The 43,665-nt window shown below is 73.6% G+C and carries 29 protein-coding genes; 21 read left to right on the forward strand and 8 right to left on the reverse strand.

What is annotated here, in order from left to right:
* Positions 1-121: 121 nt before the first annotated feature.
* Together ACZ56B_RS27985 and ACZ56B_RS27990 are read right to left on the reverse strand one after the other, a co-directional pair.
* Entirely contained in the window at positions 122-847 is a 726-nt protein-coding gene (locus tag ACZ56B_RS27985; RefSeq protein ID WP_468796340.1) for a glycerophosphodiester phosphodiesterase, read from the reverse strand.
* 20 nt (positions 848-867) lie between these two features.
* Positions 868-1,935 (reverse strand): adenosine deaminase, encoded by a 1,068-nt coding sequence (locus tag ACZ56B_RS27990; RefSeq protein WP_468796342.1) that lies wholly within the window; start codon positions 1,933-1,935, stop codon positions 868-870.
* 165 nt (positions 1,936-2,100) lie between these two features.
* Here ACZ56B_RS27990 and ACZ56B_RS27995 point away from each other — a divergent pair, with 165 nt between their 5' ends.
* A complete protein-coding gene (locus ACZ56B_RS27995) occupies positions 2,101-2,799 on the forward strand; it encodes a DUF4190 domain-containing protein (protein WP_468796344.1) in 699 nt (232 codons plus the stop codon).
* 268 nt (positions 2,800-3,067) lie between these two features.
* Complete coding sequence (locus ACZ56B_RS28000) at positions 3,068-3,586, forward strand: DUF4190 domain-containing protein (protein WP_468796346.1); 519 nt, start codon at positions 3,068-3,070, stop codon at positions 3,584-3,586.
* Positions 3,587-3,683: 97 nt separating this feature from the next.
* Here the strand turns inward: ACZ56B_RS28000 and ACZ56B_RS28005 are convergent, their stop codons facing one another.
* Positions 3,684-4,277: an NADAR family protein gene (locus tag ACZ56B_RS28005; RefSeq protein WP_468796348.1), complete on the reverse strand. Its 594-nt coding sequence runs from the start codon at positions 4,275-4,277 to the stop codon at positions 3,684-3,686.
* Positions 4,278-4,496: 219 nt separating this feature from the next.
* On the opposite strand from ACZ56B_RS28005, the gene ACZ56B_RS28010 reads away from it, so the two are divergent.
* From ACZ56B_RS28010 to ACZ56B_RS28035, 6 genes are read left to right on the forward strand one after another with little or no spacing between them, the layout of a single operon-like run.
* On the forward strand, positions 4,497-6,032 hold the full coding sequence (locus tag ACZ56B_RS28010; RefSeq protein ID WP_468796350.1) for a gamma-aminobutyraldehyde dehydrogenase: 1,536 nt from the start codon (positions 4,497-4,499) through the stop codon (positions 6,030-6,032).
* Positions 6,033-6,082: 50 nt separating this feature from the next.
* Positions 6,083-7,330: a polyamine ABC transporter substrate-binding protein gene (locus ACZ56B_RS28015; RefSeq protein WP_468796352.1), complete on the forward strand. Its 1,248-nt coding sequence runs from the start codon at positions 6,083-6,085 to the stop codon at positions 7,328-7,330.
* A 4-nt stretch (positions 7,331-7,334) separates the two neighbouring features.
* The gene (locus ACZ56B_RS28020) at positions 7,335-8,510 is read left to right on the forward strand and encodes an ABC transporter ATP-binding protein (RefSeq protein ID WP_468796354.1); all 1,176 of its coding nucleotides are present in this window, start codon (positions 7,335-7,337) and stop codon (positions 8,508-8,510) included.
* Entirely contained in the window at positions 8,510-9,433 is a 924-nt protein-coding gene (locus ACZ56B_RS28025) for an ABC transporter permease (protein ID WP_468796356.1), read from the forward strand. The genes ACZ56B_RS28020 and ACZ56B_RS28025 overlap by 1 nt, the downstream gene beginning before the upstream one ends.
* Positions 9,434-10,234 (forward strand): ABC transporter permease, encoded by an 801-nt coding sequence (locus tag ACZ56B_RS28030; RefSeq protein ID WP_468796358.1) that lies wholly within the window; start codon positions 9,434-9,436, stop codon positions 10,232-10,234.
* Positions 10,235-10,281: 47 nt separating this feature from the next.
* Positions 10,282-11,700 (forward strand): NAD(P)/FAD-dependent oxidoreductase, encoded by a 1,419-nt coding sequence (locus ACZ56B_RS28035; protein ID WP_468796360.1) that lies wholly within the window; start codon positions 10,282-10,284, stop codon positions 11,698-11,700.
* 26 nt (positions 11,701-11,726) lie between these two features.
* Here ACZ56B_RS28035 and ACZ56B_RS28040 read toward each other — a convergent pair whose 3' ends face one another.
* The gene (locus tag ACZ56B_RS28040; protein WP_468796362.1) at positions 11,727-12,377 is read right to left on the reverse strand and encodes a phosphatase PAP2 family protein; all 651 of its coding nucleotides are present in this window, start codon (positions 12,375-12,377) and stop codon (positions 11,727-11,729) included.
* Between the two features lie 429 nt (positions 12,378-12,806).
* The gene (gene gabT, locus ACZ56B_RS28045; protein WP_468796364.1) at positions 12,807-14,141 is read right to left on the reverse strand and encodes a 4-aminobutyrate--2-oxoglutarate transaminase; all 1,335 of its coding nucleotides are present in this window, start codon (positions 14,139-14,141) and stop codon (positions 12,807-12,809) included.
* A 263-nt stretch (positions 14,142-14,404) separates the two neighbouring features.
* Between gabT and ACZ56B_RS28050 the strand changes: the two genes are divergently transcribed.
* The 3 genes from ACZ56B_RS28050 to ACZ56B_RS28060 all read left to right on the forward strand — a co-directional run bounded on the left by ACZ56B_RS28050 (position 14,405) and on the right by ACZ56B_RS28060 (position 20,822).
* Positions 14,405-16,822, forward strand: coding sequence for an ATP/GTP-binding protein (locus tag ACZ56B_RS28050; protein ID WP_468796366.1), 2,418 nt, complete (start codon positions 14,405-14,407; stop codon positions 16,820-16,822).
* A gap of 678 nt (positions 16,823-17,500) precedes the next feature.
* Positions 17,501-19,114 carry a PucR family transcriptional regulator gene (locus ACZ56B_RS28055; protein WP_468796368.1) on the forward strand — a complete coding sequence of 538 codons (1,614 nt, stop codon included), beginning with the start codon at positions 17,501-17,503 and terminating at the stop codon, positions 19,112-19,114.
* 262 nt (positions 19,115-19,376) lie between these two features.
* Positions 19,377-20,822 carry an aldehyde dehydrogenase family protein gene (locus tag ACZ56B_RS28060; RefSeq protein ID WP_468796370.1) on the forward strand — a complete coding sequence of 482 codons (1,446 nt, stop codon included), beginning with the start codon at positions 19,377-19,379 and terminating at the stop codon, positions 20,820-20,822.
* 109 nt (positions 20,823-20,931) lie between these two features.
* On the opposite strand, the gene ACZ56B_RS28065 is transcribed toward ACZ56B_RS28060, so the two are convergent.
* Positions 20,932-23,775 (reverse strand): glycoside hydrolase family 3 C-terminal domain-containing protein, encoded by a 2,844-nt coding sequence (locus ACZ56B_RS28065; protein WP_468796372.1) that lies wholly within the window; start codon positions 23,773-23,775, stop codon positions 20,932-20,934.
* 357 nt (positions 23,776-24,132) lie between these two features.
* On the opposite strand from ACZ56B_RS28065, the gene ACZ56B_RS28070 reads away from it, so the two are divergent.
* From ACZ56B_RS28070 to ACZ56B_RS28100, 7 genes are all read left to right on the forward strand, one after another.
* Entirely contained in the window at positions 24,133-25,821 is a 1,689-nt protein-coding gene (locus ACZ56B_RS28070; protein WP_468796374.1) for an extracellular solute-binding protein, read from the forward strand.
* 26 nt (positions 25,822-25,847) lie between these two features.
* A complete protein-coding gene (locus ACZ56B_RS28075) occupies positions 25,848-26,930 on the forward strand; it encodes an ABC transporter permease (RefSeq protein WP_468796376.1) in 1,083 nt (360 codons plus the stop codon).
* Complete coding sequence (locus ACZ56B_RS28080) at positions 26,927-27,886, forward strand: carbohydrate ABC transporter permease (RefSeq protein WP_468796378.1); 960 nt, start codon at positions 26,927-26,929, stop codon at positions 27,884-27,886. The genes ACZ56B_RS28075 and ACZ56B_RS28080 overlap by 4 nt, the downstream gene beginning before the upstream one ends.
* 133 nt (positions 27,887-28,019) lie before the next feature.
* Positions 28,020-30,227 (forward strand): 1,4-beta-glucanase, encoded by a 2,208-nt coding sequence (locus ACZ56B_RS28085; protein WP_468796380.1) that lies wholly within the window; start codon positions 28,020-28,022, stop codon positions 30,225-30,227.
* Positions 30,227-32,209 (forward strand): beta-galactosidase, encoded by a 1,983-nt coding sequence (locus ACZ56B_RS28090; RefSeq protein WP_468796382.1) that lies wholly within the window; start codon positions 30,227-30,229, stop codon positions 32,207-32,209. Before ACZ56B_RS28085 ends, ACZ56B_RS28090 begins: the two co-directional genes overlap by 1 nt.
* On the forward strand, positions 32,206-34,422 hold the full coding sequence (locus ACZ56B_RS28095; RefSeq protein ID WP_468796384.1) for a glycosyl hydrolase family 95 catalytic domain-containing protein: 2,217 nt from the start codon (positions 32,206-32,208) through the stop codon (positions 34,420-34,422). Before ACZ56B_RS28090 ends, ACZ56B_RS28095 begins: the two co-directional genes overlap by 4 nt.
* A 35-nt stretch (positions 34,423-34,457) precedes the next feature.
* Positions 34,458-35,171: a glycoside hydrolase family 12 protein gene (locus ACZ56B_RS28100; protein ID WP_468796386.1), complete on the forward strand. Its 714-nt coding sequence runs from the start codon at positions 34,458-34,460 to the stop codon at positions 35,169-35,171.
* 72 nt (positions 35,172-35,243) lie between these two features.
* On the opposite strand, the gene ACZ56B_RS28105 is transcribed toward ACZ56B_RS28100, so the two are convergent.
* Together ACZ56B_RS28105 and ACZ56B_RS28110 are read right to left on the reverse strand one after the other, a co-directional pair.
* Positions 35,244-37,289 (reverse strand): glycoside hydrolase family 31 protein, encoded by a 2,046-nt coding sequence (locus ACZ56B_RS28105; protein WP_468796388.1) that lies wholly within the window; start codon positions 37,287-37,289, stop codon positions 35,244-35,246.
* 131 nt (positions 37,290-37,420) lie between these two features.
* Positions 37,421-38,434 (reverse strand): LacI family DNA-binding transcriptional regulator, encoded by a 1,014-nt coding sequence (locus tag ACZ56B_RS28110; protein ID WP_468796390.1) that lies wholly within the window; start codon positions 38,432-38,434, stop codon positions 37,421-37,423.
* Positions 38,435-38,799: 365 nt separating this feature from the next.
* Between ACZ56B_RS28110 and ACZ56B_RS28115 the strand changes: the two genes are divergently transcribed.
* From ACZ56B_RS28115 to ACZ56B_RS28125, 3 genes are all read left to right on the forward strand, one after another.
* Entirely contained in the window at positions 38,800-40,749 is a 1,950-nt protein-coding gene (locus ACZ56B_RS28115) for an acyl-CoA dehydrogenase family protein (protein WP_468796392.1), read from the forward strand.
* 185 nt (positions 40,750-40,934) lie between these two features.
* Positions 40,935-42,197 (forward strand): 1-deoxy-D-xylulose-5-phosphate reductoisomerase, encoded by a 1,263-nt coding sequence (dxr, locus tag ACZ56B_RS28120; RefSeq protein ID WP_468796394.1) that lies wholly within the window; start codon positions 40,935-40,937, stop codon positions 42,195-42,197.
* Positions 42,198-42,205: 8 nt separating this feature from the next.
* A complete protein-coding gene (locus tag ACZ56B_RS28125) occupies positions 42,206-43,498 on the forward strand; it encodes a M50 family metallopeptidase (RefSeq protein ID WP_468796398.1) in 1,293 nt (430 codons plus the stop codon).
* Positions 43,499-43,665 lie beyond the last annotated feature (167 nt).

Consider the following 43,665-nt stretch of genomic DNA (forward strand, 5'->3'; position numbering starts at 1 on the left):
AGAACCTTTCCGACCGGTTCTGGTGCTGACAGACGCAGAAAAATTGCCTGTCGGTGGTGGGACTGTCTTCGTGGGGACGCGGACTGGGGGGGGGGGGGCGCCCCCCCCCCCCCCGCCCCGCCTACGGCCGTCGCGGTGAAGGGGCCCCGGCCGCCGTGGCCGGCGCGTTCGCGCGCACCGCGCACAGGACGTCGACGCGGTTGGTGGTGATCGAGTCGACGCCCGCGGCCAGCAGCCGGCGCATGGCGCGGCGGGTGTCCGGGGTCCAGACGGACAGCAGGTGGCCGCCGCGGTGGACGCGCTCGGCGAGGGCCCGGTCCACCAGGCTGAAGCGGTAGTTCAGCCAGCGGGGGCGGACCGCCTCCAGCAGGCCGGCGCGCGGCGGGGCCAGCGTGGTCCGGGTGAGGGCGATCTCGGCGGACGGGTCCGCCGCGCGGAGCGCGAGCATGGCGGGGGCGCCCGCGCAGTAGTAGACGCGGTCCCGGGCGCCGCTCTCGCGCACGGCGTCCACGACCCGGCGCGCGGCACGGACGTCCGGCGTGCCGGGCAGGTCGATCATCACCCGGCCGCCGTCCGCGGCCGCCAGCGCGTCGGAGAGGGCGGGCACCCCGCCGCCCGTGAGGTCGCGGACCTCGTCCCACGCCAGGGACCGCAGCGGGCGGTCGTGCCCCCACAGGCGCAGGAGCGTCTCGTCGTGCAGCAGCACCGGTACGCCGTCGCGGGTGAGGCGTACGTCCACCTCGACCGCGTCCGCGCCCCGCCGGAGCGCGGACCGCAGCGAGGCGAGCGTGTTCTCGCGGACGCGGTACGGGTCGCCGCGGTGGGCCACGACGGTCACGTTCTGCACGGCGGTCCTCCGCGGGGCGGTCAGGAGGAGAGCCAGGACGCGGTGTGGGCGTCGATCTCGGCGGCCAGCCGGGCCTTGCCCGCCCGGTCCATGAAGGACGCCTCGACCGCGTTCTTCGCCAGGTCGGCCAGACCCCGCTCGTCCAGGCCGAGCAGCCGTGCGGCGACCTCGTACTCGGTGTTGAGGTCGGTGCCGAACATCGGCGGGTCGTCGGAGTTGATCGTGACCAGGACGCCGGCCCGCACGAACTCCTTGACCGGGTGCTCGTCGAGGGTGGCGACCGCGCGGGTGGCGATGTTGGAGGTGGGGCACACCTCCAGGGCGATGCGCCGCTCGGCCAGGTGCCGGAGCAGCTCCGGGTCCCGGGCGGAGCTGGTGCCGTGCCCGATCCGCTCGGCCCGCAGCTCGTTCAGCGCGTCCCACACCGTCTCCGGGCCGGTGGTCTCGCCGGCGTGCGGGACCGAGTGCAGCCCGGCGGCGATCGCCCGGTCGAAGTACGGCTTGAACTGCGGGCGGGGGACGCCGGCCTCGGGGCCGCCGAGTCCGAAGGAGACCAGGCCCTCCGGGCGCAGCCGGTCGTCGGTGGCGAGCCGCACGGTCTCCTCGGCGGACTCCAGGCCGGCCTCGCCGGGTATGTCGAAGCACCAGCGCAGCACGGTCCCGAACTCGGTCTCGGCCGCCTTGCGGGCGTCCTCGATCGCGTCCATGAAGGCGCGCTCGTCGATGCCGCGGCGGGTGGAGGAGAACGGCGTGACGGTCAGCTCCGCGTACCGCACCTGCTGCCGCGCCAGCTCGCGGGCCACCTCGTAGGTCAGCAGGCGGACGTCGTCGGGGGTGCGGACCAGCTCGACGACGGACAGGTACACCTCGATGAAGTGGGCGAAGTCCGTGAAGGTGAAGTAGTCGGCCAGGGCCTCGGGGTCGGCGGGGACCCTGGAGTCGGGGTGGCGGGCGGCCAGCTCCGAGACGATGCGGGGGGAGGCGGAGCCGACGTGGTGCACGTGCAGTTCGGCCTTGGGCAGTCCGGCGATGAAGGCGCGCAGGTCGCGGCCCTGCCCGGTGGGGGTCGCGTCGGGACGGTCGGTCAAGGTTCCTCCCCGGAACGGTGCCCCGGGCCGCGCGGGCGGCGGGGGCACGGGTGATCGGCTGATCGGTGACTCCGGGTCATCGTAGGCGGTGGGGGAGGGGCCGGTGAGCGGGCCGGGGAGGGGGCCGTAGCATGGCGGGACGATCGACCCAGGGGGGACTTGCAGATGACGGACGCGACGCAGCCGGGTGGGGGCACCCCGGAGGCCGACGACCCCTGGGCCCCGCCGGAGCGGAGGACGTCCCCGCACAAGGACCGGGCGTCCGGCCCCGGGCAGCCCGCGCAGCAGCCGGGCACGTGGCCCGGCGCGGGCGGGCCGTCCGTGCACGACCAGCCCACCATCGCCTCGATGCCGTCCGCCGGCTTCGTCCCGCCCGCCGGGGCCACGCCCCCGGGCGGCACCGCGCCGTTCGACGGCCCGGGCCCCGCGGTGCCCCCGCCGCCCGTCGCCCCCACCGGCCCCGGGGCACCCGGCGGGTACGGCTACCCCGGCTACCCCCCGGGCTACGGCTGGCCCGGCCCGCCGCCGCAGCGGCAGAACGGCATGGGCGTCGCGGCGATGGTGCTCGGCATCCTGGCCTGCTGCCTGTTCTGCTTCTACGGCGTGGTCTCCGTCGTCCTCGGCGTCCTCGCGGTGGTCTTCGGCGTCAAGGGCCGCAAGAACGCCGAGCGGGGGCTGGCCGACAACCACGGGCAGGCCCAGGCCGGCCTGATCATGGGCGTCATCGGCCTCGTCCTCGGCATCGCCGTGATCGTCCTGATCGCGATCGGCATCACGGCCGCGCTCAACTTCGAGGAGGACCTCCAGGAGGAGGACTACTACGGCGCCCACCGCCCGGTCGCCGCCGCCCCCGCCTTCCGCTGAGACGCCCCGAACGCCTCCCGCGGCGGCGGGATCACCAGGGGGTGCCGTCCGGAGCAGGCCGGCTCCGGGAAACGGCGCCCTGCGGCCGGGCCGAGCGGGGTCCGGTGCGCGCGGCCGCACGGCGGAGGGGGCGCCGACGCGACGGGGGTCCCCCGCTCGCGCGAAGCCGGGAGCTCGGGGGAGCGCGTGCCGGACCCCGCGACCCGCGGCAGGACCCGGACGCCACCCCCTAGGATGCGTGGTTCGGTCAACGGAGGGAGATCGTTCCATGTCCGGCAGTCATCCCGCACCCGGTGGATTCGGGCCACCGCCCCAGCCCCCGCAGCAGCCGGCCCCGGGCTACGGTCACCCGCAGCAGCCGGCCCCGGGCTACGGTCACCCGCAGCAGGCGGCCCCGGGCTACGGCCACCCGCAGCCCGGCCCGTCCTACGGCTATCCCCAGGGTCCGGTCCCGCAGGGCATGCCCCCCGCGCCCTACCCGCAGGCGCCCGGCTACGCGATGCCCGTGCAGCCCAGCAACGGCACGGGAACCACCGGACTGGTGCTGGGCATCATCGGCGTGGTCTGCAGCCTGACCTTCTTCCTGTGGTTCTTCGGCGTGATCCTGGGCGTCCTGGGGATCGTCTTCGGAGCCGTCGGCCGGGGGAAGGCGAACCGCGGCGAGGCCACCAACAAGGGGGCGGCGACCGCCGGGCTCGTCTGCGGCATCGTCGCCACCGTGATCCTGCCGCTGCTCGGTCTCCTGCTCTTCGCGAGCATCATGGGCGGCCTCGGCGCCGCGTCCTGAACGGGGCCGCCGGGTCCCGGAGGGCCGGTCCGCGTGGACACCGCGTGCAGGGGCGTCCGCACGCACCGGCCCTCCGCCGCGGCCGGGAGGACGCGCCTCAGCCGCCGCGCAGCCGTCTGCGGGCCTCCATCAGCGCGAACCCCAGCAGGTTCGCCCCCCGCCACCGCTGCGGGTCCGCCGCACGCTCGTCGTCCGCGGCCAGGCCGATGCCCCACACCCGGTCCACCGGGCTCGCCTCGACGAGGACGCGCTCGCCCGTGTTGAGCAGGAAGGTCCGCAGATCCCCGTGGGCCGTGAACTTGTGGACGCCGCCCTCGACGACGACGCGGAACCGCTCCCGCCGCCAGGTCTCCTCGTCGAAGCCCCGCACCAGCCGCCCGGCCTCCTTCGCCCGCGCGGGATGACCCGCGGCGAGCACCCGCCGCTCCGCCTCCGCGTCCGCGAACAGCCGGGCCTTGGCGGCCATCATCCAGTGCTCGGCGGTCGCGTACCGCACGCCCCCCACCGTGAACGGCGACGGCCACCACTGACTCAGGCAGCTCGCCCCGATCCGGCCGCCGGCCGGCGGCCGGTGGCCCCAGAAGTACAGGTACTTGACCCTCTCCCCGGCCCGCACCGCCTCGACCAGCGCTTCCCTGGAGCCGGCCGTCCCCGCCGTCCCGCCCACCGCCACCCCCGTCGATCCCCGCACCGCACGCTCACCGCACGTCCGCCGCACGCGAGTCTGGCACGCACCCTGACACCCCGTCCCGTCCTTTCCGCAGTGACTCGCCACCTGGTCGACAGATTCCGTCGCGTAACCAAAAGGCAACAACGGAATCACTTGTTGGAGTCCGGTCCCTCTGTCAGGATCGGCACTCACATCGAGCTGGAGCCACGCCGCCCCCTCGGGGACACGGAGGAGAGCGACATGCACAACCCGGACAACGCCGCCCCGGAGCGATTCCCCGCCCGGGACCGTTTCGCCGACGGGGTGCAGTTCATCGCGGGACGCATGACGAAGGGGACCTCGGGCCGCACCCACACGGTCGTCGACCCGGCCACCGGTGAGGGCGTCCTCACGTACGAACCGGCCGGCACCGACGACGTGGACGCGGCCGTCGCCGCGGCCCGTGCGGCCTTCCCGGCCTGGGCGGGCGCCACCCCGGGCGAGCGCTCCGACGCCCTGCACCGGTTCGCCGCCGTCGTCGCCGAGCGCGCCGAGGACTTCGCGCGGGCCGAGTCCCTGCAGTGCGGCAAGCCGCTGAAACTGAGCCGCGAGTTCGACGTGCCGGGCACGATCGACAACATCGCCTTCTTCGCGGGCGCCGCCCGCCACCTGGCGGGGCAGTCGGCCGGCGAGTACTCCGGGGACCACACCTCCTACGTCCGCCGCGAGCCCGTCGGCGTCGTGGGCTCCGTCGCGCCCTGGAACTACCCCCTGCAGATGGCCGCCTGGAAGATCCTCCCGGCGATCGCCGCGGGCAACACGATCGTCCTCAAACCCTCCGAGCTCACCCCGCTGACCTCGCTGCTCTTCGCACGGGCCGCCACCGACGCCGGCATCCCGGACGGCGTGGTCAACGTCGTCACCGGGACCGGCGGGGAGGCGGGGGAGCACCTGGTCGGCCACCCCGGCGTGGCCATGGTCTCCTTCACCGGCTCCACCGCCGTCGGCAGGCGCGTCGCCGGGATCGCCACCGCCACCGTCAAGCGCATCCACCTGGAACTCGGCGGCAAGGCGCCCTTCGTCGTCTTCGACGACGCCGACCTCGACGCCGCCGTCAACGGCGCGGTCGCGGGCGCGCTGATCAACACCGGGCAGGACTGCACGGCCGCCACCCGCGCCTACGTGCAGCGCCCGCTCTACGAGGCGTTCGTCGAGCGGACGGCCGCCCTGATGGAGACGGTGCGGCTCGGCGACCCCTTCGCCCCCGGCACCGACCTCGGCCCGCTGGTCTCGCACGCCCAGCGCGACCGCGTGGCCGGCTTCGTCGACCGGGCGCGCGCCCGTGCGCGCGTCGTGACCGGCGGCGAGGCACCCCTGGGCGACCTGGAGAACGGCGCGTACTACCGCCCCACCCTCATCGCCGGCGCCCCGCAGGACAGCGAGGTCGTGCAGTCCGAGATCTTCGGGCCGGTGCTGGTCGTCCTCCCCTTCGACACCGACGACGAGGGCATCGCGCTGGCCAACGACACCCCGTACGGGCTCGCCGCCTCCGCCTGGAGCCGGGACGTGTACCGCGCGGGCCGCGCCACGCGCGAGATCAGGGCGGGATGCGTGTGGATCAACGACCACGTCCCGATCGTCAGCGAGATGCCGCACGGCGGCCACAAGGCGTCCGGCTTCGGCAAGGACATGTCCGCGTACTCCTTCGAGGAGTACACCCAGATCAAGCACGTCATGTTCGACAACACCGCGGTGGCCCGCAAGGACTGGCACCGCACCGTCTTCGGGGACCGATAGCAGCCGGGCCGCCCGACCCGCGGCCCCCCTCCCGAAAGGGCACCACGAGCATGGAGCAGTACGAGCCCGACCGCCTCTCCCCGGCCCGGGCGGCCGCCGTGCGGCGCAGCCTGCGCAACGGCCGGGCGGCCCTGACCCGCCGTTCGCTGCTGCGCGCCTCCGCGGGCGGCGCGCTCGCGGCCGGCGGACTCGGGGCGCTGAGCGGCTGCGGCATCCCCGCGGCCGGCACCACCCGGGGCGGCGTCCCGGCGGAGGACCACTCGCGGAAGGAGAAGACCGTCGCCTTCTCCAACTGGACCGAGTACATGGACGTCGACGACAGCGGGCGCAGGCACCCCACGCTGGAGGCGTTCACCCGGCGCACCGGCATCGAGGTCACGTACACCGAGGACATCAACGACAACACCGAGTTCTTCGGCAAGATCAAGCCGCAGCTCGCCGCGGGCCAGGACACCGGCCGCGACATCATCGTCCTCACCGACTGGCTGGCCGCCCGCCTGATCCGCCTCGGCTGGGTGCAGAAGCTGGATCCCGCCCACCTCCCGCACGCCTTCACCAACCTGTCCGCCCAGTTCCGCAATCCCGACTGGGACCCCGGCCGCGCCTACTCCTACCCCTGGCAGGGCATCTCCACGGTCATCGCCTACAACCGGAAGGCGCTCGACGGCGTCGAGGTGAGCACCCTCTCCGACCTGCTGGACGACCCGGAGCTCAAGGGGCGCGTCGGCCTGCTCACGGAGATGCGCGACACCGTCGGCATGACCCTGCTGGACATGGACAAGGACCCGGCGAAGTTCTCCGCCGACGACTACGACGCGGCGATCGCCCGGCTGCAGAAGGCCGTCGACAAGGGACAGATCCGCCGCTTCACCGGCAACGACTACACCGCCGACCTCACCAAGGGCGACCTCGCCGCCTGCCTGGCCTGGGCCGGTGACGTCGTCCAGCTCAAGGCGGACAACCCGGACATCGAGTTCCTGATCCCCGACAGCGGCTACCTGACGTCCAGCGACAACCTGCTGGTCCCCAACAAGGCCCGGCACAAGGAGAACGCCGAGCGGCTGATCGACTACTACTTCGAGCCGCAGCCGGCCGCCGAGCTCGCCGCCTACATCAACTTCGTCTGTCCCGTCGACGGAGTGAAGGACGAGCTCGCGAAGATCGACGAGGACGCGGCGAACAACCCGCTGATCCTCCCCGACAAGGCCATGCAGGCCAAGTCCCGTGCCTTCCGCTCCCTGAGTTCCGAGGAAGAGACGGCATTCGAAGAGAAGTTCGCGAAGCTCACCGGGGCGTGACGAGATGAAGACGACCGAAGACACCACCACGGCCGGCCGCGGCGGCGGGGACGTCCGCCTCAGCGCCATCAGCAAGGCCTACGGCTCCTTCAGCGCCGTGCACCCCCTCGACCTCACCGTGCCGGAAGGTTCCTTCTTCGCCCTGCTCGGCGCGTCCGGCTGCGGCAAGACCACCACCCTGCGGATGATCGCCGGCCTGGAGCAGCCGACCTCCGGCACCGTCCACCTCGGCGACCAGGACGTCACCGGGCTGCCGCCGTACAAACGGCCGGTGAACACGGTCTTCCAGTCCTACGCCCTCTTCCCGCACCTCGACATCTTCGAGAACGTCGCCTTCGGTCTGCGCCGGCGCGGCATCAGAAGCGTGAAGAAGCAGGTCGAGGAGATGCTGGAGCTGGTCCAGCTCGGCGAGCAGGCGAGGAGGAAGCCGCACCAGCTCTCCGGCGGCCAGCAGCAGCGCGTCGCGGTGGCCCGCGCGCTGATCAACCACCCCAGGGTGCTGCTGCTGGACGAACCGCTGGGCGCCCTGGACCTGAAGCTGCGCCGCCAGATGCAGCTGGAGCTCAAGCGCATCCAGACCGAGGTCGGCATCACCTTCGTGCACGTCACGCACGACCAGGAGGAGGCCATGACCATGGCCGACACGGTCGCCGTGATGAACGCCGGCCGGGTCGAACAGCTCGGCACGCCCGCCGACCTCTACGAGAACCCGCGCACCACCTTCGTCGCCAACTTCCTCGGCACCTCCAACCTCATCGAGGCCGAGGTCGACTCGAGGTCCGGCGGCGAGATCGTGCTGCGGGCGGGCGGCGGCAAGCTGCTGCTGCCCGAGGCGCGCAGCAGCGCGTCCGCGACGACCGGCGGCAAGGTGCTGGTCGGGGTGCGTCCGGAGAAGATCTCCCTCACCCACGCCGACGACGCCGGCGAGATACCCGAGGGCCGCAACCGGATCACCGGCAGGATCGCCGACTCCAGCTTCATCGGCGTCTCCACGCAGTTCGTCGTCGACAGCCCGGTCTGCGCCGACTTCGAGGTCTACGTCCAGAACATCGACCGCGACGCCCGGCTGGCGCCCGGAGCCGAGGTCGTCCTGCACTGGAACCCGGCGCACACCTTCGGCCTGGACGCGGCGCAGGACATCGACGCCGGTGTGGAGACCGTCGAGGAAGAGGTCGCCTGATGGCCGCGGTCACCCAGGCGCCGCCCCTGGCGCCCGCCCCGGAGACGGGACCCCCGCGCAGGCGGGGCCGCTGGACGCCGTACCTGCTCCTGCTGCCCGGTCTGCTGTGGCTGGTGGTGTTCTTCGCGCTGCCGGTGATCTACCAGGCCTCCACCTCCGTGCAGACGGGTTCCCTGGAGGAGGGCTACCGGGTCACCTGGCACGTCGCCACCTACTGGGAGGCGCTGTCCGAGTACTGGCCGCAGTTCGTCCGCTCGGTGCTCTACGCGGCCTCCGCGACCGTGCTGTGCCTGCTGCTCGGCTACCCGCTGGCGTACCTGATCGCCTTCCGCGCGGGACGCTGGCGGAACCTGCTCATGGTCCTGGTGATCGCGCCGTTCTTCACCAGCTTCCTGATCCGCACCCTCGCCTGGAAGACGATCCTCGCCGACGGCGGCCCGGTGGTCGGCGCCCTGGACGCCCTGCACGTCCTGGACGTCACCAACCTGCTCGGCTGGACCGCCGGCGACCGGGTGCTCGCCACCCCGCTCGCGGTCGTCTGCGGCCTGACGTACAACTTCCTGCCGTTCATGATCCTGCCGCTCTACACCTCCCTGGAGCGCATCGACCCGCGCCTGCACGAGGCGGCGAACGACCTGTACGCCAGGCCCTCGACCACCTTCCGCAGGGTCACCCTCCCGCTGTCGATGCCGGGCGTGGTCTCCGGCACGCTGCTGACCTTCATCCCGGCGTCCGGCGACTACATCAACGCGGACCTGCTCGGCTCCACCGACACCCGCATGGTCGGCAACGTGATCCAGACGCAGTTCCTGCGGATCCTCGACTACCCGACGGCCGCGGCGCTCTCGTTCATCCTGATGGCCGCGATCCTCTTCATGGTCACGTTCTACATCCGCAAGTCCGGCACGGAGGATCTGGTTTAAATGGCCTTCGCCAACTGGCTCAGGCGCCACCTCGTCGTCATCGCGGGACTGCTGACGCTCGCGTACCTCCTCCTGCCGAACGTCGTCGTCACCGTGTTCTCCTTCAACAACCCGAAGGGGCGCTTCAACTACGAGTGGCAGGAGTTCTCCACGGAGGCGTGGAGGGACCCCTGCGGTGTCTCCGGGCTGTGCGGCTCGCTGTCGCTCAGCCTCCAGATCGCGCTGTGGGCGATGCTCGGCGCCACCCTGCTCGGCACGATGATCGCCTTCGCGCTGGCCCGCTACCGCTTCCGCGCCCGCTCCGCCGTGAACTCGCTGATCTTCCTGCCGATGGCGATGCCCGAGGTGGTCATGGCGGCCTCGCTGCTCACCCTGTTCCTCAACATGGGCGTGCACCTCGGCTTCTGGACGATCCTGATCGCCCACGTCATGTTCTGCCTCAGCTTCGTCGTGGTCGCCGTCAAGGCGCGCGTGATGTCCATGGACCCGCGGCTGGAGCAGGCCGCCCAGGACCTGTACGCCGGCCCGTTCCAGACGTTCCTCCGGGTCACGCTGCCGATCGCGGCGCCCGGCATCGCGGCGGGCGCGCTGCTCGCCTTCGCGCTCTCCTTCGACGACTTCATCATCACCAACTTCAACGCCGGCTCGACCGTCACCTTCCCGATGTTCGTCTGGGGCTCCGCCCAGCGAGGAACGCCCGTGCAGATCAACGTCATCGGCACGGCCATGTTCGTCGTCGCCGTCCTGCTGGTGCTGGTCTCGACGACGATCGGGAACCGGCGCGGGCGGCAGAGGTCCTAGGAACCCCGGGAAAAGGAAACCGCAGTCCCCCGTAGGGAGTTGAAATCATGGCCCCGAGCGCCATGAGCCGTTGGACGAGATCCCTCGCCGAGGTCCGGCCGGTGTCCTACTGGCTGGACGACCCCGGCAGGCCCGACCCCGAACCCGCCCTCACCGGCGCCGAGACCTGCGACCTGCTGGTCGTCGGCGGCGGCTACAGCGGTCTGTGGACCGCGCTGATCGCGAAGGAACGCGACCCCGGGCGGGACGTGGTGCTGGTGGAGGGCCGCGAGGTGGGCTGGGCCGCCTCGGGCCGCAACGGCGGGTTCTGCGCCGCCTCCCTCACCCACGGCCTGCCCAACGGACTCACCCGCTGGCCGGGCGAGATCCACCGGCTCCAGGAGCTGGGCGCCCGCAACCTCGACGCCATCGAGGAGACGGTCGCCCGCCACTCCATCGACTGCGACTTCGAACGCACCGGCGAGATCGACGTCGCCACCGAGGCCCACCAGGTCCGGGAGCTGCGCGACTGGCACCGCAGGATCGAACGCGCGGGCCTCGCCGGGGACATCGAGTTCCTGGACGCCGACGCGGTGCGGGAACAGGTGGACTCCCCGACCTTCCGGGCGGGCCTGTGGGACCGGCGGGGCGTGGCGATGCTCCACCCGGCCAAGCTCGCCTGGGGCCTGAAGCGGGCCTGCCTCGACCTCGGCGTGCGCGTCCACGAGCACACCCCCGCCCTCACCCTGAAGCGGTACGGCGCCGGCATGGCCGTCCGCACCCCCTACGGGCACGTCCGCGCCCGCCGGGTGGCCCTCGGCACCAACGTCTTCCCCAGCCTGGTCAGACGGGTCCGCCCCTACACCGTCCCGGTCTACGACTACGCCCTGATGACCGAGCCGCTCACCCCCGGCCGGCTGGCGTCGATCGGCTGGAGGAACCGCCAGGGCCTCGGCGACAGCGCCAACCGGTTCCACTACTTCCGGCTCTCCGCCGACCACCGCATCCTGTGGGGCGGCTACGACGCGGTCTACCCGTACGGCGGCCGGGTGCGCGCCGAGCACGACGACCGGCCGGAGACCTACGCCAGGCTCGCCGGGCACTTCTTCACCTGCTTCCCGCAGCTGGAGGGCGTCCGCTTCACCCACGCCTGGGGCGGCGCGATCGACACCTGCTCCCGCTTCTCGGCGTTCTTCGGCACGGCGCACGCGGGGCGGGTGGCGTACGCGGCGGGCTACACGGGGCTCGGGGTGGGCGCCACCCGCTTCGGGGCCGAGGTCATGCTGGACCTGCTGGCGGGGGAGCGGACCGAGCGCACGGAACTGGAGATGGTGCGCACCAAGCCGCTGCCGTTCCCGCCGGAGCCGCTGGCGTGGACCGGCATCGCGCTCACCAAGTGGTCACTGGCCCGGGCCGACGCGCACGGCGGGCGCCGCAACCTGTGGCTGCGGACGATGGACCGGCTGGGGCTGGGCTTCGACAGCTGAACCGGCGGCCGGGGCCGCCCGGGCGGTCAGCCGGGACGGCCGGCCGGGACCGGCCCGGCCGCCGGGGCGCCGGCGGACCCGCCCGGGCCGCTCCGGACGGCCAGCCGCCACAGGCAGACCAGCAGCACCGCCCCCAGGCACCAGCCGGCCACCACGTCCAGCGGCCAGTGGTAGCCCCGGCGCACCAGCCCGTAGGAGGCGCCGGCGACGAGGACGCAGCAGAGCAGGACGAGCACGCGCCGGGCCGCCGCCGAGCGCAGCAGCGGGAGGAGCAGCAGCGTCGCCGCCCCGTACGCCACGACGGCGGTCACGGTGTGGCCGGAGGGGTAGTAGCCGACCGCCGGGGGCACGGCCGGGGTGCCGGGGCGGTCGGTCCACTCCTTCAGGGGCACGACCAGCACCGGTACCAGGGCCATCGCCGCGGCCCCGGCGGCGGGCGGCAGCCACCAGCGGTCCGCGCCCTCGGCCCGCCCCCGCCACGCGGCACGCGCCAGCGCGACCGCCAGGACCGGCACGGCCACCTGGACGTTGCCGAGGTCGGCGAGCAGCTCGGAGGCCCGGTCCGGACGGATCAGGACCTCGCTCAGCCGCTCGTCGAGGCCCACCAGCGGGCCGTCGGCGACCACCTGCCAGGTGATCAGCGCGAAGAGGAGGGCGGGCGGTCCGAGCAGCAGCATGGCGCACAGCTTCGCAGGCGGGGGCGGTGCGGCGCACCGAAGGGCCGGCGCAAGGGGGGGTGTGCGCCGGCCCTTCGGGAACGGCGTGCCGACGGTGATGCCCGGGCGGCCGTCCGGACCGGAACGTCGCGCGCCCCGGGGGGTCTGGGGCGGGCGACCGTCCGATCGTGAGGAGACCCGGAGCCCTCGGGGCTCCGGTTGTGTGCGCGAGGGCACGACCAGGTCGAAGCTGGGGAGGCCTCGGCCCGTGCCGCCCACAGTCCCCTGTGGGCGGGTGTATCTCTCATCCCGGTAGAACCTACGGCAGGGGGCGGGCCCGCGACAGGGGCGACGGGCCTCTGCCATCCACCCCGCACACGTTCTTCACACGCTCTGCGGTTCCGCCCCGGCCCGTCGGGACCGGGGCGGCCCACCTGCTCCGATGCCGGTTCAGATGCGGGCGAACGCCTGCTCGATGATGTCCAGGCCCTCGGTCAGCAGGTCCTCGCCGATGACCAGCGGGGGCAGGAAGCGCAGCACGTTGCCGTAGGTGCCACAGGTCAGGACCAGCAGGCCCTCCTGGTGGCAGGCCTTGGCCAGGGCCGCGGTCGCCTCCGGGTTCGGCTCCTTGGTGGCGCGGTCCTTGACCAGCTCGACGGCGATCATCGCGCCCCGGCCGCGGACGTCCCCGATGACGTCGAACTTCTCCTGCATCGCGGTGAGGCGGCCCTTCATGACCTCCTCGATCCGCTTCGCCCGGGCGTTGAGGTCGAGCTCCTTCATCGTCTCGATCGCGCCGAGCGCGCCCGCGCAGGCCACCGGGTTGCCGCCGTAGGTGCCGCCCAGGCCGCCCGCGTGCGCGGCGTCCATGATCTCCGCGCGGCCGGTCACCGCGGCCAGCGGCAGACCGCCCGCGATGCCCTTGGCGGTGGTGATCAGGTCCGGGACGATGCCCTCGTCCTCGCAGGCGAACCACTGGCCGGTGCGGCAGAAGCCGGACTGGATCTCGTCGGCGACGAAGACGATGCCGTTGGCCGCGGCGAACTCGCTGATCGCGGGCAGGAAGCCCTTGGCCGGCTCGATGAAGCCGCCCTCGCCGAGCACCGGCTCGATGACGATCGCGGCCACGTTCTCGGCCCCGACCTGCTTGGAGATCTGGTCGATGGCCTGCGCGGCGGCCTCCGGACCGGCGTTCTCCGGGCCGGTCGGCCAGCGGTAGGCGTAGGCCACCGGCACGCGGTACACCTCGGGCGCGAACGGGCCGAAGCCGTGCTTGTACGGCATGTTCTTCGCGGTCAGCGCCATGGTGAGGTTGGTGCGGCCGTGGTAGCCGTGGTCGAAGACGACGACCGCCTGCCGCTTGGTGTACGCGCGCGCGATCTTGACGGCGTTCTCGACGGCCTCGGCGCCGCTGTTGAACAGCGCCGACTTCTTGGCGTGGTCGCCCGGCGTCAGCTCGGCGAGCGCCTCGGCGACGGCCACGTACCCCTCGTACGGCGTGACCATGAAACAGGTGTGCGTGAAGTCGGCGAGCTGGGCGGAGGCGCGGCGGACGACGGCCTCGGCGGAGGCGCCGACGGAGGTCACGGCGATGCCCGAGCCGAAGTCGATGATGCGGTTGCCGTCGACGTCCTCGAGGATCCCGCCGCCGGCGCGGGTGACGAAGACCGGCAGCGTGGAGCCCACGCCCTGGGCGACCGCGGCGGTGCGGCGGGCCTGCAGCTCCTGCGACTTCGGGCCGGGGATGGCGGTGACGACGCGGCGCTCCTGCGGAAGTGCGGTCATGCGGGACTCCTGGGGGGTGTAACGGACGCTTTTCCGGTCTTTTCCCGCAGGTTAGGACGGCCGGAGGGGGCTGGGCATGCTCCATGTGGGCGTTGTCCGGGGGGCCGGGTTGTCCGCGGTGGACATGGCGTCGGTGCGGCTTCGGCACGGGGGCGGGATCCCGCCGTGGCCGGACCCGGCCGCGCGATCGGTGAACTCGCCCTGCCGGGGCGTTAGATTGGCTCGCTGACGGTGGACGGATCGGCTGGTCAGGGGGCAGGGCGATGGACGGCGACGGGACCCGGGAGACGCGGGACGAGCACGCGGATCCCGTACCACGCCCGGCGGGGCCCCCGCGGGTGCCCGCGGTGCCGCCGCGGCCGGACCGGGCGCCGAAGGCACCACCCGTGCCCGGGCAGGCCCCCCGGTCCCCGTCCGCCGTCGCCGCCTGGCTCGACGAGGAGAGGCCGGCCGCCCGGCCCGGGATCTGGCGGTACGGCTACCGCCCGCCCAGGGCGGTCGCGGAGAGGATCGCCCCGGTGACGGCCGCCGGCATGCTGGTCCCGCTCCTGCTGGCGCTCGCGGTGTGGTCGTTCTGGCGGCGCGGCGCCCTCCCCTACCAGTTCGTCCTCCTGCGGATGTTCACGCCGGACGACTGGTGGTGGGCCGGCACGGTGGCCTCGCCCAGGCTGCTCGAGGGACGGGCGGTGGCGCTCCCGGGGGCGGACGCCCTGGTGGTCTACGACGGCCTCTTCTTCGTCGCCCTGGGCCTCTCGGTGGCCGCGCTCGGCAGCTGGCGCGCCATCGTCCGCCACTACGTGGGCAGCAGGCCCCAGCCGGCCCGCGCCCTGCTCGCCGCCCTGCTCGCCCTGCTCGCCCTCGCCCTGGTCTTCCCCGGCGCCTTCCCGGGCGCCGGATGGTCCGCGGTGCCGGTCGTCGATCCGCTGCTCTCCCTGACCGTGCTGGTCACCGGCAGCTACGACCTGATGAGCTCCCCCCTCTACACCAACACGCTGTACACGGTCGTCGCGCTGCTCGTGGTGTGGCCGTTCGCCCGCCTCGGCGCCTGGTGGCCGTACGCGAAGGAGCGGCTCGCCGCCCGCCGGGCGGGCGCCGAGCCCGGCACCCCCGCGCCCGTGCGCCCCCGCTCCCAGTGGCCCGCCCTCCACGACGCCGGCCAGCACGAGGCCGCCGGGCTGCTCACCGCCGAGGTCGCCGGCGGCCGCATGAACGACGTCGACTGCGCCCGCGTCGAGCACGCCTTCGCCGCCGCCCGGCGCGGCGCGGCGCTGGACGCCTTCCGCGACACCGTCCTGCGCCAGGGCGGCGCGGCCTGGACGCACCCCTCCGGCGCCCGGGACCTGCCGCGCCGGGCCGCCCGCCACGACCTGCTCGCCGGGCAGGTGCGCATCGGCCGCTGGGTGGCGGCCGAGCGCGCCCCGCAGCCGTACCACGACGCCGGGGCGGCCCTCGGCCCGGACGTGCTCGGCACCTCGCTGCTCGCCGTCGGCCCCTCCGGGTCCGGCAAGACCCGCACCCTCGTCGAGCCGGTGACCGAGGCGCTCGCGCTGCAGGCGCTCACCGGGCGCTGCGCCGTCGTCGCCGTCTCCGCCCCCGGGAACCCGCTCGGCGCGGACGGCGCCTTCGACGTGATCGTGCGGATCGGCGACCCCTCCTCGGTGCACGACCTCGACCCGTACGCCGAGTCCGACGATCCGGACGAGGCGGCGGCGATCCTCGCCGAGGCGCTGGTGGGCGACCTCGACACGGTCGGGACGCAGGGCGCCGTCACCGCGCTGGCGCAACTGCTCGGCCCCTTCCGGGCGGTGCGCGGCCGCTTCCCCACCCTGCCGGAGCTGCGCGAGCTGCTGGAGGGCGAGGAGCGGGTCCTGACCCCGCTGCGGGAGGCGCTCGCCGCGGGCGGGGACGACGTCATGCGCCGCGAACTCGACGCGCGGATCCGGCAGACGGGCGCGCCGGGCGACGCGGGCCGGGCCCTGGCCGACCGGCTGGCCCTGCTGGACCGGCCGGTGTTCGCGGGCTTCTTCGGCGGAGGCGGCCCGAGCCGGCCGTTCTCCCTGCGCGCGGTCGCCCACCACCCCCTGCGGGTGCGGATCGACCTGCCCGAGCGCGGCCACGAGGAGGCCGGCCGGCTGATCACCCGGCTGGTCCTCGCACAGTTCCACGCCGTCGTCCGGGAGGGCCGGCGGGCGCACTTCGCCTGCCTGGTCCTGGACGACGCGACGGGCGCGGTCACCGCGGAGTCGGTGCGCCGCATCCAGCGGCTGCGGTCGCAGAACGCGGGCGTGCTGCTCGCCCTGCGCACCCTCGGCGACGTCCCCGAGGCGCTGCACGGCCCGCTCCACGGGGCGGTGGGCTGCCACATGGCCTTCTGCGGCGTCACCACCTGGGACGGCAGCCGGTTCGCGCAGACCTGGGGCACCGCGTGGGTGGAGACGACGGAGGTCGCCAAGCACACGGTCTTCGCCGACCAGCCGATGACCCGGGCCTTCCACGCGCTGCGCAAGCTGGTGACGGGCAAGGCGGTGACGACGGACGCGGTGACGGTGCGGCAGGTCGAACGGGAGCGGTGGTCGGCGTCGGAGCTGGCGCACGCGGTGCCGCCGGGGCACGCGGTGCTGTCCCTGACGACGGTCGGGGGCGAGCACGCGCCGCCGCTGCTGGTGGACCTGCGGGGGTAGGGACCGCGCACCGCCGCGCACCCCGACGGCGCCCCGCCGGTCGTCCGGTGGGCCGCCGCCGGGCCGGGGCGGAACCCCGGCGGGCGCGGTCAGTGACGCCCCGGACGCCCGGGCCGTCGGCCGCGTCCACGGTGAAGGCGAACGAGCCCGCGCGGTCGCCGGACGGCGCGGTGTGGCGGACCGAGCCGTTCTCCAGGGACGGCCCGGCCGGCTCCGCCCCGGTCGCGGCCATGGCGATGCCGCCGGCGGTCACGCCGCCGGTGACGGCCGTGGCGATGAGCGGGGCGAGGGCGGCGCGCTGGGACATGGGAGATCCCCCCGGACGCGTGCGGGAGCGGACGCGATGCGCCCGCGGACGTGGTCGGTGCACCGGGAGGCGCGGAAGAACCGCCGGTGAGGCCCCTGTCCGGCCTCGCTCCCGATGTGATCGAGACCAGGGGCGGGACACGTCGCGGACCTCGCGCCGCCGGACGATCCCCGCGTCTGACCCGAGGGGGAGAACCCCCCTCGGGCCGTCCTCCCCACCCGCGTCCGCGCCCTCGGAGCCAGGCGCGCACGGCGATGCGCCGACCGTACGATGAGGCAGAATCGACACGGGTCGTTCATACGCGACGGCCAAAAGATCACCTCGGTCACCGAACCTCCGCACGTCCCGACGTCCACCGACCTGAAGGCGCCATGCCCCTGACGCTCGCCTCGCTCGTCCACCACTCCGCGCTCAAGCTGGCCGTGCGCGCGGGCGAGGACCGCCTCGACGTGCCGGTCCGCTGGGCGCACGCCAGCGAGCTCGCCGACCCCGTGCCCTACATGGAGGGCGGGGAACTGCTGCTGATCACCGCCCTCAAGCTGGACGCGGAGGACCCGGCGGCGATGCGCCGCTATGTGAAGCGGCTGGTGGCGGCGGGGGTCGTCGGGCTCGGGTTCGCCGTCGGCGTCCACTACGACGACATCCCCGGCGCCCTCGTCGACGCGGCCCGCGAGGAGGGGCTGCCGCTGCTGGAGGTGCCGCGCCGCACCCCCTTCCTCGCGATCAGCAAGGCCGTGTCCGCCGCCATCGCCGCCGACCAGTACCGCGCGGTGACCGCGGGCTTCGCCGCCCAGCGGGAGCTGACCAGGCAGGCGCTGACCGACGGACCGGAGGGGCTGCTGGCCGCGCTCGCCTCCCAGGTCGACGGCTGGGCCGCGCTCTACGACGCCTCCGGCGCGGTCGTCGCGACCGCGCCGGAGTGGGCGGGCCGGCGCGCCGCGCGGCTCACCGCGGACGTGCGGCGGCTGCGGGAGCGGCCCGCGCCCGCCTCCTCCGTCGTGGCCGGGCCGGAGAACGAGGACCGGGTGGAACTGCACTCCCTGGGCACCGGCCGGCGGCCCCGGTCCGCGCTCGCCGTGGGCACGGCCGCGGCCCTCGGCACCGCCGAGCGGTACGCCGTGCACTCCGCCGTCGCCCTGCTCACCCTGACCACGGAACGCTCCCGCTCCCTGCACGCGGCCGAGCAGCGCATCGGCGCCGCCGTGCTGCGCATGCTGCTCGCCGGGGAGCCGGACCACGCCCGCGCGGTGGCCGGGGACCTGTACGGGGACCTCCTGGACGCGCCGTTCCGGCTCATCGTCGCCGAGACCGGGACGGCACCCGCCGCCCGGGAGCGGGGGGAGGTGAACGGCGACGCACTCGGCGCCCTGGCCGAGGCCGCGGAGTTGGCCGCCGCCCGCTCCGGCGAGGCGGTCCTGGTGGTGCCGGAGGGGGAGCGGCTGGTGGTGCTGGCCGCCGACGGGGGCGCCGCCGTGGCGGCCTGCTGCGACCACGCCGCCGCCCGGGAGGCGGTCCGCGCCGGCGAGGGCGCCCGGGCCTCCCGCGCGGGCGCCGACGAGGCGGAACTGGTCATGGGGCTGTCCGCCCCGGCCGGCCCGATCGCCGCGTCCGCCGCCTACAAACAGGCCCAGCAGGCCCTGTCGGTGGCGCGGCGGCGCGGGCGGGTGCTGGTGGAGCACGAGCAGATGGCCGCCGGGTCCGTGCTGCCGCTGCTCGCCGACGACGCGGTCCGGGCGTTCGCGGACGGGCTGCTGCGGGCGCTGCACGAGCACGACGCGACCGGACGCGGCGACCTGGTCGCCTCCCTGCGCGCCTGGCTCTCCCGGCACGGGCAGTGGGACGCGGCGGCGGCCGACCTCGGTGTGCACCGGCACACCCTGCGCTACCGCATGCGCCGGGTCGAGGAGATCCTCGGCCGCTCCCTGGACGACCCGGACGTCCGCATGGAGCTGTGGCTGGCGCTGAAGGCGACAGCCACGGAGTGACCCGGAGCGGCCCGGAGCGCCCGGAGCGATCCGGAGCGATGCGAAGCGACGCGGGGTGGCGCGGGGCGACGGGGAGCAACGGGGCGACGGGGAGTGACGGGGAGCAATCCCGCCGACTCGCCAAAGCGGCGTGCCCGCCCACCCGACTGCTACGACTCGGACAAACGTCCCCCCGTCGTCCCGCCCCTACCGTGAATTTCAGCAATCCATGTACTCACCCCAATGCGGAAGGGCCGGGACTCACATGCCCCAAGAACAGAATGTGGGGGCCACCCACGCCTTCTGGCTCGCCGGCCGCCGGGCCACCGGCGAGGCCGCCTTCGACGTCACCTCCCCGTGGGACGGCCGGACCGTCGGCACGGTGAGCGTGCCCTCCGACGCCCAGGTCGAGGAGGCCGTGGCCGCCGCGTACGCCGTACGGGACGAGTTCGCCGCCACCCCCGCCCACGTCCGTGCCGCCGCCCTGGACCACGTCGGCCGCCGGCTCGCGGAGCGCGCCGAGGAGATCGCCCGGCTGATCTCCGCCGAGAACGGCAAGCCGGTCAAGTGGGCGCGCGGCGAGGTCGGCCGGGCCGTCTCCGTGTTCCGGTTCGCGGCCGAGGAGGCCCGCCGGTTCAACGGCGGCGAGGCCCAGCGGCTCGACACCGACGCCGGCGGCCGGGGCCGGCTCGCCCTCACCCGCCGCTTCCCCAAGGGCGTCGTGCTGGGCATCGCGCCGTTCAACTTCCCGCTGAACCTGTGCGCCCACAAGGTCGCCCCGGCCATCGCCGCCGGTGCGCCGATCATCCTCAAGCCGGCCCCGGCGACCCCGCTGTCCGCGCTGGTCCTCGGCGAGCTGCTGGCCGAGACCGGGCTGCCGGCCGGCTCCTGGAGCGTCCTGCCGGTCCCCAACGACCGCATGCCCGCCCTGGTCCAGGACGAGCGGCTGCCGGTGATCTCCTTCACCGGGTCCGAGAAGGTCGGCTACGCGATCATGGACTCGGTGCCGCGCAAGCACTGCACCCTGGAGCTCGGCGGCAACGGCGCGGCCGTCGTCCTCGCCGACTGGGCGAGCGACGAGGACCTGGAGTGGGCCGCCACCCGCATCGCGACCTTCTCCAACTACCAGGGCGGCCAGTCCTGCATCTCCGTGCAGCGGGTGATCGCCGACGCGTCCGTGTACGACCGGCTGCTGCCGCGCGTCGTCGCCGCCGTCGAGGCCCAGGTCACCGGCGACCCGAACGACGACGCGACCGACGTCGGCCCGCTGGTCAGCGAGGACGCCGCGCGGCGCGTGGAGGCGTGGGTCGACGAGGCCGTCGCCGCGGGCGCGAAGCTCCTCACCGGTGGCAAGCGCGACGGCGCCTCCTACGCGCCGACCGTGCTGACCGACCTGCCGGCCGACACCACGCTGGCCTGCGAGGAGGTCTTCGGGCCGGTCCTCAGCGTGCAGAAGGTGGACGGCGAGGCCGCGGCCTTCGCCGCCGTCAACGACTCCAAGTACGGCCTCCAGGCGGGGGTGTTCACCCACGACCTGCAGACCGCCTTCCGGGCCCACCGCGCCCTGGAGGTGGGCGGTGTGATCATCGGTGACGTGCCCTCCTACCGTGCCGACCAGATGCCGTACGGCGGCGCCAAGCAGTCCGGCGTGGGCCGCGAGGGGGTGCGGTTCGCGATGGAGGACTACACCTACGAGCGGGTGATGGTCCTGACCGGCCTCGACCTCTAGTACGGCCGGTACGGCGACCGGGAGCCGCTCTCCCGCGGATCCCCGGAGGGGCCCGGCACCGAGGACGTCGGTGCCGGGCCCCTCCTTCGTGCCGGCCGCGTCCGGACCCTCAACCGGAGAAGCCGACCCGCGCGAGCCGCAGCGGGCCGCGCAGCGCGAGGCGCACGTCGTGCACGCCGTCCACGGCGGCGGTGACGGGCGCGGTGAGCGTGACGTAGGCGTACGGACCCGGGGTGGGCGCCCCCGGTGACAGCGCGGCGAGCACCGGGCCGCCGTCGAGGGACAGCTCGACCGTGCCCTCGCCGGCCACCTCCACGGTCACCTCCGCCGCGCCGCCGCCGAAGTCGCAGCGGCGGAAGACCAGTTCCCCCTCCTTGCCGTCCACGGGGGTCACCGCGTCACCGGACGTCCTGCTCCGGTCGACGATCTCCGTGCCGCTCTGCTCGTCGAAGCCGGCGGCGTCCAGACCGCGGTCGAGGACGGGGCGCGGGACGGCGGGCTCGCCGTCGAGCTCGACGGTGGCGCGGAGCCGGACGTCCTCGCTGGAGGCGCCGGCCAGCAGCTCGTACGGGCCCGGCTCGACGCGCCACCGGTCCACGGCGACGTCCCAGAACGCGAAGGCGGACAAGGGGACGTCGAAGGAGAGCTCAGCCGTCTCCCCGGGCGCCAGGCGCACCCGCCGGTGCGCCACCAGCTCACGCCGCGGACGCGGGACCGACGCCTGGACGGCGCGCGTGTAGAGCTGGGCCACCTCGTCGGCGGTGACGGACCCGGTGTTGGTGACCGTGAAGGAGACGCGCACCGCCGCCGCGCCGACGCGGGCCGTCAGCCCCCCGTAGGAGAAGGACGCGTAGGACAGGCCGTGCCCGAAGGGGAACAGCGGCGTGCCCTCGAAGTAGAGGTAGGTCTGGCGGCCGCCGATCACGTCGTAGTCGAGGAGGTCCGGCAGGTCGGCGTCGTCGGCGTACCAGGTCTGGGGCAGCCGGCCGGCGGGGGAGACGTCGCCGGCGAGCACCCGGGCCAGGGCGGTGCCCGCGGCCTGTCCGCCGTGCGCGGTCCACAGCACCGCCGGCAGGTCCGCCGGGTCGACCGCGTACGGATAGGAGGAGACCAGCGCCAGCACCGTGTCCGGGTTCGCGGCGCGGGCGGCGCGCAGCAGCCCCTCCTGCTGGGCGGGCAGCCGCAGCGTGGTGCGGTCCTCGGTCTCGCGCCCGTTGATGTGCGGGTCGTTGCCCGCGACCACGACGACCACGTCGGCCCGGGCCGCGGCCCGGGCGACCGCGTCCGCGCCGCGCTCGGTGACGACCAGCTCGAAGACCTCGGGGTCCTCCTCGGCAACCTTCACGCCGTCGGCGGCGACCTGCACGTGACGTCCTGTCCCCAGGTGCCGGAGGAGGTGGCCGTTCCCGTGCGGTTCCAGACGGAACGTCTCCCGGACGACCCAGCCGCCCGGCTGGTCGGCGGAGGCGCGGAGGTACCCGTCCCCGGCGACGGAGAGGTAGCGGCCGTCGGGGGCGCGCAGCGTGAGCACGCCCGCGCCCCAGTCGACCAGGGCGAGTTCGGTGCCGGCCGGGCTGGTGGCGAGCGGGGGGAGGTCGGTGCGGCCGGCGAGCAGCGCGGGGTCGAGGGCGCCCTCGGCGCCGCGCGCCTCCTCGACGGTCTCGGGGGCGGGCGGGACGTGCAGGAACGCACCGGAGGCCGTCCGCAGCAGGACGCGGTCCACGCCCTCGGCGAACTCCACGCGCTCCGCGCCGAAGCGCTCGTGGAGCCCTTCCAGCGGAGTGGAGCGGTGGAGGAGGGCGCCGCTGTACCAGTCGAGCTTGCACTCGTCGGCGAGCAGGCCGACGACCGCGATCCGGGCGCCGGGGGAGAGCGGCAGCAGACCGTCGTTCTTGAGCAGCACGACCGCCTGTTCGGCGGCCTCCCGCGCGAGGGCCCGGTGCTCCGGGGAGTCGAAGGCCCGGTCCCCGGCGTACGGGTCCGCGCCCGGGTCGAACTCGCCGAGCCGGAAGCGCACCGAGAGCTGGCGGCGGACGGCCGTGTCGACGTCGTCCTCCGTCAGCAGGCCTTGTGCCAGGGCCCCCTCGACGCGCGCGGCGATCTTCGAGCCGTCCGTGCCGTGGTCGGTGAAGCTGTCCACCCCGGCGCGCAGGGCCGCCGCGACGGCCTCCTCGTGCGTGTCGAAGTAGTGCTCGGAGTCGACCAGGTTGGACGGCGCGCCCGCGTCCGAGCAGACCAGCAGGTCCTGGTCGGTCCAGGTGCGCAACTGCTCGCCCAGGTACGGCGAGACGTGGTTGGGGCGGCCGTTGACCAGGTTGTACGCCGGCATCACCCCGGCCACCGCGCCCGCCTCGACGGCCTCGCGGAAGGCGCGCAGGTCGTACTCGTGCAGCACGCGCGGCCGGACCGAGCTGGAGGAGGTGTCGCGGGCGGTCTCGTTGTTGTGCGCGAGCCAGTGCTTCAGGACGGGGGCCGTGCGCCAGTACACCGGATGGCCGCCGCGCAGGCCGCGGGTGTAGGCGGTGGCGATCGCGGAGGTGAGCTTCGGATCCTCCGCGTACCCCTCCTCGTTGCGGCCCCACAGGGGGTGGCGCAGCAGGTTGACCGTCGGGGCCCAGACGTTGAGGCCGACGCGCTCGTCCCGGGCGCGCATCGCGCGGGCCTCCTCCGACACCGCCTCGCCCACCCGGCGCACCAGTTCCGGGTTCCAGGTCGCGCCCAGCCCGACGGCCTGCGGGAACACCGTCGCCGGGCCCATCCAGGCGACCCCGTGCAGGGCCTCCTGGCCGGTGCGGAAGGCGGCGACGCCCAGGCGCTCGACGGCGGGGGCGAACTGGTGCAGGAATCCGGTCTTCTCGTCGAGCGTGAGCCGCGACAGGAGGTCGTCGATGCGCTTCGCGACCGGCAGGCGCGGATCGCGGAAAGGCGGCGTGGGCGGCGGGGGTGCGGTCACGTGGGGTTCTCCTCGGGAGGGAGCGACGAGGCGCTTTCGAAGCGCTTCGATGCTCATTCCGAGCGAGGGCGGATGTCAAGGGACCGGGGTGCGGGGGATCCGGTGACTCCAGGACCGTCCATGCGGCGCACGGCGAGGTCGCGCTCGTGCGGCTCCCGAGGAATCTTGGGAACGACCCTTGTGCGCCTTGAGGTGTTCACTTAACCTCGCAGCAACATCGAAGCGCTTCGACTGAGAGGCTCGCCCCCTCGGCGCACCCTCCGCCGAACAGCCGCTTCGGCTCAGCCAGTTCCGCTGAAGACACCGCAGTCGACGGCCACCGCCGGGTGTCCCGGTGCGCCACGAAGGGTTGACGCAATGACGCCGAACGCCGCCCCCCGCTCCTCCGGGCCCAGCCGCAGAAGCTTCCTCGCCTCCACGGCGGTCGCCGCAGCGGCGGTGGCCTCGGGGACGCCGCTGCTCGCCGCCTGCGGGGGCGGGCAGGAGGAGCGCAAGGAGGGCGCCACCTCCGGCAAGGAGGCCGAGAAGCTCCTCCCGGCCTTCGTGGCGTCGAGCGTCGTCACCCCGGACATCCCGGCGAAGAACGGCTCGGCGGCCGGCTTCACCCGGGCCGTCCCGACCGCGGAGCTGAAGACCTCCGTGCCCGAGAAGCTGGGCAGCGGCGGCAGGCTGAAGATCATGTCCCCGTTCTGGGGCACCCCGCCCAAGGGCGACAACCCGTACTACACGGCGATGAACGAGGCCGTCGGCGTCGAGGTCGTCTGGCAGAACCAGGACGGCGTCACCTACGACCAGAAGCTCGGCGCGGTCCTCGCCTCCAGCGAGATCCCCGACGCCGTGGTCGTGCCCGGCTGGAACCTGATGGGCCGCATCCCCAGCGCCGTCAACGCCAAGTTCGCCGACCTCGGCCCCTACCTGTCCGGCGACAAGGTCAAGAAGTACCCCAACCTCGCCGCCGTCCCCACCGAGGCCTGGCAGCGCGGCATCTTCGGCGGGCAGCTCCGCGCGATCCCGATGCCCGCCCCGTACGTCACGGACATCGCGCCCCTGTACCGCAAGGACCTGTTCGACGAGAAGGGCTACGGCGTCCCGAAGAGCCCCGAGGAGTTCCTGTCCTGGGCGAAGGAGGCCACCGACGCCAAGGGCAAGCGCTGGGCCTGCGACGACATGAAGTGGACGGCGTTCAACATCTTCGGCGTCCTGTCCGGCAGCGACAAGGCGCTGTGGTGGAACCTCGAGGGCGACAAGCTGGTCAACCGCATCGAGACCGAGCAGTACCTCGAGGCGCTGGAGTGGACGCGCAAGCTCTACGCCGCCGGGGTGGTGCACCCGGACGCCGTCCAGGGCAAGAGCGGCGGCGACGCGGGCAACCGCTTCACCGCCGGTGAGGTGCTGGTCTACAACCAGAACATCTCCGACTGGTGGGGCAAGACCGCCGAACAGCGGACCCGGAACGCGGACTTCGAGATGGCCGCGTTCGACCTCTTCGGCCCCGACGGCGGCGACCCCACGCTGTGGGCGGTCCAGCCGGCCAACATCTTCACCTTCGTCTCCAAGAAGGCGTCGAAGCAGCAGATCGAGGACTTCCTCGCCCTGTGCAACTTCTGCGCCGCGCCCTACGGCACCAAGGAGTTCATGCTCACCGCCTACGGCGTCGAGGGCACCGACTACGAGACCGAGGACGGCCTGCCGGTCAAGACGCAGCAGGGCGTCAACGAGGTCAACGGCGCCTACGACTACACCGGCAACCCCGCCCCGTACATCGCCTACCCGGACCTGCCCGACGTCACCCGGAGCATGGTGGAGTGGCAGCAGCGCATGGGCGCCTTCACCAGGAAGTCCTCCTTCTTCGGGCTCACCGTCACCGAGCCCACCCGCTGGTCCACCCTCGCCGACGGCTTCGAGCAGCTCGAGGACGACGTGGTGCGCGGCCGCAAGAAGGTCGGCGACGTGCAGCAGGCCGTGTCCGACTGGAGAAGCAAGGGCGGTGACCGCCTGCGCGACTGGTACCGCAAGCTGCTCGACGACAACGGCTCGGCGAAGTGACCCGGGGCTGACGCGAGGAGAGGGCCGTGTCCCACAGCACGGTGCCCCGGAACACGACCGGGGCGCAGACCGCCGAGCAGGCTCCGGAGGGGTCCGGCGATGCCGCCGGGCCCCCGGGCCGGGGCGGGAAGAAGACGGGCGGGAAGACCGGTAAGAGAAGGAAGAGGGGGAGCACGCCGGGCGGGCTGGGCCTGAAGCTCAGGTTCCGGCGCGACCGCACCCTCATCCTCATGACGGTGCCGGCCCTGCTGCTGGTCCTGGTGTTCAACTACGTGCCGATCCTCGGCAACGTGGTCGCCTTCCAGGACTACGACCCGTACCTCAGCGAGAACGGCTTCGTCGCCATCTTCGAGAGCCCCTGGATCGGCTTCGCGCAGTTCGAGCGGATCTTCGCGGACTCGGCCTTCTGGCACGCGGTGGAGAACACCTTCGTCCTGTTCTTCCTCCAGCTGGTGCTCTACTTCCCCATCCCCGTCCTGCTGGCGCTGCTCATCAACAGCGTGGTCAGGCCCCGGGTGCGGGCGGTCGCCCAGGCGATCATGTACCTGCCGCACTTCTTCTCCTGGGTCCTCGTCGTCACCGTCTTCATGCAGATCTTCGGCGGCGCGGGCATCATCGCGCAGACCCTCCGCCGGCACGGTTACGAGGGCTTCGACCTGATGACCGACCCGGAGGTCTTCAAGTACCTGGTGACGTTCGAGACCGTCTGGAAGGACGCCGGCTGGGGCATCATCGTCTTCCTCGCCGCGCTCTCCTCCGTCTCCCACGACCTGTACGAGGCCGCCGCCATGGACGGCGCCGGACGCTGGCGGCGCATGTGGCACATCACGCTGCCCGCCCTGCGCCCGGTGATCGCCCTGCTGCTGGTGCTGCGCGTCGGCGACGCCCTCACCGTCGGCTTCGAGCAACTGCTGCTGCAACGGCAAGCGGTGGGTGTGGAGGCCTCCGAGGTCCTCGACACCTACGTGTGGTGGAACGGCATCCGCAACCAGGACTTCAGCTACGCCGCCGCAGCGGGCCTGATCAAGGGCGTGGTCGGGCTGGCCCTGGTCCTCACCGCCAACAAGGTGGCCCACCTCATGGGCGAGCAGGGGGTGTACAAGAAGTGACCGCCGTCCTCGGCACACCGGCCGGCGGGCAGCCGGCGAAGAAGGCGAAGAAGCCGAGCCCCTGGGCCGCGCCACCCCGCCCCGTCTGGGAGGAGGAGCCGTCCAGGGCCGGGCAGGCGGGCAAGGGACTCGCGCTGGGACTGGCCTGCCTGGCGATCCTCTTCCCGCTGTGGATCGTCGTCGTCACCAGCCTCCAGACCAAGCAGACCATCGACGAGGCCGGCGGCCTGGTGGTGATCCCCAGGAGCATCACCTTCGTCGCCTACCAGGAACTCCTCACCGGCGGCCAGGTGCAGCGCGCCACCCTGGTCAGCATCGGCGTCACCGTCGTCGGGACCCTGTTCAGCATGGCCGTCTCCGTGCTGTGCGCCTACGGCCTCTCGCGCGGCGGCTCGCTCGGCCACCGCTGGATCCTGATGACCCTGCTCGCCACGATGTTCTTCGGCGCCGGTCTGATCCCCACCTACCTGCTGGTCCAGGCCCTCGGCCTCACGGACACCTACCTGGCGCTGATCCTGCCCAGCGCGGTGAGCGTCTTCAACATCCTGGTGCTGCGCTCGTTCTTCATGAACATCTCGCAGGAGCTCATCGACAGCGCCCGCATCGACGGGGCCGGCGACTGGAGGATCCTGTTCCGGATCGTGCTGCCGCTGTCCCGGGCGGTCGTCGCGGTGATCGCGCTGTTCTACGCGGTGGGTTACTGGAGTGCCTGGTTCAACGCGTCGATCTACCTGACCGACCAGGACATGATGCCGCTGCAGAACGTGATGATCCAGCTGGTGCAGAAGCAGGAACGGCCGGTGGGGCTGTCCGCCCAGATCAACACGGGGCAGCTGTCGCCGCTGGCGATCCAGATGGCCGTGATGGTCCTGGCGCTGCTGCCGGTCGCGGTGCTGTCGCCGTTCGTCCAGAAGCACTTCAAGAAGGGGATGCTCACCGGGGCGGTCAAGGGCTGAGGCCGCGCAGGGGTCCGCGCGTCCGCCGGCCGCGACTCCGCCGCGGCCGGCCGCGCCCCGACGACGGATCCCCCACCGGCACAGCCCCGCCCCCCGAGGTCCCCCCCACTCACCCCGTAGACGAGGTCCTGTCATGCATGCGTCCCCCCTGAGCCGACGTGCCGTTCTCGCCGGGGCCGCGGCCACCGCCGCCGTCGTCGGCGCCTCCCTCCCCGGCGGGCGCGCCGAGGCCGCCGGGCCCGCGGCCGCCCCCGCCTACCGCTGGCGCAACGTCGTCATCGGCGGCACCGGGTTCATCACCGGCGTGCTGTTCCACCCCTCCGTGCGCGGGCTCGCCTACGCCCGCACCGACATCGGCGGCGCCTACCGCTGGGACGACCGGACCGACCGCTGGATCCCGCTGCTCGACCACATCGGCTGGGACGACTGGAACCTGCTCGGTGTCGAGGCGATGGCGGTCGACCCCGCCCACCCCGACCGGCTCTACCTCGCCCTCGGCACCTACGCCCAGCCCTGGGCCGGAAACGGCGCGGTGCTGCGCTCCGAGGACCGCGGCGCCACCTGGCGGCGGACCGACCTCACCGTGAAGCTCGGCGCCAACGAGGACGGCCGGGGCACCGGCGAGCGGCTGCTCGTGGACCCGCGCGACAGCGACGTCCTGTGGCTGGGCACCCGGCACGACGGCCTGCTCAGGTCGTCCGACCGGGGCGCCACCTGGACGCCGGTGAGCGGCTTCCCGGCCGCCCCGTCCGCCACCGGCCAGGGCGTCACCCTCCTCGTCGCCGCCGGACGCGCCCTCTACGCCGGCTGGGGCGACGGCGGCTCCGCCCACCTGTTCCGCACCCTCGACGGCACCACCTGGGAGGCGGTGCCCGGGCAGCCGTCCGGCGCCGCCGCCCGCGTGCCGGTCCGGGCCGCGTACGACCGGCACGCCCGCGAGCTGTACGTGACGTACGCCGACGCACCCGGCCCCAACGGGCAGTCCGACGGCAGCGTGCACAAGCTGCGCACCGGCAGCGGCGAGTGGACCGAGGTCACGCCGGTCGCACCGGGCGGCACCACCGGCGACGGGGCCGCCGACACCTTCGGCTACGGCGGGGTCGCCGTCGACGCCCGCCGCCCCGGCACCGTCGTCGTCTCCACCAACAACCGCTGGGCGGCGGTCGACACGCTCTACCGGTCCACCGACGGCGGCCGCACCTGGAGGTCCCTGAAGGACTCCGCGGTCCTGGACGTCTCCGAGACGCCGTACCTGAAGTGGGGCGAGGAGGAACCCAAGTTCGGCTGGTGGATCCAGGCCCTCGCCCTCGACCCGTACGACGCGAGGCACCTCGTTCACGGCACCGGCGCCACCCTCTACGGCACGCGCGACCTCAGGCACTGGGCCCCGCGGGTCCGCGGCCTGGAGGAGACGTCCGTGCGCCAGCTGATCTCGCCCCCCACCGGGAAGGCGCACCTGATCAGCGGCCTCGGGGACATCGGCGTGATGTACCACGACAGGCTCACCGCCTCCCCCTCGCGCGGCATGGCGACGAACCCCGTGTCCGGAACGGCGACCGGCCTCGCGCAGGCCGCCGCCCGGCCCTCCTACGTCGTGCGCACCGGCTGGGGCGACCACGGCAACGGGGCGTACTCCGAGGACGGCGGACGGACCTGGGTCCCCTTCGCGGCCCAGCCCGCGATCGCGAAGGACGCGCCGGGACCGATCGCCGCCAACGCCGACGGCAGCGTGCTGCTGTGGTCCTTCGTGCACGGGGACGGCACGAAGCACGCGGCCCACCGCTCGGCGGACGACGGCGCCACCTGGTCCGAGGTCCCCACCTTCCCCGAGGGCGCCGTCCCGGTCGCCGACCCCGTCGACCCGGCGCGCTTCTACGCCTACGACACCGACACGGGCACGCTCCTCGCCAGCACCGACGGCGGGCGCACCTTCACCGCGCGGGCGGACGGACTGCCCGCGGGCGACAGCCAGTTCAAGCTGGCCGCGGCGCCCGGCCGGTCCGGTGACCTGTGGCTGAGCGCCAAGGAGAACGGGCTGCACCGCTCCACCGACGGCGGCGTGACCTTCACGAAGGTGGAGAGCTGCCGCTCCTCCCACACCCTCGGCTTCGGCAAGGCCGCCCCCGGCGCCGGCTACCCCGCGGTCTACCAGGTCGGCTCCACGGGGACGATCACCGCCGTGTACCGCTCCGACGACGGGGCGAGGACCTGGGTGCGCGTCAACGACGACGACCACCAGTGGGGCTGGACCGGCGAGGCGATCACCGGTGACCCCCGCGTGTACGGCCGGGTCTACCTCGCCACCAACGGGCGCGGCATCCAGTACGGGGAGCCCGTCTGATGCCGGGGCGCGAAGGACCCACGCTCGCCGACGTCACCCGCGGCCGCATCCTCTACGGCGGCGACTACAACCCGGAGCAGTGGCCCGAGGAGGTCTGGCACGAGGACGTCCGCCTGATGAAGGAGGCCGGCGTCAACTCCGTCACCCTCGGCGTCTTCTCCTGGTCGAAGCTCGAACCCCGCCCGGGAGAAAGGGACTTCGGCTGGCTGGACCGGCTGATGGACCTGATGCACCACGCCGGCGTCGGCGTCGTGCTCGCCACCCCGACCGCCTCGCCGCCGCCCTGGATGGGGCACCTCCACCCGGACACCCTGCCCCGCGACGAGGACGGCCGGACCGAGTGGTGGGGCGGCCGCCAGCACTTCTCGCACTCCAGCGCCACCTACCGCCGCTTCGCCGCGGCCATCACCGAGGACCTGGCCGCCCGCTACGCCGGCCATCCGGCCCTCACCCTGTGGCACGTCAACAACGAGTACTGCACCTACGACTGGGGCGACGAGGCCGCCGCCCGCTTCCGTGCCTGGCTGCGCCACCGCTACGGCACCCTCGAGGCCCTCAACACCGCCTGGGGCACCGCCTTCTGGAGCCAGGGCTACGGCGACTGGGCCGAGGTGCTGCCGCCCCGCCGCGCGCACTACCTGAAGAACCCCTCCCAGGTGCTGGACTTCAAGCGCTTCACCTCCGACATGCTCCTGGAGTGCTGCACCGCCGAGCGCGACATCGTCCGCCGGCACACCCCGCACATCCCGGTCACCACCAACTTCATGCCGCTGTGGGCCGGCCAGGACGCCTGGCGCTGGGCCGAGGAGGAGGACGTCGTCTCCGTCGACCTCTATCCCGACCCCCGCGACCCCCACGGCGCCGAGAGCGGCGCGCTCGTGCAGGACATGACCCGCTCCCAGGCGCGCGGCCCCTGGATGCTGATGGAGCAGGCGGCCGGGCCGGTCAACTGGCGCGGCGTGAACCACCCCAAGCCGCGCGGCCTCAACCGCCTGTGGTCCCTGCAGGCCGTGGCCCGCGGCGCGGACGCCGTCTGCTACTTCCAGTGGCGCCAGTCCCGGCAGGGCGCGGAGAAGTTCCACTCCGGGATGGTCGGCCACGCGGGGGCGGAGGGACGCACGTACCGGGAGGTCAGGCAGCTCGGCGCGGACCTGGCGCGGATCGCCCCGCACGTCACCGGCGCCCGGATCACCGCCGACGTCGCCGTGCTGCACGACTGGCACTCCTGGTGGGCCGGCGACCAGGAGGCGCGGCCGTCGCGCGAGGTCGACCACCCGCGGGTCCTGGGGGCCTGGCACCGGGCACTGTGGCAGGCGCACCTCACCACCGACTTCGCCCACCCCGCCCACGACCTGTCCGCCTACCGGCTGGTCGTCGTGCCCCAGCTCTACCTCCTCACCGACGCGGCCGTCGACAACCTCCTGGCGTACGTGCGCGGCGGCGGCACCCTCGTCTGCGGCTTCCTGACCGGCGTGGCCGACCAGGACGACCGGATCCGGCCCGGCGGCATGGACGCCCGGCTGCGCGCCCTCTTCGGCATCCGCACCCTGCACGAGTGGTGGCCGCTGGACCCCGGGGAGACCGTCGCGTGCGAGGGCTTCCGGGGCACCCTGTGGTCGGAGGAGCTGGAGGCCGACGGCACCGCCGACGAGACCGTCCCCTACCGGGGCGGGGAGCTCGACGGCCTGCCCGCCGTCCTGCGCAAGGGCCGCGCCTGGTACGTCTCGACGCTCCCGGAACCGGACGCGCTGCGCGCGCTGCTGACCCGTGTCGCGGACCGGGCCGGCGTCCGGCCGGTGCTCGACGGCCTCCCGGACCGGGTCGAGGCGGTGCGCCGCGGTGAGGTGCTGTTCCTGCTCCACCACGGCCGCGAACCGGTCACCGTCGACGTCCCCGGCACCCACCACGACCTGCTGACCGGGACGACCGTCACCGACCGGGTCACCCTCGGCCGCCACGGCGTGGCGGTGCTGCGGTCATGAGCGCCGCACCCGTCCACGGAACCTGGGAGCCGCGCCCGGCCGCCCGCTGGGAGGACGGCTTCCTGACCGGCAACGGCCACCACGGCGCCCTGGTGTCCGGCGATCCGCACGACGACCGGGTCGTCGTCACGCACCACACCCTCGTCCGCCCGGACGGGGCGAGCGGCGCGCACCGCCTGCCGCCCCGCCTGGCCGCCGGGCTCCCCGGCCTCCAGGACCGCCTGCTCGCCGGCGACCGGACCGCCGCCGAGGACTTCACCGACGGCCGCCCCCTGACGTGGGTGCGGTCCTTCCACCCGGCCTTCCGGACACGCCTGCGCCGCCCGGACGCCCACCGGGACGACGACCCGCCCGGCTACCGCCGCGCGGTCGACTTCGCCACCGGCGTCGCGGAGGCGAGGCGCCCCGGCTGGACCAGCCGCGTCTTCGTCTCCCGCGCCGACGACGTGATCGTCCAGCACGTCACCGGCCCGGGACTCGTCCTCGACGTCTGCCTGGACCACCGGCTCCCCGGCGCCCCCACCGCACTGGGCGTCGGCCACGGCGCCGTCCTCACCCCCGAGGGCGCCCTGCTGAGCCTGCGCGCCCGTTACCCGGGCAGCGACCTGGCGTACACCGGCGTCACCCTGGTCGCCGTCACCGGCGGCACGACCACGCTCACCCCTCCGGGGGTCCGGGTCGAGGGCGCGCGGTCCGTGCTGCTGCTCACCCGGGTGCGGCGCCACACCAGGGAGGCGGACGTGACCGCCGAGGGCCGCGCCCTGCGGGACCTGCTCGACGAGGGGCGGGAGGCGTACGACGGCCTCCTGGCCCGCCACCTGCCCCACCACCGCACCGCGTACGAACGCGTCACCCTCGACCTGGCCGCCGACCCGGCCGAACGCGCCCTGCCGGGCTCCGCGCTGCTGGCCCGGCCGCACAGCGCCGCCCTGCTCGAACGGCTCTTCGCGGCCGGCCGCTACCACCTGCTGTCGGCCGGCGGACTGCTCCCGCCCCGCCTCACCGGACTGTGGACCGGCGACTGGGACACCGCCTGGTCCGGCGCCTTCACCAACGACGCCAACCTCAACCTCCAGACCGCCTCCGCCGCGGCCGCCGCCCTCCCCGAGGTCACCGAGGCGCTGGCGTCGCTCGTCCACCGCCAGCTGCCCGACTGGCGGGACAACGCCCGCGCGGTCTTCGGCACCCGGGGCGCGGTCGCGCCCGCGCACACCGACGGCGAGTCCGGGCACGCGTACCACTTCAGCCGCGAGTACCCCCTCCACCTGTGGACCGCCGGTGCCGACTGGCTGCTCAAGCCCCTCGTCGACCACGACGAGACCTACGGCGTGCGCGACCCGCGCACCGCCGCCGCGCTCGCCGAGGTCGCCCTGTTCTACGAGGACTTCCTCACCCGCACCGACTCCGGCGGTCGGCTGGTCGTGGTCCCCTCCTACTCGCCCGAGAACCGGCCCGCGAACGCGAGCTGGGGCACGCTCAACGCGGCCATGGACCTCTCCGCGGCCCGGCACGCCCTGCTGACCGCCGCCGCGTACCACCCGGAGCACGCCGACCGGTGGCGGGCGCTCGCCGACCGGCTGCCGCCGCACCGGACCAACGCCGACGGCGCGCTCGCCGAATGGGCCTGGCCGGGCCTGGAGGACTCCTACGACCACCGCCACCTCAGCCACCTCTACGGCGTCTGGCCCCTGGAGGAGATCACCCCCTACGACACCCCGGCCCTGGCGGCGGCCGCCCACCGCGCCCTGGAACTGCGCGGCGCCGAGAACGACTCCGCGCACGGCCACCTGCACCACGCCCTGGTCGCGGCGCGGCTGCGGGACGCCGGGCGGGTCGCCCACGCGCTGGCCCGGGTGCTGGAGGGCGACTTCTTCCACGCCTCCCTGATGAGCGCGCACTACCCGCACCGCCACGTCTACAACGCCGACGCCGCCCACACCCTGCCCGCCGTGCTGATCGAGGCGCTGGTGCAGTCCACCCCCGACCGGCTGGTCCTGCTGCCCGCCCCGCTCCCGGCGTACCCGAGCGGCGCGCTGCGCGGGGTGCGCACCCGCTTCGGCGCCCTGCTCGACCTCACCTGGTCCCCGGACGGTGCCACCGCCGTGCTGCGGCCGGACCGCACCTGCCGCGTCGACCTGCGGACCCCCGCCGGCGCCGAGCCCCTCGACCTCGTCGCCGGCGAGGACCGCGTCCTCACCCTGAGGCCGCGGTGACCCCCGTGATTCCCCCCACCCATGGAAGGAACACCATGGCAACAAGCACCCTGAGCAGGATCACCAAGGTCCTGCTGGCCCCCGCCCTCGCGCTCGGGGCGACGGTCGGCCTCGCCTCCGCGCCCGCGCACGCCGCCGTCTGGAGCTCCTGCGACCAGTGGGGCAACACCGGCCTGAACGGCTACACGCTCTACAACAACATCTGGGGCCCGGGCGCCGGCAGCCAGTGCGTCTGGGCCAACTCCGGCACCGACTGGGGCGTGTGGGCCGACCACCCGAACACCGGCGGCATCAAGTCCTACCCGAACGCCAAGAAGGTGATCAACAAGCCGATCGCCTCGCTCGGTTCGCTCACCAGCAGCTACCACGTCACCGTCCCGTCCGCGGGCGCGTACAACACCTCGTACGACATCTGGGACACGGACTACGACTACGAGATCATGCTCTGGGTGAACCACCACGGCGCCGTCGGCCCGCTCGGCTCCTCCCAGGGCACGGTGAGCCTCGGCGGCCACACCTGGAACGTCTACAAGGGCAGCAACGGACACAACGAGGTCTTCTCGTTCCTGCGCACCTCCGACTCCACGTCCGGAACGGTGAACATCCTCCCGATCCTGAAGTGGATCAAGGACACCAAGGGCTGGATGGGCAACGAGACCATCGGCGACGTCCAGTTCGGGTACGAGATCACCTCGTCGCCGGGCGGGCTGGACTTCCGCACCAACCGCCTGACGGTGTCGGGCGGCTGAGGGCTTCCCGCGAGGCCGGTGGAGACCGGTGAGGGGGTGCCCCGGTCCCGGGGCACCCCTTCCGCGTCAGGCTCACGCCTCCCGGACCGGCAGGCTCGCCCCGTCCCGCAGGAACAGCGGGATGCGGTCCAGCGGCGCCTCGACCGTCACGGCGGCACCGCCCTCGTACGTCTGCCCCGTCCACGCGTCCGTCCAGCGCGCGCCCGCCGGGAGGTACGCCGTCCGGGCCGTGGCGCCCGCCGTCAGCACCGGGGCGACCAGCAGGTCGCGGCCGAACAGGTACGCGTCGTCCACCGACCAGGCCGCCCGGTCGTCGGGGAACTCCAGGAACAGCGGCCGCATCACCGGCAGCCCCTCCTCGTGCGCCTCCCGCATGACCTCAAGGACGTACGGCTTCAGCCGCTCGCGCAGCCGCAGGTACTTCACGAGGACCGGGTACGCCTCCTCGCCGTACGACCACACCTCGTTCGGGCCACCGGTCATGTCCGGGCCCAGCGGCATGCCCGGGTCGCGGAAACCGTGCAGCCGCATCAGCGGGGACAGCGCGCCGAACTGGAACCAGCGGACCATCACCTCGCGGTAGGCGGGGTCGTCCGGGTCGCCGCCGTGGAAGCCGCCGATGTCGGTGTTCCACCACGGGATGCCCGACAGCGCGGTGTTGAGGCCGGCCGCGACCTGGCGGCGCAGGGTGGCGAAGTCGGTGCCGATGTCACCGGACCACAGGGCGGCCCCGTAGCGCTGACTGCCCGCCCACGCCGAGCGGTTGAGGGTGATCACCTCGTCCTCACCGCAGGCCCTGAGGCCCTCGTGGAAGGCGCGGGAGTTCTCGGCCGGGTACAGGTTGCCGACCTCCAGGCCCGGACCCGCCCAGTAGCGCAGGTTCTCCGGGAAGCCCGGCTTCAGCTCCGGCTCGCAGGCGTCCAGCCAGAAGGCCGTGATCCCGTACGGGTCGAGGTAGTTCTCCTTGATCCTCGACCACACGAACTCCCGGGCCTCGGGGTTGGTGGCGTCGTAGAAGGCGACCTGGACCGTGGAGGCGACCCCCTTGTCCGGCCAGTCGGCGTGCGCCATCGGACCGTACTGGGTGCCGATGAAGTAGCCGCGCTGCTCCATCACCGGGTGGTTCTCGCTCAGCGGGGAGACCGACGGCCACACCGAGACCACCAGCTTGACGCCGAGCTCCTCCAGCTCGCGCACCATCGCCGCCGGGTCGGGCCACTCCCTCGGGTCGAACTTCCACTCGCCGAGGTGCGTCCAGTGGAAGAAGTCGCAGACGATCGCGTCCAGCGGCAGCCCCCGGCGCTTGTACTCCCGCGCCACGGCGAGGAGTTCGTCCTGGGTGCGGTAACGCAGCTTGCACTGCCAGAACCCGGCCGCCCACTGCGGCAGCATCGGCGACCGCCCGGTCACCGCGCTGTAGCGGCGCTGGGCGTCCGCCGGGGTGCCCGCGGTGATCCAGTAGTCGATCTGCCGGGCCGAGTCCGCCACCCAGCGGGTGCCGCCCAGGGCCAGCTCCACGCGGCCGACCGCCGGGTTGTTCCACAGCAGGGTGTAGCCGCGGCTGGAGGTGAGCACCGGGATGGAGACCTCGGCGTTGCGCTGCACGAGGTCGACGACCAGGCCCTTCTGGTCCAGCCGGCCGTGCTGGTGCTGGCCCAGGCCGTACAGCCGCTCGTCGTCGTAGGCGGCGAACCGCTGCTCCAGCCGGTGGTGGCCGCCTCCGACCGCCGTGTACAGGCGCGGGCCGGGCCACCAGAAGTGGGCGCGCTCCTCGGCGAGCAGTTCGCTCCCGTCGGCGGTGCGCAGGAAGCGGACCATGCCCTCGGCGTCGACCTCGGCGGTCAGCGCGCCGACGGTCAGCCGGCCCCGGCCGTCCTCGATCTTCACGGTGGACTCGGTGGCGGGCGCCTCGTCCAGGAGGGCACCGGGCAGGCCCGGGAGCACCGGGCCACCGAGCCGGGCCCGCACCCGGACCGCGTCCGGCCCCCACGGTTCGATCCGTACGGTCTCCTGGCGGCCGCTCCACTCCAGCGCACCGTCCCGCTCGCGGAACGTGCCGACGGTGGGGGAGGACTGGGCGAGGCTGACCTTGGGCTGTGTTCCGGCGGACTGGGTCACGAGGCGTGCTCCTGGAGGAGTGCAGACAGGGAGGTGCCCCGGTGGGGGCGGACGTTCGCTGAAGCCGAAGAAGGAGGGGACGGGAGGAGGCGGGGGAGGGACAGGGACAGGGGAGGAGGGGAGGGGCGGGTCTACGGGGCGGCGGGGGCCGGCCCGGAACTCGCCCGGACCGTCAGCTCGGGCGCGAGCAGCACGACCTCGTCGCCGCCCCGCCCGCCGAGCTTGGCGACCAGCTGTTCCACGGCGCGCCGGCCCATCTCCTGCGCGGGGATGGCGACGGAGGTGAGCCGCACCGACGCCTGGACGGCGACCTGCTCGGGGCAGATCGCGACCACCGAGACGTCCTCGGGCACGGCCCGCCCCTGCTGTCGCAGCAGGGCCAGCAGCGGTTCCACCACCGACTCGTTCTGCACGACGAACCCGGTGGTGCCCGGGCGTTCGTCCAGGATCCGGGAGAGCGTCACGGCCATCGCGTCGTACCCGCCCCCGCACGGCCGGTGCAGCAGCCGCAGCCCCAGCTCCCGTCCCCGGGAGCGGAGCCCGTCGAGGGTGCGCTCGGCGAAGCCGGTGTGCCGCTCGTACACCGCGGGGGCCTCGCCGATGACGGCGACGTCCCGGTGCCCCAGGGCCGCCAGGTGCTCCACGCACAGCGCGCCGGTGGCCCGGAAGTCGAGGTCGACGCAGGTCAGGCCGGCGGTGTCGGCGGGCAGTCCGATCAGCACCGCCGGCTGGTCCGTCTCCCGCAGCAGCGGCAGCCGCCCGTCGTCGAGCTCGACGTCCATCAGGATCATCCCGTCGGCCAGGCCGCTGCCCGAGACGCGGCGCACCGCGTCGGGGCCCTCCTCGCCGGTGAGCAGCAGCACGTCGTAGCCGTGCGTGCGGGCCGTGGTGGCCACCGCGATGGCGATCTCCATCATCACCGGCACGTACATGTCGGTGCGCAGCGGGACCATCAGCGCGATGATGTTCGACCTGCTGCTGGCCAGGGCGCGGGCCCCGGCGTTCGGGTGGTACCCGAGCTCGCGGATGCTCCGCTCGACCCGCTGCCGGGTGGTCGCGGAGATGGACCGCTTGCCGCTGAGGACATAGCTCACCGTGCTCGCCGAGACTCCGGCGTGCTGGGCGACCTCGGCGAGGGTGACCATCCAGCTCTCCCAGTGGTGTGAAGCGCTTCGACAGTGCGCGGAACGTACAAGGGCGGGTGAGGGTGGTTCGACAGTATCCCTAGCGGAGGTGGGTGTCCATAGGCTGTCGAAGCGCTTCGACAGCTTTCTCCGGGAGCCGTCGAAACGGGCCGCGTGAGGTCCTCCAGATTCCCACGGGCGGCGCCCGGCCGGCCCCCGGCCCCGGTGTCGGCCGAACGGCCGCACGAAGGGTGGCGGGGTGAGGGTGGATCGGGTACATACGAACGAGTAGCACCAGTCGGTAACGTAACCGCCGGGATCGCGCGAAAGGACCACCTCCCGGAGGTTCCCGCCCATCCACCCCGATCCGCGGCGAGGTGAGCCTCATGTCCGCAGCACCCGAGTCACCCCCGTCCCCGCCCCGCCCCACCGTCACCGAACGTGAGGCCCGCCAGGTCGCGGAGGACGCCCGGGAACAGCACTGGCGCAAGCCCAGCTTCGCCAAGGAACTGTTCCTCGGCCGCTTCCGGCTCGACCTGATCCACCCCCACCCCCTCCCGGCCGGCGAGGACGCCCAGCGCGGCGAGGAGTTCCTCGCCAAGCTCCGCGACTTCTGCGAGACGGAGATCGACGGCGCGCTGATCGAACGCGAGGCGCGCATCCCCGACGCGGTGGTCGCCGGGCTCAAGGAGCTCGGCGCCTTCGGCATGAAGATCGACACCAAGTACGGCGGCCTGGGCCTCACCCAGGTCTACTACAACAAGGCCCTCGCCCTGGTCGGCTCCGCCAGCCCCGCGATCGGCGCCCTGCTCTCCGCCCACCAGTCGATCGGCGTCCCGCAGCCGCTGAAGATCTTCGGCACGCAGGAGCAGAAGGAGACGTTCCTGCCGCGCTGCGCCCGCACCGACATCTCGGCCTTCCTGCTCACCGAGCCGGACGTCGGCTCCGACCCGGCCCGGCTGGCCACCACCGCCGTCCCCGAGGGCGACGAGTACGTCCTGGACGGCGTGAAGCTGTGGACGACCAACGGCGTGGTCGCCGACCTCCTCGTGGTCATGGCGCGCGTACCGGAGTCCGAGGGCCACCGGGGCGGCATCACCGCGTTCGTCGTGGAGGCGGCCTCGGAGGGCGTCACCGTCGAGAACCGCAACGCCTTCATGGGCCTGCGCGGCCTGGAGAACGGCGTCACCCGCTTCCACCGGGTCCGCGTCCCCGCCTCGCACCGCATCGGCGAGGAGGGCCAGGGCCTGAAGATCGCCCTCACCACGCTCAACACCGGCCGGCTGTCCCTGCCCGCCATGTGCGTGGGCGCCGGCAAGTGGTGCCTGAAGATCGCCCGCGAGTGGTCGGCGGTCCGGGAGCAGTGGGGCAAGCCGGTGGCGCTGCACGAGGCGGTCGGCTCCAAGATCTCCTTCATCGCGGCGACCACCTTCGCCCTGGAGGCCGTCGTCGACCTGTCCTCGCAGATGGCGGACGAGGACCGCAACGACATCCGCATCGAGGCCGCCCTCGCCAAGCTGTACGGCTCCGAGATGGCCTGGCTGATGGCCGACGAACTGGTCCAGATCCGCGGCGGACGCGGCTTCGAGACCGCCGACTCCCTCCGGGCGCGCGGCGAGCGGGCGGTCCCCGCCGAGCAGATGCTGCGCGACCTGCGCATCAACCGCATCTTCGAGGGGTCCACCGAGATCATGCACCTGCTGATCGCCCGGGAGGCCGTCGACGCCCACCTGTCGGTCGCCGGCGATCTGATCGACCCCGAGAAGTCGCTCTCCGACAAGGCCAGGGCGGGCGCGAACGCGGGCGCCTTCTACGCGAAGTGGCTGCCGAAGCTGGTCGCGGGCCCCGGACAGCTCCCCGGCGCCTACGGCGCCTTCAAGCACGGCGTCGACCTGTCGCCGCACCTGCGCTACGTCGAACGCGCCGCCCGCAAGCTGGCCCGTTCCACCTTCTACGCCATGTCCCGCTGGCAGGGGAGGATGGAGACCAAGCAGGGCTTCCTGGGCCGGATCGTCGACATCGGCGCCGAACTGTTCGCGATGAGCGCCGCCTGCGTCCGCGCCGAGCTCCTGCGCGACCGCGGCGAGCACGGCCGCGAGGCCTACCAGCTCGCCGACGCCTTCTGCCGCCAGGCCCGCATCCGGGTCGAGGAACTCTTCGGCCGGCTGTGGACCAACACCGACGACCTCGACCGCACGGTCGTCAAGGGAGTGCTCTCCGGCACCTACGCGTGGCTGGAGCACGGCGTCGTCGACCCCTCGGGCGACGGCCCGTGGATCGCGGACGCCACACCGGGCCCGAGCACCCGGGACAACGCGCACCGGCCGATCCGCTGAACCGGGGGTCCGCTGAACCGGGAAGGGGACGGCCGTCCGGCCCCTCCTCCCCGCCGCGGGGCGCGGGCGCGGCCCGCCCCGCCCGCGCCCCGGCGCCCTCCCGTCCGGCGGACACGACGCGGACGCGGGAGCGCAGTGCCGGGGCGGGGCCCCGGCAGCGGCCGCAACCCGACACAATGGTGGCCATGACCGACGCTCCAGCCCCCCTCGCCGACCCGCGCCTGGTGTACGACCCCGTCGCGGGAGACGGCCCGAAGGACGTGGTGATCCTCGGCTCCACCGGGTCGATCGGCACCCAGGCCGTCGACCTCGTGCTGCGCAACCCCGGCCGCTTCCGGGTCACCGGCCTGTCCGCCCACGGCGGCCGGGTCGCCCTCCTCGCCGAACAGGCCCGCCGGCTGCGGGTGCGTACGGTCGCCGTCGCCCGCGAGGACGTGGTGCCGGCCCTGCGCGAGGCGCTGTCCGCGCAGTACGGGGCGGGGGAGCCGCTGCCCGAGATCCTGGCCGGGAAGGACGCGGCCACCCAGCTCGCCGCCTCCGCCTGCCACACCGTCCTCAACGGCATCACCGGCTCCATCGGACTCGCGCCGACCCTCGCCGCCCTGGAGGCGGGCCGCACCCTGGCGCTCGCCAACAAGGAGTCGCTCATCGTCGGCGGCCCGCTGGTCAAGGCGCTGGCCAAGCCCGGGCAGATCATCCCGGTCGACTCCGAGCACGCCGCGCTGTTCCAGGCACTGGCCGCCGGCACCCGCGCCGACGTGCGCAGGCTCGTCGTCACCGCCTCCGGCGGCCCCTTCCGCGGCCGCACCAGGGAGCAGCTGGCGCACGTCACCGTCGAGGACGCCCTCGCCCACCCCACCTGGGCCATGGGACCGGTGATCACGATCAACTCCGCCACCCTCGTCAACAAGGGGCTGGAGGTCATCGAGGCGCACCTGCTGTACGACATTCCCTTCGACCGCATTGAGGTCGTCGTGCACCCGCAGTCGTATGTCCACTCGATGGTTGAGTTCACGGACGGATCGACACTGGCCCAGGCGACGCCCCCCGACATGCGCGGGCCCATCGCCATCGGCCTCGGCTGGCCCGAAAGGGTCCCCGACGCCGCCCCGGTCTTCGACTGGAGCAAGGCGTCCACCTGGGAGTTCTTCCCCCTGGACAACGAGGCGTTCCCCTCGGTGGACCTCGCCCGGCACGTGGGCGAGCTCGCGGGCACCGCCCCGGCGGTGTTCAATGCCGCCAACGAGGAGTGCGTGGAGGCGTTCCGCGCCGGCGCGCTGCCGTATCTCGGGATCATGGAGACGGTCACGCGGGTGGTCGAGGAGCACGGCACCCCGCGGACGGGAACCTCACTGACCGTGGCGGACGTCCTCGAAGCGGAGAACTGGGCCCGCGCGCGGGCCCGGGAACTGACAGCCCGGACGGCGAGCGCGGAGGCGCGTGCATGACGACCCTGATGTTCATCCTCGGCATAGTCGTCTTCGCGGTCGGCCTGCTGGTCTCCATCGCCTGGCACGAGCTCGGGCACCTGTCCACGGCCAAGATGTTCGGCATCCGGGTGCCCCAGTACATGGTCGGCTTCGGGCCGACCCTGTGGTCGCGGCAGAAGGGCGAGACCGAGTACGGCGTCAAGGCGATCCCGTTCGGCGGCTACATCCGCATGATCGGCATGTTCCCGCCCGGCCCGGACGGCCGGCTGGAGGCCCGTTCCACCTCACCGTGGCGCGGCATGATCGAGGACGCCCGCTCCGCCGCGTTCGAGGAGCTCCGGCCGGGCGACGAGAAGCGCCTGTTCTACACGCGCAAGCCGTGGAAACGGGTCGTCGTCATGTTCGCGGGCCCGTTCATGAACCTGGTCCTCGCCGTGGCGCTGTTCCTCACCGTGCTCATGGGCTTCGGCATCCAGCAGCAGACCACCACCGTCAGCTCGGTCTCGCCGTGCGTCATCGCGCAGAGCGAGAACCGCGACGAGTGCAAGGAGTCCGACCCCCGGTCCCCGGCCGCCGCGGCCGGCATGAAGGCGGGGGACCGGATCGTCGCCTTCGACGGGACCCGGACCGAGGACTGGGGCACCCTCTCCGACCTCATCCGGGACAGCGCCGGCAAGGAGGTGCCGATCGTCGTCGACCGCGACGGCCGGGAGGTGACCCTCCAGGCGGAGATCGCCACCAACCTGGTCGCCAAGAAGGACGGCAACGGCGCCTACGTCCAGGACGAGTACGTCAAGGCCGGCTTCCTCGGCTTCAGCGCGGCCACCGGCGTCGTCAGACAGGACTTCGGCGACTCCGTGGTCTGGATGACCGACCGGGTCGGCGACGCGGTCGACTCCCTCGCCGCGCTGCCGTCCAAGGTCCCCGCCCTGTGGGACGCGGCCTTCGGCGACGGCCCGCGCGAACCCGACTCCCCGATGGGCGTCGTCGGCGCGGCCCGGGTCGGCGGCGAGATCGCCACCCTCGACATCCCGGCCTCGCAGCAGCTGGCCATGTTCGTGATGCTGCTCGCGGGCTTCAACCTGTCCCTGTTCCTGTTCAACATGCTCCCGTTGCTGCCGCTCGACGGCGGGCACATCGCGGGCGCGCTGTGGGAGTCGCTGCGCCGCAACACCGCCAAGCTGCTGCGCCGCCCCGACCCGGGACCGTTCGACGTGGCGAAACTGATGCCGGTGGCCTACGTGGTGGCCGGGATCTTCGTCTGCTTCACCCTCCTCGTCCTCGTCGCGGACGTGGTGAACCCGGTGCGGATCTCCTAGGGCGTGGGGCGAAAGCCCCGTCCGCCCGGCGACGCCCGGCACGCACGCTCGCCGCGTCGTCGGGGGGGGGGGGGGGGGGGTGGGGGGGGGGGGGGGGGACGGCGCCAGGGCCCCAACCACCCACCACACCCACACTCCGCCCCGGCAGGAGGGAAACACAACAGTGG

Source organism: Streptomyces sp. NPDC034670 (genome assembly GCF_055574875.1).

Bases quoted from the DNA above. Each gene is read 5' to 3' on its own strand.
- ACZ56B_RS28035 (WP_468796360.1), top strand. From the start codon at position 10,282: ATGGCCCCGAGCGCCATGAGCCGTTGGACGAGATCCCTCGCCGAGGTC.
- ACZ56B_RS28030 (WP_468796358.1), top strand. From the start codon at position 9,434: ATGGCCTTCGCCAACTGGCTCAGGCGCCACCTCGTCGTCATCGCGGGA.
- ACZ56B_RS28015 (WP_468796352.1), top strand. From the start codon at position 6,083: ATGGAGCAGTACGAGCCCGACCGCCTCTCCCCGGCCCGGGCGGCCGCC.
- ACZ56B_RS28115 (WP_468796392.1), top strand. From the start codon at position 38,800: ATGTCCGCAGCACCCGAGTCACCCCCGTCCCCGCCCCGCCCCACCGTC.
- ACZ56B_RS28125 (WP_468796398.1), top strand. From the start codon at position 42,206: ATGTTCATCCTCGGCATAGTCGTCTTCGCGGTCGGCCTGCTGGTCTCC.
- ACZ56B_RS28010 (WP_468796350.1), top strand. From the start codon at position 4,497: ATGCACAACCCGGACAACGCCGCCCCGGAGCGATTCCCCGCCCGGGAC.
- ACZ56B_RS28040 (WP_468796362.1), bottom strand. From the start codon at position 12,377: ATGCTGCTGCTCGGACCGCCCGCCCTCCTCTTCGCGCTGATCACCTGG.
- ACZ56B_RS28100 (WP_468796386.1), top strand. From the start codon at position 34,458: ATGGCAACAAGCACCCTGAGCAGGATCACCAAGGTCCTGCTGGCCCCC.
- ACZ56B_RS28085 (WP_468796380.1), top strand. From the start codon at position 28,020: ATGCATGCGTCCCCCCTGAGCCGACGTGCCGTTCTCGCCGGGGCCGCG.
- ACZ56B_RS28020 (WP_468796354.1), top strand. From the start codon at position 7,335: ATGAAGACGACCGAAGACACCACCACGGCCGGCCGCGGCGGCGGGGAC.
- ACZ56B_RS28110 (WP_468796390.1), bottom strand. From the start codon at position 38,434: ATGGTCACCCTCGCCGAGGTCGCCCAGCACGCCGGAGTCTCGGCGAGC.
- ACZ56B_RS28095 (WP_468796384.1), top strand. From the start codon at position 32,206: ATGAGCGCCGCACCCGTCCACGGAACCTGGGAGCCGCGCCCGGCCGCC.
- ACZ56B_RS28070 (WP_468796374.1), top strand. From the start codon at position 24,133: ATGACGCCGAACGCCGCCCCCCGCTCCTCCGGGCCCAGCCGCAGAAGC.
- ACZ56B_RS28025 (WP_468796356.1), top strand. From the start codon at position 8,510: ATGGCCGCGGTCACCCAGGCGCCGCCCCTGGCGCCCGCCCCGGAGACG.
- ACZ56B_RS28050 (WP_468796366.1), top strand. From the start codon at position 14,405: ATGGACGGCGACGGGACCCGGGAGACGCGGGACGAGCACGCGGATCCC.
- gabT (WP_468796364.1), bottom strand. From the start codon at position 14,141: ATGACCGCACTTCCGCAGGAGCGCCGCGTCGTCACCGCCATCCCCGGC.
- ACZ56B_RS28000 (WP_468796346.1), top strand. From the start codon at position 3,068: ATGTCCGGCAGTCATCCCGCACCCGGTGGATTCGGGCCACCGCCCCAG.
- ACZ56B_RS28090 (WP_468796382.1), top strand. From the start codon at position 30,227: ATGCCGGGGCGCGAAGGACCCACGCTCGCCGACGTCACCCGCGGCCGC.
- dxr (WP_468796394.1), top strand. From the start codon at position 40,935: ATGACCGACGCTCCAGCCCCCCTCGCCGACCCGCGCCTGGTGTACGAC.
- ACZ56B_RS27995 (WP_468796344.1), top strand. From the start codon at position 2,101: ATGACGGACGCGACGCAGCCGGGTGGGGGCACCCCGGAGGCCGACGAC.
- ACZ56B_RS28055 (WP_468796368.1), top strand. From the start codon at position 17,501: ATGCCCCTGACGCTCGCCTCGCTCGTCCACCACTCCGCGCTCAAGCTG.